A 57671-nucleotide genomic window follows, 5' to 3' on the forward strand; every position below is an offset into this window, starting at 1 on the left:
CTGCCGGGTCTCCTCCAGGAGTTCCGGCAACCGGCTCAGATCGGCGGCGAGTTCGGGGTGCATGACGATTCTCCGTTGATCGACTGGGCGGTGCGCCCGAGGCTAACGGCGGGGCGCGGACGGCGTCCCGGTCCAATCCGGGACGGGTGGCCTGAAACACACGGAGAGGTGGGGGAATTCGCGCCGTTCGGCTCAAAATCACTCCGGCGGTGCATTTTCGGCCGGTCCCTTGACCTCCCCCGATCCCGCGGACGATGATCACCGTGCACCGCGAGCGAGTGAACGTTCCAATGTCGGACGGATTTTCGATCCGAGACTTCAGGGAGGTGCAGGGCTGTGCGTTCCACCATCGCTCCCGTGACGGCCCCCGTGGCGCCGGGGCGCTTCCCACTGCTCGGCCACCTGCCGCGGCTGGCCGTCCAGCGGGTGGAGTTCCTGCAGTCGGTCAGGTCCCGGGGCGACATCGTCAGGATATTCCTCGGGAATCGTCCGGTGTTCGTCCTGAACTCACCGGAGGCCGTCCACGACGTTCTCCTGAAGCAGAGCAGGAAGTTCGGCAAAGGACTGCTGTTCGACGTCGCGCGGCCATTCATCGGGAACGGCATCATCACCTCCGAGCGGGATTTCCACCTCCGCCAACGGCGCGCGCTCCAGCCGGCCTTCCACCGGGACAGCATCGCCGCGAGCGTCGGCACGATGACCGACATCGCCGAGGAGCAGGTGTCGTCCTGGCGCCCGGGCCAGGTGATCGCCATGGACCTGGTGCTGCGCCGGATGATGACCGTCATGCTCGTGTCGACCCTGTTCAGCACCGAACGCCCGGACGGCGCCGCGGCCGTGGCCGAGCTCGGGGAACGCGTCGCCGAGCAGTTGACCACGGTGATGCGCGGGGTCTTCGTGGGCACCGTCCTGCCCGCTCCGATCGCGTCCTCACGCCTGCTGGGGCACCGCAGGTACCTGGCCGCGGCGGCGGCGCTGCGCGAACTCGCGGACACCGCCGTCCGGCAGGCCCGCCAGGACCCGGCCGACGGCGGCGACCTGCTCTCGATCATGTTCGCCGGCACCCCGGGAAACCCGCAGGGAATGACCGACGTGGAGGCCCGCGACGAGCTGCTGTCCCTGCTCATGGCCGGCGCCGAGACCACGTCCACCACCCTGGCCTGGGCGCTCCACGAGATCGGACGGCGCCCGGAGCTCACCGAGCGGATCAGGGCCGAGTGCGAAGCCCTGCCCGCCGGCGCCCTGCCCGGTGCGGCGACGCTCCCGTTCACCGAGCGGTTCCTCCGCGAGGTGCTCCGGCTGCACCAGCCCAGCTGGCTGCTGATGCGGCGTGCCCTGGAACCGGTCCGGGTCTGCGGGGTCGACCTCCCGCAGGGGGCCGAGCTGATCTACAGCGCGCTGACGATGCACCGGGACCCGGCCCACTACCCGGACCCGCTGCGGTTCCACCCGGACCGGTGGCTCGACCGCCCCGAGAAGGACCTGCCGCCGGGCGCCTACGTCCCGTTCGCCCTCGGCAACCGGAAGTGCATCGGGGACCACTTCGCGATGACCGAGATGCTGGTCGTCCTGCGCTCGATCGTCTCCCGGTGGCGGCCGCGCCCGGTCGAGCGGCACCGGGTCCGGCCGGTGGTCCACGCGCTGATCCGGCCCAACGCGCTGCCCATGCGCGTCTCACCCTGGCCGGCCGACTGAACCGGCCCCGTCCCGTACGGCCCTGAACCGGCCCCGTCCCCGGAGGTGCGCCACACCATGACAACCACGGCAGAGATCCTCTCCCCGGACCCGGAGGCCCCGGCCCTCGACCAACTCCCCTTCCCCCGCCGGATCAGCCCGGACTTCCGGGCCGCCCACGACCGCCACCTCGCCTGGCCGCGCTCCTTCGGCTTCCTGTCCACGGAAGCGGAGCGGGCCCACCACCTCAAGGGCCAGTTCCCGCTGATCGCGGCCATGTTCTATCCGAACGCGACCGGGAGCGAACTGGACATCGGCGTCGACCAGCAGAGCTGGTACTTCCTGTTCGACGACGCGCTCGACGAACAGTGGGGCGGCTCGCCCGAGCGGGTCCGCCACCTCGTCGGACTCGTCAAGGAGGGCGTCACCGGCCAGGCCTCCCCGCTGCCGCCGGCCGCCGCCTTCGCCGACATGCGACGACGCAGCTGCCAGGACATGCCCGAGGACTGGATCCGGCGCTCGGCGGCCCACTGGTCCTCCTACCTCGACCACCACGTCCACGAGGCGCGCAGCCGGCAGTCCGGCGCGCCCATGCCGCTGAGCACCTACCTGCGGGTCCGGCGCCACACCATCGGGGTGGCACCGGTCGTCGACCTCGCCGAGCGGCTGTCCTCCTGCGTGCTGCCCGACCACCTGTACGCGCTGCCGCACCTGTCCGTCATGCGCGAGATGACGAAGACCTTCATCATCTGCGACAACGACATCGTCTCCCTGGAGAAGGACGCGGCCCTGGGGGAGCAGAACAACCTGGTGCTCTGCCTGGAACGGGACCACGGGCTCTCCCGGCCGCAGGCGGTCGACCGGGCGCTGCGCCGCCGCGCCGAAGCCCTGGAGCTGTTCACCGGCGCCCACCGGGCCCTGCTCGGCAGCACGGCGACGGGCCACCTCGACCCGGCCGAACGCGACCTGCTGCAGCGCTACTGCACCGAGGCGCTGCAGACCACCATCCGTGGCGCGTACGACTGGCACCACGCCTCCACCCGGTACCACGGGTAGGCCACCGCCTCCCGCCGCCCGCCTCCGGTCTCCCGCCACCGGTCTCCCGCCTCTCGTCTCCCGCCTTCCGTCGCACGACCGCGCCCCCGGACCGATCCAGCTGAGGAGCCCGCACCATGCCCGACCACCGCTCGGCGTCCTTCGTCGCCTCCGAACGGGACCGGACCTGCCCGTTCGACCCGTCGCCGGACCTCCGCCGGATGCGCGAGGAGGACGGCCTGCCGCGGCTGCGCGTGACCCACCCGGTGCGCGGCGAGATCGACGCCGTCGTCATCACCGGGTACGGCGACGTCCGGGCCGCCTTCGCGGACGATCGCCTGGTGACGGGCAACGGCATCGACCCGTCGCTGCCGCGCACCCTGTTCAACCACCCGGGCTTCCTGCCCGCCTACAGCGGCGAGGAGCACAGCCGACTGCGCCGGATGCTCACCGGCAGCTTCACCGTCCGCCGGGTCGAGCGGCTGCGGCCCGCGATCGAGACGATCGTCTCCGAGCACCTCGACGCGATGGCGGAGCAGGGCCCGGTCGTCGACCTGGTCGAGGCCTTCGCCCTGCCCATCCCCTCGCTGGCGATCTGCGAACTGCTCGACGTCCCGTACGGGACCAGGGCGATGTTCCAGCGCTGCTCCCGGGTGATCATGGACGGGACCGCCGATGCCGGTCAACTGATCGCCGCATCGGCCGAGTTGAACGAGGCCATGGCGGACATCGTGGCTCGCAACCGGGCCGCCCCCGGGGACGGCCTGCTGGGCGCGGTGGTGCGGCAGCACGGCGCGGAGCTCACCGACGAGGAGCTCATCGGCTTCGGCACCACCCTCCTGGTCGGCGGACACGAGACCACCGCGACCCAACTCGCCCTGAGCGTGCTGGCGCTGCTCCGCCACCCGGACCAGCTCGCCGTCCTCCGTGACGACCCCGAGGCCATCGGCACGGCGGTGGAGGAACTGCTGCGCCATCTCGCCATCCCCGCACCGCTCCTGCGCACCGCCGTGGCCGACGTCGAGGTCAACGGCCACCGGATCGCCGAGGGTGAGCACGTCCTGCTCTCCCCGCTGACCGCGAACCGCGACCCCGAACTCGTCCCCGAGCGGCCGGACGACCTCGACCTGCGCCGCCGTCCGGTCGCCCAGCTGTCCTTCGGCTTCGGCGCCCACCAGTGCCTCGGCCAGCAACTGGCCCGGCTGGAACTGAAGGTGGCCCTGCCGGCCCTGCTGCGGCGCTTCCCGACCCTGCGGCTCGCCGTCCCCGAGGCCGGGCTCCGCTTCCGCGAGGGGTCGACGGTCTACGGTGTCGAGGAGCTCCCGGTCACCTGGTGACGGGGGCCCGCAGGGCCTGCGCCCTTCAGCCCGCGCCCTTCAGCGGGGGAGCCCCGCGCGGGGGAGCTCCGCGCGGCGGACGGCGGGAGAGGCGAGGGCGAGGGCGGCGCCGAGGCAGGAGAGGGCCCCGCAGCCGACGAAGACCGGGGCGGTGCCCCAGGCCCCGACGGCGGCGCCGACCAGCGGGTAGGCGAGCGGGGCGAGACCGACCATCGTGAGCATGGTGACGGAAGTGACCCGGCCCAGGTAGGCGGGGTCGGCGGAGGTCTGGATGAGGGTGCTGTCCAGGCTCCCGAAGACGCCCGCGCTCAGACCGACCAGGGCGGCGAGGACGGCGGCGGCCCACAGCTGCGGCACGAGCGCCATGGCCGCCGCACCGACGCTGCCCGCCAGCAGGGTGCCCGCCATGGTCAGGCCGGCCCGGGGGAGCCGACCGGCGACGGCGAGCAGCGCGGCACTCGCGGCGGCCCCGGCACCGAAGCAGCCGACGATCCAGCCGTAGCCGGACGGGCCCCAGCCGCGCTCGGCGTTGAGCAGCACCATGCCGACGTTGAGGGTGCCGGCGAGGCCGAGTTCGCAGACCGCCCCGGCCAGGACCAGCGGGCCGATCAGGCGGTGGCGGCGGATGTAGCGCAGCCCGTCGAGGAGTTCGGCGCGCGCGGTGCCGGGCCGGGGCGGTGTGCCGGCCCCGGACGGGGTGTCACCCGGAGGGGCTTCGAGCGGACTGATCCGGACGGAGAGCAGGAGCGGCAGGGAGAGCGCGAAGAGCAGACCGGCGGCGGCGAAGGCGGCGGCCGGGCCGCCCAGGCCCATGGCCAGGCCGCCGAGCGGCGGTCCGGCGATCTGGGCGAGGCGCATCGACAGCGAACGCAGGCCGGTGACCCGGGCCAGCTGGTCGGGGCCGGTGATCCGGGGCGGGAGGGCGCCGACGGCGGGGACGAACAGGGCGTCCACGGCGCCGAAGACGAGCGCCACCGCGACCAGCAGCCAGAGCGCGGGCGCGGTCAGGGCGATGGCGGCGGCCACCGAGAGGATGAGCAGACAGCGCACGGCGTCGCTGCCGAGGACCACCCGACGCGGGTCGAGCCGGTCGGCCAGGACGCCGCCGCCGAGCATGAGCAGGGCGCGCGGGGCGGCGCCCGCAGCCATGACCAGGCCGATCTCGGTGGGGCCGGCGGAGCGCTGGGCGGACCAGGCGAGGGCCGCGAAGTAGACGCTGTCGCCGATCAGGGAGGCGGTGTAGGCGGCGAGCCAGCGCAGCACGTTGCCGTCGCGGTGGGCGGGCGGCGCGGCGATCCGGCGGGAGAGGGGCGGTTCGGCGAGGACCATCGGGGACTCCGGCGGTCGGGGACACGGCGGCGCCGGTGTCGGGGGCGGAAGGTGTCAGGGACGGAAGGGGAACCCGTACAGGTGGACGGACACGTGCTCGCGGCCCGCGGTGTCCCCGGCCGCCCCGGCGGCCTTGCCGCGTTCCCGCCAGCGCCGCGCGAGGGCCTGCAACTCCTGTTCCATCTCGGAGAGTTCGGCGGCGGTGAGGTCGAGCAGCCACTCGGAGGTGAAGGCCGCATCGGTCCACTCCTTGCCCCAGGCGGCGCTCTGGTCGAGGTAGGCCCGGTACTGGGCGGAGCGGGAGTCGACCAGGCCCTTGGTCACCGCGTTGACGACGGCCGCGCCCTCGGGCGTGCCGGCGAGGTCGGACTCGCGGAAGCCCCAGCCCTCCTCGGAGGCGACCTCCCACCACCGCTCCCGGCCGTCGGCGCTCCGGGCGCTCGCCTCGGTGACGAAGCCCTGCTCGGCGAGCTTGCGCAGGTGGTAGCTGACCAGGGACGGAGCCTGGTCGACCTGCTCCGCTAGCTGGGAGGCGGTCGCGCTGCCGGAGGCGTAGAGCAGCCGGTAGAGCTGCATCCGCAACGGGTTGGTGAACGCCTTCAGGCGGGACAGGTCGGTGATCCGGTCGGGCCGGGGCTTCTCGGGCATGCGTCGACGGTAAGTCCGAAAGAAAAATTGCGCAATAAAAATTTTAGATCTTCATGTCGGGCCGTCAGGGCGCCTGTGGCCGGACACGCTTGCCGGCCACAGGACTCGCTACGTGGCTTCTGACTGGCCCAGGGCTACGCCAGGCGCGCCGCGGCCAGGGCCAATGCGTGGTCGAGTGCGGCATCGGCGTCGCAGGGGACGTCGGGCTGGACGCCGACGCCCTCCCAGTTGGTGCCCGAGACCGGGTTGACCGCGCGGGCGAAGGGCACGCTGAGCTCCAGGTGCGGGTGCACCGTAAAGCCCTCGCGCGGGTGGGCGCCGCCGCGGGTGACCTCCCCGACGACCTCGGCGCGCCCGAGCTGCTGCAGGTCGTAGGCGAGTTCCTCGCCCCCGGAGAAGGTGTCCGCGCTGGTCAGCACGTAGATGGGCTTGCTGCCGCCGAAGCGGGTGCCGGGGACGAAGGGGGGCGTCCAGGACTGTGCGCCCACCTCGTCCTTCCGCGAGAACATGGTGTTCAGGTGGGTGCGGCCGTCGAGCAGGTAGGCGCAGACGAAGGCGACCGTGTTCGGGTCGCCACCGGTGTTGCGGCGCAGGTCCAGGATGAGGGCGCGGGCGGGGGCCACCAGGGAGAGTGCCGCGGTCAGCGGCGGTGCCGCCCAGTCCAGCGGGAACAGCTTGGGTCCGATCTCCAGGACCGCGACGCCGTGGTCGAGGAGTTCCACGCGGGGAACGCCGTTCAGGAAGGTGTCGAACTCCCTGCGCACCATGGCGAGTACCGCCGCGCCCGGCTCCGGCGGCACCGGCACGGCGTGGTACTTGAGGCCCAGGTGCAGGTCGCCGTTGACGGACCGCAGGTCCGCGGTGACCGCTTCGGACAACTCCTGGGTGGATTCGGTCCGGTAGGCGCCCTCGGCGCTCCGGCGCCTCAGCAGGTCCGCCAGCTGCCCGGCGACGTCGGGGAAGACGTAGTTCTCACGGACCAGGTCGGCTATCGACTCGACGAGAGCGACGGTGTCCAGGGCGGACGGCGTTGTGGTGGAGGTCATGGAGAGGCAGTAGACCAGCGACTTGCCAAAGCGTCAACCGTACTTAACGCTTGATCAGGTGAGTCGCCGACCGGACGAGACCGTCCAGCAGATCAGCGCGCCGCTGCAGCACGCCGCGCTCGCCCACCCCCTGCGCCAACGCCTGCTCTTCGCCCTGAGCAGCCGTCCGTCGACGATCAGCCGGCTCGCCGCGCAGCTCGGGGTGAACAAGGGCAGCGTCTCGCACCACCTCAGGGTGCTGGGCGAGGCGGGGCTGGTCCAGGACGCGGGAACGCGACGGGTGCGCGGCGGCACCGAGAAGTACTACCGGCGGACCGCCGATCGCTTCTTCGTCGCCGAACCGCAGGTAGAGGGTACGGCCGCGCTGTTCGGCGCCGTCGCCCAGGAGTTGGACCGCTCGCCCGTCGACCACCTCCTGGCACTGCGCCACCTCCGGCTCAGCCCGGCCAAGGCGGCGCGGCTCGTCGAGGCGCTGGCCGGACTGGTCGACGAGACGGAGGAGGACGCGGAGGGCGAGCCGGTGTACGGCCTCCTGGTGACGCTCTACCAGCAGGTCGGGGCGTAGGGGCGGCCTGCTCCGCCAGGAGGGTCGAGGGGGCCGGGGGCGGTCAGCGCAGGGTGACCTCGCGGGGGCCGTTGAACGGTGCCAGGGACAGGACCGTCTTCGGGGTGCGCAGGGCGTCGTGCTCGGCGAAGAGGCGGCGGACGGCGGGGACGTCGACCGGACCGACGGTCAGGTGGGCCACCTCGTCGTACGGGGCGTGGGGCGTGTTGGTGGAGTCGGTGCCCCAGGTGTCCCAGAGCAGCGTCTCGACCTTGTTCAGGGCCGCGAGGTCGAGCCGGGTGGAGTGGGCGACGAACCACGCGCCGTTGAGCGGGCCCTCCTCGGGCGGGTGGACGCCGAAGGAACCGGCGGCCGCCCGGTCGGAGCGGATCGTGCGCCAGGCCCGGCCGGCGACCAGGAAGCGGTCGCGCGGGACGTCCATCGGGTCGAAGTCCACCCGCCAGGCGGCGGCGACCTTCGGGTCGGCCAGCTGCGGGTCGGCGAGCAGCCAGCCCCGCCGGTCGTCCCAGTACTCGGTGGCCACGTGGTCGCAGTGGAAGCCGTCCGGGCCGAGGTAGCCGGCGAAACCGCAGCGCAACCGGGCGGGGATGCCGACGTGGCGCAGGAAGGAGCAGTGCAGCAGCGCCAGGTCCCGGCAGACGCCGACGAAGCGGTCGGCGGGCGCCCGGGGATGGCTGAGCGGGGCCGGGTCGCGGTCGGTGATCAGGTGCAGGATGTCGTCGAGGTAGCGGGTCTCGGCGTCGTGGTGGAGCCGGTTCGCCGGGATGGGGTGGTGGAACAGCCAGCCTTCGAGGCGATGGATGATCAGGTTCCGGGCGATCCGGGCGAGTCGGCGGGGGTCCTTGGGGAGGTCGGCGTAGCGGGGGAGGTGGGCGCCGGGGTCGGAGAAGACGCTCTGTCCGAGGTAGAACGCGGGGAAGTCGGCGGAGGGCACGGGGAGCTCCCATGGGGCTTCGGCCGCATGATCGATGGCTGGGCCGCTGGTGCTCACCGTGGCAAATTTCGGGGGCGATTGTCCAGAAGAGCCCGATGGGCAGGGGTGGTTCGGCAGATCGGTGTCGTTCTGCGGGTGGGGGTCGTCCGGTGGGAGGGCGTGGTCGGGTCGATCGGGACGCTTCGGCGGGTCGGGCGGGTCGGGCGGGTCGGGCGGTTCAGTCGGGCGGTCGGCGGGCCGGGGTGGGGGCGGCGCCGCCGTCGAGGTACTCGACCCGGACGCCGGGCAGGGTGCGGGACCAGGCCCTGGCGAGCGGGGCGAGCCGCTCGGCGGAGAGCGGCGCGAGGCCGAGGCCGATCGGGAGGTGGGCGCGGCCGTCGGCCGTCCGGTACGGGTGGGGCCAGGCGTGCAGCCGGGTGGCCCCCGCGTCCTCCAGGGCGGCCAGCAGGGCGCGGATGCGGCCCCGGACGAGGCCGAGTGACTCCTCGTCGGTGCCGATCACGGCCCAGGCGGCGTGCCGGCGGTGCAGCGGGGGAGCGGCGAGCAGGGCGGGCCACGGGTTTCCGGCGGCCGTCCCGGTCTGATCGCCGGCTTCCCCGGACTCGCCGGCTTCCCGGGCCTTGGTGGCTTCCCCGGCCTCGATGGCTTCCCCGGTCTTGGCGGCGTCGGTGGCCTCGGTGGTCAGTTCCCAGGCGCGGTAGAGCTCCTCGGTGAGCAGATCGCGGGTGTCGGCGCCGACCTGGGTGGTGCAGCTGCGGACCGGGGCGGAGGGGGTGAGGACGGTGAGCGGGCCTGGGGAGGCCGGCAGCGGGTCGCCGGTGAGGGCGACGGGCCGGCGCCAGTCCCAGCCCGCCCAGGTCTCGGTGAAGCGCCGGAAGAGCTCCTCCTCGGGGCTGCCGGTGGCCTCCAGGACCGTCCGGGCGGCCAGCACCGACCAGGCGAGCGACGGGAGTTGGCCGAACGGCGCGGAGTCCAGGCCACGCGCCCGGGCCCAGGCCTTGACCTGGCGGGCCAGCCGGACGAAGCGGCCGTGCCGGTCGCCGAGCGCCGTCAGGATCGCCTCGGCGTCCGTGACCGCGCTCAGTGCGACGGCCTCGGCCTCGCCCAGCTCCGCACGGCGCTCGACGGCCCGGGCCGGGTCGAGCGCGCCGGTGAAGACCACCACGAGGTCCACCGCCAGGCCGTCGGCGGTCAGCCGCAGCCCCGGCACCCGGGCGCCGCGCACCTCGCGCAGCCCGAGGGCCCCTGGCAGCGCGGCCGCCACCCGGGCGCGGACGGCGGGCAGATCGGCGGGGCCGGGCAGCGCCGCCACCAGGTCGAGGTCGGCCCCGTCCAGCTGGCAGCCGAGCCGCCGGGAGCCGACGGTGTGCACCACACCCTCGGGCAGGGCCGCCGCGATGCGCCGGGCCAATGCCCGGGCGGTGGAGGTGTGTTGAGGTGGCTCCGGGGCCGGCGAGGCGATCGGCTGCTCGGGCACCGGCCGCACCTCGCCCGTCCCCAGCGAGACCACCGCGCGCGGCCGCATCGGCTCGGCGCCCCGGCGGGAGAGCACCACCAGCTCGCCGACCCGGGCGGAGGCCCCGGGGAGCCGGGCCGCGCAGTCGGCGGCCACCGGCTGCGGGTCGTCGCTGCGCCCGAGGGTCAGGTGCGGGGTGAAGCCCTCCGCCCGGCCGCGGCAGCGCGGGAAGCGGCGCTCCAGCGCGTGCCGCAGCGCCGCCCAGGGCGCGGGCGAGCCGGCGGCCGGGTCCAGCCAGACGGTGGCGTCCTCGCGGTGCCCGAAGGTGTGCACGCCCTCCAGTCGCGCGGTGAACGGTGCCGTCTCGGCGGCGGCCGCACCGAGCAGCGGCAGGGCGCGGTCGAACTCGGACTCCGGGACGAAGCCGAACAGCAGGTTGACGTGCGGGGGCCAGCGGCGCAGCTGCGGGTCGTAGGCCTCGCGCAGGCGCTGGATCGGCGGCCACAGCTCCTCGGGCGGCAGCCAGGCGACGGCGGTGCGGGCGGTGGGTGCGGCGTCGAGGACGTCCGGCGGGCCGTTGTCCGGGTCCTCGCCGTCGAGCGCGAGGTCCACGGCCACGCCGTAGTGGTCGGAGGGGAGGAGCCCGTCCCCGGCCGGGCGGTCGCCGAGCAGGACGGCCGCGGTGGCACGGGTGCCGTCGGCGCGGTGCAGGACGCGGTCCAGGCGGCCCGGGCGGCCGGTCAGTGAGGAGACCGCGGCGAGCGGGTTGGCCGTCGGGTCGAAGGTGGGGGTGTCATCGGCCGGTCCGTGCACCTGGGTCCAGGCGTCCCGCAGGCCGAGCGCGGCGGCGGGGCCGGCCGGGCCGGAGCGGCCGTCGTTGAAGTCCCCGAGCAGCAGCAGTTCGCCCTCGACGCCGGCCAACCCCTCGGCCAGTCGGGAGAGTTCGGCCCGGCGGCGGTCGGCGCCGTCCGGCGAGTGGTCGCTGCTGAGGTGGACGGCGGCGACGGTCAGCGGCGTGCCGCCGGTCCGAACCGAGAGAGCGGCGACGGCCTTGTGCGGGCCCAGAGCGTGCCGCCCGGCCGCGGCCACCGGCAGCCGGCTGAGCAGCAGCAGGCCGTGGTCGCCGACGTCCGGCCCGAGCGGGTCGGCGCCCAGGGTGTACCCGGCGCGGATCCAGGGGGCCGCCAGCAGCAGGGCGACCAGGGCGGGCTCGACCTCCTGGAGGGCGATGACGTCGGCGTCGGCGGCCTCCAGGGCGGCGAGCAGCAGGGGGCGGCGGCGGGCGGTGGCGATCCGGTCGGCGTCGTAGCGGTCCCACAGGGTGTTCCAGGTGACCACGCGCAGGCCGGTGGCCGCCGGGACGTCCGTGGCCGCCGGGACGCCGGTGGCCACCCGGGTGTCCGGGCCGGCCTCGGCGGGCCGCCAGCCGCCGCCCGGATGCCAGGCGTGCGGGACGGTCGCGGTGAAGAAGGGCGAGGGCAGCAGGGGCGGATCGGTGCGGTGCCCGGCCTCGGTGGAGTCGAGCAGGTCCACGCCCGAGGCGCGGTCCCAGACCCGTACGCCGTCGGCCTCGACCCAGTGCACCCGGTGCCAGGGGATCTCGCCCGAGGCGGCGAAGGCCTCCAGCGGGACGCGCTCGGTGCGGTCGTCGCGCTGGCGCACGCCCAGGGTGAACCGGGCCGGGTCGAAGCGGGCGTCCCAGCGGATCCGCTGGCAGATCTGTTCGATGGGGCGCATCACGCCTCCTCCTCGTCGAGGGTTCCCGCCGTGTCCTCCACGATGCCACCGGGGCCGACGTACCAGGTGCGGTGCGCCTGGCCGGGGTAGGGCGGGCCGAAGCGGTGCAGCTGTGCGGTGAGCACCTCGGCGGGCACCGGGTGCGGGCGGACGGCGTTGCGGCGCACCAGTTCATCCTCGCCGACCATCAGCACCACCTGGGTGATCAGGGCGTCGCGGCGCTGGGCGACGGCGTGGACGTGGGAGCGCTGCTGGCGGTTGAGCGAGGTGGCGTCCCAGACCGCGGTGGCCGCCTCGCCGTCGCCCGGGGTGCACAGGGCGGCGTCCAGCCGGGCCAGCCCCTCGCGCAGTACCTCGGCGTTGTCGCGCTGGTCGGCGCGCGAGCCCCGGGCGGCGCGCAGGTCGTCCAGTGAGATCCGGGCGGTCACGCCGGTGAGCCCGGCGGCGAAGCTGCTCTTGCCGCTGCCGGAGGGGCCGCACAGGTGGACCAGCCGGGGGAAGCGGCCGTCGCGCCAGCGCCAGGTGGCCGCCACGGCCTCCTCGGCGGTGGTGATCCGGCCGAGGGCGTACGCCTCGCGGGCCTGGGCCCAGCAGCGGTCGGCGGCGTCGCGGTCCAGTCCGGCCAGCGCCTCGCGCAGCCCGGCCCGCAACCGGGCGAGCGGCGCCCCGTCGAGCAGCCCGGAGTCCTCGGCGTGCAGCGCCGACCAGGCGACCTGCTCGCGCTCCGCCCGTCCGGGGGCGGCGGTCGCGGCGACGGCGTGCAGCACCCCGAGGTCGGCGGCGGCCGAGAGCCGGACCAGCCCGGCGCGGCGCTCCCCGTCCGGGTACGGCTGCTGGAGGGCCGGGTGCAGCCCGGCCAGGTCGGCGACCCGCCGGGCCAGCGGCAGGCCGAGCGGCCCGGCCAGCCGCGGCGCGAGCGACTGCCGGCGGGCGGTGCGCAGCGCGGTGGCGAGCACACCGGCCAGCCGGGCGTCCCCGCCCCGGCCCAGTTCGTCCAGCCGGGCCGACACGTCCGCCAACTCCTCGGGTGGGCAGGTGAGTTCGGGAAGGTCCAGGGCGGCCGCGAGGGCGGTCGGTTCGGGCAGCGCGCCGGAGCGCACGGCCCAGAGCGCGGCACCCGGGCCGAGCCCGTTCTCCACCACGGCGGCGTGCATCCAGTGGGTGTCGGTGCGCACGTGCCGCGGGCGGACCCACTTGGCGACCCGCTCGCCGAACTCGGCCCGGGAGAAGCCCCGGACCGTCCGCACCACGTACCCCTCCTGCCGGTCGAGGTCCAACCGCAGGGCGCGCAGGGCGCGTTCGTCGTAGCGGCCGCGCCACAGCACCCGCGGGGTGGGGACGCCGAGGCGGCGCAGGAAGCGGACGGTGTCGTCCCAGTCCAGGCAGTGGTCGCGGCCGTCGTCCCGGCTGCCGTCCCGACTGCCGTCCCAGCCGTCGTCGTGGCTGTCGTTCCTGCCGTCGCGTTCGCCGCCCGTCCAGACCGAGAAGCCGTAGAACCAGCTCTCCAGATCGGTGTACGGGATCGAATGCCGGGCGAACAGGTTCTCGCCGCAGATCCGCCAGCCCTCCGGGATGCGCGGGGCGATCCGGCCCTGGAGGCCCTTCACCCAGGCGCGGGAGGGGTGGTGGGCGGAGTCCAGCGAGCGTGCGTGCAGGCCGTCGCGGTAGAGCGTGGTGTTCTCGCCGTCGAGCTTCTCGGTGACGACGACCTCGGCGCCGGCCAGCGCGGACAGGTCCCCGGTCCGTACGTCGTCCGCCGCGGCGCCCGGTGACCAGGGCAGATGCGGCGTCCGGGGGTAGTGCACACGCATGTCCTGCTCCCTGGGCGTTCTTGATCCGGCCGACACTGTAGGAGCCGCCGCCGAGCCCGGGCCACCGATTAAACGGCGGGCCCCGGGTGCCGAAGGACCTGGCCGACACGCGGGCAGGAACGTCCCTGCGCCACCGGACCGCGCCACCGGGGTCCAATGACGCGACCCGACACAACGTCAACAGGGGAGGCCGACCGGTGGAGACGAGGACGAAGGACGAGGACCCGGTCCGGGTGCTGGACGTGACGAGCGCCGACTACCGCCGGGCGTTCGAACTGTTCCTCGCCGGAACGGACGAGAAGCCGATCACCCACGACCGGCTGAGCGAGATCGTGGCCACCCTGCCGCACCGCCGGGTCCTGCTCGACCTCGGCGCGGGCGACGGCCGCACCACCGCCTACCTGAGCCGCTCCTTCGACCGCACGATCGCGGTGGAACCCAGCGCCGCGATGCGCGAGAAGCTCGCCGAGGCCTGCCCCGACGCCCTGGTCCTCCCGGACCCGCTCGACCGGGCCGCCCCGCCCGAGCGGGCCGACCTCGTCCACCTCTCCCACGTGCTCTACTACGTGCCCGAGGTGGACTGGCTCCGCACCCTCAACCGCGCCCTGGACTGGACGGCCCCCGGCGGCACCCTCCTGGTCGTGCTGCAGAACCCGGAGAGCCCCTGCATGCGGATGGCCGCGCACTTCACCGGCGCCCGCTACGACCTCCGCCCGCTCGCCGACCGCCTGCGCGAGCTCCACCCCGAGCACGGCTACGCCCTCGAAACCCTCGACCTCCACTACCGCGCGCCCGACCTCACCGTGGCCGTGGACGTCGCCGAGTTCATGGTCAACGTCGCCGACCTGGCCACCCTCGACCCCCGCCCCTCCCGCACGGCCCTGGCCGCCTACGTCCAGGACCACTTCGCCCTCCCCACCGGCGGCTTCGCCATCGGCCACACCCAGGACATGCTCATCATCCGCCGCGCCGCCCGGGCCTGAGCCGAGCCTCCGAGGGCGCTCCGAGGGTGCGGGCCGCCTGGCCGTGACCAGAACTCGATTGCGTCACAGAGAGGTTGGCGCCCCACGGAGCGGGCAGAGCCGATCCAGGCAGCACGTGACCGAGGGGGACGGTGTCCGATGCCTTCAGCCATGCCGTCGAGCGGTTCGGACGGACCGGGCGCGTCCCGGACCGGCGTTCCGGTCCGACCGTGGACGACCCCCGCCCAGCAGGCGGCGCCGCGCCGGTCACGGGCCGGCCTGGTGACACAGTTCGTCCTGCAGTTCCTCTACCTCCCGCTGGGACTCCTGCTCGTGATCGGCTGGATGGTCCTGGCGTTCTGGGGAGGCTCCGTCGGCGGCGGCGGTCCCGATGCCGCCGACCTGGCCGACACCCTGGCGGGGCTGTCGGCAGCCGGGATCTCCTGGCGCCGCCTGCGCGTCGAGTGGAACGGCAGGCCCGAGGAGTGGGAGCGGTTCACCGACGAGCTCCTGCGGAACCGTTTCGCCGCCGCCGAGCGGACCAGCGGCTGGAGACCGGCCGAGCTGCCGCCAAGCGGCGTGCGCCGGGCCGTCACGGGTCTCGAACGCCACTACTACCGTGGGCTGACCCCGCTGCGGGTCGAGGAGCTGGCCGGGCGGCACGACTGGTCGACGGACTGGGCGAAGAGCAGGGCGGTGCAGGGACAACTGCACTTCTACCGCCTCCTGCCACCTCCCGTGCCGACCGGTGTGCCCGATCCGTCCGGACCACCGCCCGAGCCCGGAACACCGTGGGGCCCGATGCGCTGCCGCGTCGTGCTGCCCCTCCTCACCCTCGTCCTCCTGCCGGGAGTCCGCTTCCTGGAACTCCGCCGCAGCCCGAACGCCTACGTGCGCCATCTGCGGAAACACCTGCGGAAACGTTTCTGTGCCGAGCTGGCGCGCGAACGCAGCAGGAACCACTACCGCTTCGACGGGACGGGCCGGGTCCTGCGCCGGGTCGCCGTCCGGGCCCGGCACTACCGGGGCGTGGGCGCCGCAACCGTCCTGCGGGTGGCGGCCGAACAGGGCTGGAAACTCGACCACTCATTCCCCACCGACCCACGGCACACCGTTCACCTCTGCCTCCCGGACGACGGCCGCCGCCCCGGGCACTGACGCTGTACACGGGTGCCAGGCCCGCTTCGTCCGCGACTGCCCGGCGCACCCGTCGGCGTGTCGTCAGGCCACCGGCCCAACCGCGCGCGCGTCCGCCCCGCCGACCTGGTGAGCTGTGCCGGGAGTCCGCGACCCGACCGGCCTCCCCGACGGACCGAGGGAGGACCCCGTGCCGGACACGCCGACGTCGTACGCCGACCTGCGCGCCCTGGTGATCAACTGCACGCTCAAGCGCTCCCCGGAGCGCAGCCACACCCAGGGCCTGATCGACGTCAGCACCGGCATCCTGGAACGCCAGGGCGTCGCGGTCGACGTCCTGCGGGCGGTGGACATCGACATCGCCACGGGCGTCTGGCCGGACATGACCGAGCACGGCTGGGAGACCGACGAGTGGCCGGTGATCTACTCCCAGGTAATGGCCGCCGACATCCTCACGCTGGCCGGGCCCGTGTGGCTGGGCGACAACTCCTCCGTGATGAAGAAGGTCATCGAGCGGCTCTACGCCTGCTCGTCGATCCTCAACTCCGAGGGCCAGTACGCCTACTACGGCCGGGTCGGCGGCTGCCTGATCACCGGCAACGAGGACGGCGCCAAGCACTGCGCGATGAACGTCCTCTACAGCCTCCAGCACCTCGGCTACACCGTCCCGCCCCAGGCCGACGCCGGCTGGGTCGGCGAGGCCGGCCCCGGCCCCTCCTACCTGGACGAGGGCTCCGGTGGCCCGCAGAACGACTTCACCAACCGCAACACCACCTTCATGACCTGGAACCAGCTCCACCTCGCCCGCATGCTGAAGGACGCCGGCGGCATCCCGGCCCACGGCAACCAGCGCTCCGAGTGGGACGCCGGCTGCCGCTTCGACTTCGAGAACCCCGAGCACCGCTGAACGGCCCGAATGGAGGCGCAAGCCTCTCGTACGCGGCCAGGCAGGACATGCGACAGTAGCTTCTGGTCCCGCATCCGGATGTTCATGACGGCGAGTCGCGATTTCAGGTGCGCGAGGGCGACCGCTTGGACCGGTCGCGGAGGCTCAGTTTGGTCAGGATCCGGGAGACGTGGGTCGTGACTGTCTGGCCGCCGATGATCACGCCTCGCTGGTCGGGGAGGTCGGGAAGAAGCCGGGCCGGCCGCCGCCTGGGCCGGTGAAGCGGTACGTCGTGGCGGAGGAGAGCACGCTGCTCGGCGGGTCGCCGTTCTCGATGACGATGGCCTGGCCGGGGAAGGTCAGCATGTCCTGGTAGAAGTGGTCGACCACATTCGAGGTGATATCGACGTCCTCTCCGACCGGTTCGCGGTAGGTGACAACGGGGGAGTCGAGGACGACGAAGCCAGGGTGGGGCAGGCCCCCGTTGAGGCAGTACCGGGCGAGGGCGGTTGTGAACGCGGAGTGCAGGACCGAGCGCACGCCCTGGCCGCGGCCGGAACGGGGGCGGCTGCCGGCCCGGACGTCCATGCCGTACTGGTCGTACTCGGCGAACTCGACCGAGGGAACGGACCAGGCATCCAGCGTCCGCCTCAGCACATCGTCGAACCTGGAGAGCACCCGGGCAAGGATGTGGCTGGCGGGCCGCTGAGACCGGACCGCGCCTGCTCCGTCGAGTTTGTAGCGTCGATCCTCTAGCTCCTCGATGCGGGCATGGAGCTCGAGCTCGCGTTCGGCGGTGGAGCGGGCAGCCAGGAGGTCGTCCATGTGCGTCCGCAGGGGTGCGAGACGCTCCTCGGCCTCGGAGATCTCGGTGTCGAGCTCTCTGGCGCGCAGGAGCAGGACGCCCCTTCGTCCGACGAGCTCATCCAGCTGGGTCTGCAGGTCCGCGATGGTCGGGAGGAGATCGGCGAGGAGCGAGCCGGTCTTGGCGGCTTCGGCTTCAACGGCCGCGTGCAGCTGGGTCGTTTCCTGCTCCCCGTGGCCGTGGTGCTGGTGTTCGGGTTCGGCGCCGCAGAACACGCAGGTGCCAACGCGGAAGTAGCCGAGGATGCTGCCGGCTTCGCTGACCATCGCGAGCCGGTCCAGGTCAGAGCGGTACTGCTGTTCCAGCAGCCCGAACCGGGTGAGCAGGTCGTGGACCTCGGCCAGGCGGGACTCGACGGCGGCGAGTTCCTGCGCGGCATTGATGCGGTCGGAGACCGCGCCGATGTGGCGGTCGGTGATCACCCGCAGGGAACGGGACTGGCCGTCGATGGTGGCCTGGATCCGCGTCAGCCGTTCGCGTAGTTGGGAGGCGTTTTCCCGGGTGGTCAGCTTGGCGGAGAGTTCGACGACGATCTGGTCGAGGAGCCCGATCTGGCCCTTGTGGACCCGGCGCTCGTTGGTGTTCGGCCCGGTGTCGACCACCGGGTCGTCCTCGCCGGTCAGCAGGTACTTCATCACCGAGGCGGCAGCGGTTTTGCCGGACGCCGCATTTGACCGCAGGACGGGGGAGAGGGGGTCGCCCATGCGGGTCTCGGTCACCAGGGACAGGTGGACGAGGTCGGCCAGGGACAGTCCGCGGGTGCCGCCGGCGTCGTTCTTGCGGATCCGGGCGTCGGCATAGCCGAGTTCTGCGAGGAGTATGGCGGAGAGGCTGCGGGAGCTGCCCGAGCGGTGGACTGCGGTCAGTTCCCGGTCGGACCTCCGGGTGACCAGGTCGCGCAGGTCCTCGTAGTGGACGGCGACAGTGCTGGCGCCCGGTCGCCGGACGAGGGTGATCGGCGCTCCATCGGGCATTTGAAGCCCGAGGAGGATCTGGCTGTAGCCCTCGGCTTCGGGGATGAGCGGCAGACGCGCACCACCGAGCATGTACTCGATGGACTCGACGATGAAGGACTTGCCGGTGTCGGACGCGCCGTAGATGACGGTGAGCTCGGGGCCGAAGGCCACACGGGCGGTGGGCTTTCCGGAGCCCGCGTAGGTAAGGTGGGTCAGTCGTAGGTCAGCCACGAGGAACCTCGGGGGGTAGGGGCGTCTCGGCGGGGCGGTTGAGCAGCGCACGGGTGGCAGCCCGCACGTCGGCGCCGGGCGCGTACTGGTGGACGGCCCATTCGGCGCGCTCGCGCAGGCGCTCGACATAGGGGGCTTCGAGCAGTTCGACGAAAGCGGGCCCCCGCTCCGTCGCGCGGTAGACGAGGCCGTCGTCGGCGGGCTCCAGGCGGGCCAGCTCGGCGCGGATCAGGACGAGCAGCGCCTGCTCCAACAGGCCTCGTTTCATCCCTAGTTCGCCCGGCCGGGCGGGCAAATCGGGGTGAAGGCTCGGTGGGCCGTCGAACTCGCCGCTGTGCAGGAGCGCGTAGTCGAGAAGGGTGATCTGGGCCAGGTCCAGTGGTTCGGGATGGCTTTCGGCGAGAAGCACAAGTGCGCGCATCCCGATTTCCAGGGGACTGTTTAGCGGATTCACGCGGCACCTCCGCGGCACCAGATCAAACGGTCGGCGTTGGCCAGGTGGTGGCAGACCCCCTTGCGGTCCAAGGGTCGTACGAACTCGGTGAGGATCGTCTTGGTGAGCTCGACGTTCCCGGAGGCGGCCAGGACCGCTTGCACGCGGTCGTACCCGTACTCGAACCTGCCGGCCGCGACCTCGACCACGATGTCGTAGACGTCGTCGAGGACGGCTTCGAAGTGCCCGCCGGCGGTCGAGTCGCGGGCGAACAGGCGCAGCGATTCCGCGCTGTAGAAGGCCTCCCGCTGCCTGCGCAGGTGATCGCGTGCCTCGTCGTGTTCGGCGATGCGCTCCAGGTTGTCGGCCTGCTCGCCCCAGAGTTCTCCGTAGGCCCGCACCAATTGCTGGATGTAGCGGGCCTCCTCCGGAGCGTGAGCGTCAGGCGGGAGCATCCTCTGCGGACGTGGTGCCGGGGGTTGGGGGAAGCGCACCGCCCAGTGCGGTGTGGTCTGGTGCAGCGACAGCATCTCGTCCATGTCGATGGTGGTGAACATGGAGAAGTCCGTGGCATCCGCGAGATCGCGGACTTCTCGCCGTCTCTCGGCGGTGAGAGAGGTGATGACGGGATCACGGGTGGAAGCCAGCTCCCTGAGGAACTCGGCTTTGGACTCGGTCTTCTTGGACAGCCGCCGGACGAGTCGGGGACCGATGATCGGAGCGACGAAGACGTACTGCTGGGGAACCGTGAAGTGTCCGGTCACCGCTGAAGCGAACATCTTGCGCATCTCGGGAGCGGCTTTCGACCATGTCAAGGCCTCTCCGTAATGCTTGCACTGGTAGTTGTGCCACGAGCCCTCAAGTCCGTCCGGGGTCAGATAGCCCGCGACATCGACCCCGTGATCGCCCGAACCGCCGTGCCGCTGCACCGCGACGTACTTCGTCGCCAGAGCGGGGACCCACTCCTTGACGAACTCCTCGAACTCGTCGGGATCGTACGAGAAGACGATCTTCTTCGGGGATGGCACGGCATGGGTTCTAAGCCAGGGGCCGACGAGGGCCGGTGGTGACGGATGCCTGTCGTCCGCTCCGGTGTCGACGCCATCAGACACTCTCCCCAGCCCCCCGAGTCCCGCACATCCGTGATCGGCTGATCACTCGGGGTCAAGTGATATCACCGCCACCCTGATCGGGAGAAGAGTACGAACAAGGACTGACCGTTCGTGGTTCCTTTTAGGGGTGGCGGGTATCCACCCGGAGCGGTGCGACTCCGAAGGTCCTCCAATGGGTTGTGCTGCTCAGCGCGGTCGGCGCGCGTATCTCGACCTCGCCACACTCGTTGCCGAGGGCATGTCCCCGGCCTGACGCTCTCCTACCCGCAGCTCCCGTCCCGGATGCGCGGAATCAGCCCCTGCATACCCGTCACCGCATCCTGGGCACGGTCCGGCCCGGGCATCGTGGGGTCGAGGGACCCAGCGAGGGCGGCCAGGGACCCGGGTGCCACGGTGTCCAGGGAGGCCAGCACGGTTCGTCCAGCCGTCGGCGAGACGTCGTCGAGCACCTGAACGCGGTCGGCGGACAGCTGGGTTGGGGTGTACAGCCCGGTGAGGTTGACCACGACGCCGCGCAGGCCCGCGTCATCGCTCGACAAAACCGCTACACGGACCGATGGTTGGACGACCAGGCCGTCCACGAGGAGGGCGCCGCCGTGTTCCGTCCAGGTCACCTGGACGTCCTTCAGCGCGTCGGCCCAGGCGGTCCGGAAGCCGTGGACGTCGAACCGAGGCGCTCCCGCTTCGGCTGCTTCCGCACCTGGAGTAGTCCGGCCGGCCAGTCGGCGCGGCCGTCCCCGTGCGCGACAGCGGTGTCGAACTCCGCGACGCCAACTATCCGTTCCAGCACGTCCACGCAGGACCAGTCTGCCGCTGGCTCGCGCAGGCGGAGCCGGACCGTGGCCCCGTACTCCTCGCCCCTGAGCGTCCGCTCGACGATCCGAAGAGTTGGCCTGGGCCGTGGATTGACGCCTCCAGGACCGACGTGGGGCGACCCGTGGGGTCCATCCGGCAGGTAGTGACGGTGAGTTCGTCGGCCAGCATGAAGTAGCTGAGCACGCCGATGCCGAACCGGCTGTTGGTAACAGCTCGACCGGCGGGTCCAGTCGGTCCCAGGCGGCGCGTTTGAATCTGAACTCCGGTTGCTCGGCGAGCCGCGCTCCGGCCTGGGAGAACATACTGCGCAGTTCGGCGCCCCCATGAATCCGTATGGGCCGAGGCGACTCGTGTACAGTGGGCCCCTGCCGACCCGCAGAGGGGCGGGGGTATTCAACCGTGCAGGGCCCGGTGCTGCATACGGTGACTCGAGGGTGCGTAGCGCACCTGCTCTGCGGGAGACAGCTGTGCCATCCGTCGTTCTCAGGCATGTCGGCTCTCGCGTCAGTACCGGGTCTCGTGAGGGCGGGGAGATATGTCGTGCAGTCGACACGCGCAGCGGGCAACCGGAGTTCCAGCAGGCTCAGGGCGGCCCATGAGCGGAAGCGTTTCACCGGCGAGACCCTGGACGTTGCTCTCGCCAGCCTCGGGCGAGGCAACGTCATTGCCCTCGACACCTGTTCACCGGGTCAGCGTTCGCTTCGGGCGCTCCTTGCGCTCGGGCTGTTCAACGACGGGCCCATCGGCGGGCGCGGCGGCGCCTGGGGGTGGAGCCGCCTCAGTGCCTACGATCCAGTGATGTCGGCGCGCTGGGACGAGCTGGTGATCGTTGCCGAGCGCGCGCCGGACAACGTCGCCGACCTGCTGGTGTCGAAGCGGGATCAGAACTCCCTCCACGTACCAGGCCTCCGGTTGTCCGGACGGTCGGTCAGCCGCCCGGAGACGTTCCATCTGCGGCACAAACCCACGGGCGCGCGGCTGGTCGTCACCGGACGTCCGGGCGGACCGCGCCGGGACGCATCGCTGACCACCACACCATGGCGGGGGCTTCGAATGTCCGGTGACGAACTCACTGGGGCCGAGCGGGACGCCCTGGACGGTCTTCCGCACATCACCCCTGACGCCGAGGTGCTGCTCGCCGGACTGGTGTCCCGGTACACCCTGGAGGACCGGGAGGAGAACTGGGCCACCAGCTGGGACTGGGACCCACTCGACCGCCCCGGAGACCGCCGCCAGGACGCCGAGCAGTTCGGCCGCGGCGTGCAGCGACGACTGTCCGGCCGAGGGGACTCCTGGGAACTCCGCTGGACGGGCTACCCCTACCCAGCCGATCTCGCCCGGGCGCTGACACACCCCGTGGTGGGCATCGCCGGCGCGGGGCTGGACCGTCACCGCGACACCTTCGAGGTGACGTACGGCGGCGCCTGTCTGGAACTTCGGGAGGGGATCTGACGGGGCAGGGGTTCCTGCGATGGTTGAGTTCCCGTTGGCTTTGCTGGATGGCCTGCCTGCATGGGTGCGGGCAGCGCTGGTGGCGCTCATAATCCTGGGCGTCCTGGCGCTGCGCGTCCTGAATCGCCTGATCCCGCAGAACTCGCGGGACCGGTTGTCCTGGTGGCGAGCCGTCCTGCAGTACCTTCGCGATCGCGCTGACCGGCGGAGAGTACTCCGCCGTGAGAGGGCCTCCGGCAGGCATCGGTTCTGAGACGTGAATTCGCCACCCAGGGACGTCGAACGCCAGATGCCGCAGCCTGACGGCCAGCTGCGTGCGGGGGAGTGTCGAGGACGGAGGTTCTGCCGCGCTGTCGGAGAATCCGCCCAGCACGTCATTCGGCTGTGGACCTTTGCCTCGGTCAGATCATCCTTCGAGCTCAGCTGCACGAGTCGCGTGGCCAGGAGGGTGCTCGTGCGGCTGAGCTGGGAGGACGGCGTGGCCGTGCCGGGCAGCATCGGTGCGAATAAACCGGAGAAGCGGGCCTGAGAGAGATTTAACAGCGATCTGCATTCCTCGCAGCCTCGCCCTGCGTAGCCTCGCGGGTCTCGCCGGTGTGGGCCGGGATGGCAGGTCAGGGCATGCGTTCGCCGTACTGGGCCAGCAGTGCTCGCAGTCGGATGGCCTGATAGTCGTCGGTGCGACCGTGGCGCTTGCTCTTGTTGTTCCGCCTCCACACCCCAAGCCGCCGTTCGATGATGTCGGCTGCGTGTGCTCGTGGCATCCGTCCGTATTCGGCCGCCCAAGCGCTGAGCTCGGCTAGCGTGGCGTTCCAGGAGTCTTCCTGCGGCGTCCATGCCCAGCCCGGTAGGTCCTCCAGGGTGGCTATGCGATCCGCGTCATAGCTGGCACGCCGGTTCCGGAAGGAGTTGATCCAGACGCCAATCTTGTGCCCACTCCATTCCTCTCGCTGCTTGATGCTGCCGATGCTCCGATCACCGGCAACGAGGACGGCGCGAAGCACTGCGCGATGAACGTGCTCTACAGTCTCCAGCACCTGGGCTGCACCGTCCCGCCGCAGGCCGACGCGGGCTGGGTGGGGGAGGCGGGCCCCGGCCCGTCCTACCTCGACGTCGGTTCCGGTGGCCCGCAGAACGACTTCACCAACCGCAACACCACCTTCATGACCTGGAACCAGCTCCACCTGGCCCGCATGCTGAAGGACGCCGGCGGCATCCCGGCCCACGGCAACCAGCGCTCCGAGTGGGACGCCGGCTGCCGCTTCGACTTTGAGAACCCCGAGCACCGCTGAACCGCCGGCCGTCCGCGTGAGGGGGCTGGAACGGCTGGCACGGCCGGCAGTGGATGTTCGTCATCGAGGGCCTTCCCTGCGTCCTCCTGGCCGTCGTCGCCTTCAAGTACCTCCCGGACGGCCCGGCCACGGCCCCGTGGCCGACCGCCAAGGAGGCGGCGCTGGTCGGCGAGGCGGCGACTCGCGAGCAGGAGGACGGTGCCAAGGCCGCCGGGACCAGCTGCGGTTCCCTGTTGACGGTGCTGCGCGACAAGCAGATGCTCATCGCGATCTTCGCCAGCTGGACGCATCAGGTGGCGCTCTACTCCGTCGGCTACTTCCTGCCCGGCATCACCGGTGGCTTCGTCGGCTCCTACGTCATGGGCTGGGCCGAAGAGAGCACCGGCAACCACCTGGCCGGACGTGGATCTCCGTCGTGCTGCTGGCCCTCGGCGCGGCGGCCGCCACCCGCCTGCGGTTCTCGCCCAAGGACGAGCGGGGCAACGAGGGCTGACCCCTTTCCCGGGCCGGTCGACCGGCCCGGGAACCGGCCCCGCAGCCGGTCGCGCCGGCGGCACGGACGGCAGGTGGCGCCGGCTCCGCCGACCGGCACCCCCGGCGACGGCCGGGCCGAGGCCCGCACCGGCCCGGAGGTCCCGGCGGTGAAACCGGCGAACGATCAGGTCACCACCGGCCGCCCTGCACTGCGCCCGCTCCGCACGTGCGGGCCGGCCTGCCGCCGGGCCCTCTCTCGCGGATCGCCCTCGGACCCATGTCCGGGGCATCGGCCGATCCCGGCCCCGACGAGACCGATCCGCCAGGAACCGGTTCGATCCGGTGATCCGGCAGCGAACTCCTCAGTGTCTCCCCTGATCGGGGCGGCCACCGAAGTCATGACACCCCGTGGTGCGGCGGTGGCCGGTCAGGAGCTGATCACCTCCAGGACGGGATGGAAGGCGGTGTGGCTGCGGGCGTCGAGGTTGACGGCGAGGCCGACGGTGGCGAGGGGCTGGAAGAGGGCCAGGGCGAGGGACGGGTTGCCCGGGGTGACGGCGGAGGTGACGTCGAGGGGGATCCAGTCGGGAGTGGTGGAGATCCGGCCGGTGCCGAGGGGTTGGGCCAGGGCGGGGGCGTTGGCCCAGGTGACGGCGAGTTCGGTCCAGGGGGTGGGGGCGGTGGTGAAGGCCTGGAGGGTGGCGAGGGTGCCGCCGGAGTCGGCGACCGCGCCGTGGACCCAGAGGACGGCGCGGCGGACGGTGCCGGGGACGGCGGTGGTGTCGAAGGTGAAGAGGGCGCGGCGGCTGAAGCCGCTGTCGGTGGTGCCGGTGTTCTTGACCGTCAGGGTGGTGGCGGTGCCGTAGTTGGTGGTGGCGTAGGAGCCGTCGCGGACGAAGCTGTCCTGAGTGGGGTCGAGCAGGGTCGCGGTGGCGGTCGCCGGGGCGCCGGAGGCGGTGGTGAGGGTGATGGTGCGGCCGGCGCCCTGGGTGCCGCCGAGCTCCACCAGGAGGGTGATCGTGCCCTCGGTGGAGAGCACGCTGACGCCTTCGACGGCCGCGGTGGGGCGGCCCGTGCAGGCGAGGGTGACCGTGACGGTGGCGGCCCGGCGGGACGGGTCGGCGACGGTGACGGTGCGGGTGCTGGCGGTGTCGCGGACCAGCACCGAGCAGGGGGCGGAGGCGGTGAGCGGCCCGGCCGTGCCGGCGGCGAAGAAGTTGGCGGCCGTCACACCCGAGGCGGAGTCGGATATCGCCTGAACCGTACGGGAGTTGGCGAGGGTGGTGACTGTGGGGGCGGCCGCCCGGGCCGCGGTGGCCGCTGCGGTCGCGCCGGGCAGCAGCTGGTACTCGTACCCGGCGTCGGTGGGGTCGGTGCCGTGGTCGAACCAGAGGGTGAGGTAGCGGCGAGTGAGCTGCTCGGTGGAGCCGTTGGTGTTGATGTCGTGCCAGCTGCCGGTGCGGGCCTCGCGCTTCGCCTGGAGGGCGGTGCCGGCGGGCAGGACGTAGCCGCCGAAGCCCGCGACGGCGACGGCGCGGGCGCCGTCGAAGCGCTGGGACCAGCCGAGGGTGGTGGGCTGGGCGGCGCCGTCCACGGTGAGGGCGTGGGTGCCTGCGGGGCCGAGGTTGCGGTTGTCGACGACGGTCTCCACCGGGGTGCCGTCGGTGCAGCCGATGCCCGCACCGAGACAGACCACCGAATCGTCCAGCAGGAACCAGGACTTGCGTCCGGTCAGGGTGGAGGAGAGGCCGCGCAGGTCCTGGCCGACGGCGGCGTAGGTGCCGTCGGTGGCGCCGCCGGCCCAGGTGGAGTCCGGGCGGGGTGCGCCCCAGGCGCCGCCGGCGGCGTCGGCGAGCGGCTTGGCGGAGACGGTGGTGCCGGGGAGGCGGTACGGGTCCACGGTGGGCCAGAAGGCGTCCGAGTACTGGCCGTTGCCGGAGGTGGCACCCCACCAGGAGAGCATGCCGTTGTTGGTGTGCCAGCCGCGCAGGTGCTCGCCGTTGCCGGTCTCGTAAAAGGTGGTGCGGGCGGAGCAGAGGCTGAGCGAGGCGGCCCAGCCGGAGCGGCGGACCACGGCGCGGTCCATCGCGAACACCCGGGCGCCGAGCGGCTCGGGGGAGGCGGCGGTGGCGGAGTTCAGGAGCGCCTGGGCGCGGGCGAGCTCGGGGACGTCGAGGTAGGCGTTGGAGAGGTAGGGGAGGTAGTGGTCACGGGTGAGCCAGCCCTTCACGGCGGAGCGCCAGGCGGCGGACTGGGCGGCCGGGGCGGCACCGGAGTCGGCGAGGCGGAGGATGTGGCCGATCAGGGTGTGGCCCCGGGTGTGGTCGTCCTGCTGGAGCTGGAACTGGTCGCCGCTCTGGCGGCCCCGGCTGACGGCCCGCCCGCTGACGGAGTCCATCACCAGGCCGTTGTAGAGGAAGGGCGCGTAGGCGTCGGTGACGGCGTCGAAGACGTTCTGCCGGGACGGGTCGGAGATCTGCCAGGCGGAACCGGCCAGCAGGGCGAAGAGCCTGCTCAGGCCGCCGAGCAGCACCTCGCCGTAGGAGCCGGTGTACGGCACCCAGGTGTGCTGCACGAAGGAGCCGTCGGCGTACAGGCCGTCGCCGGTCAGTACGTACGGGAAGACCGGGGAGAGCGCGGTGGTGGCGGTGGTGAGCTTGGCGGAGGCGCGACCCAGCACGCCGCGCAGGGCCAGGACGCGGCAGAGGTCCACCCGGTTGCCGCCCGTGCTGGTGCCGGTGTAGCTCGACACCTGGGAGTCGGGGACCTGGCGGTCCACGGCGGCGAGCAGGGCGGAGAGCCGGGTGGGCGTCAGGAGGTCGTGGGCCAGGACGCAGATGTCGAGGAGGGCCTGCGGGGTGCCGATCTGCCAGTCCCACCAGTTGCCGTAGGCGGTGGTCGTGGGGGTGTAGGCGCCGGTGGTGGTGTTGAGGTGGTTCAGGCCGGTGGTGATCGCGGCGGCCAGGGCCTGGTCACCGGTCAGACCGGTGCCGGGCTGCGCCCAGGCCATGGCCATGGTGCGCAGGCGGGTGTGGGAGGCGGTGACGTTGGCCGAGTTGGTGCCCAGGGGGAGGTCCGGCCAGAGGGAGGTGGAGGCCGGGGCCATGGCCTGGAGCTGGGTGCGGGCCCGGTCGCCCAGGGCGGCGAGGGTGGTGGCGTACGGGGCGGTGGCCGGGTCGAAGCCGGTGCCGGTGAGCAGGTCGCGCCAGCGGAGGCGGAGGGTGTCGTAGGCGTCGGCCGCGGCCGTGGCGGGGGTGGGGAGGGCGCCGAGTGTGAGGGCGGTGGTACTGATGGCGGCGAGTTGCAGCAGGCGGCGGCGGGAGAGCAGGGCGGGGTTCGGTGCGGTGGGCACGAGGGGAGGTCCTCCCTGGAGGTGGGGGCCGGGCGGGACGACGGTAAGCGCTTTCCCGAAGGGTCGTCAATGGGTGGGGAGGAGACCGGGAGGGAGCGTGGCAGGAGACCGGTGATCGCTTACCGGACAGGGGAGGCCGGCTGCCCGCGCCCGCATGCCGGACAGGGTCCGGCGCCCCTCGGCGGCGGGGCGCCCCCGTGCGAGGCGCTCCCGTGGTGGCGCGGAGGACCACCCGGACCGGCGCGTCGAAGCCTCCTCCGCCGTCGCCGGAGCCCGGGCCGGGTGCAGCGGGGCAGCGGTGCAGCAGGAGTCGAGGGGCGCGGGCGCGCGGGCCGGCTGGGGCAGGGGCACACCTCCCGAACGGGGTCGGACTACCGTCCGTTCGCGGCCGTCGCCCGCCCGCGCAAGGAGACCCCGAAGCGTGTACGGAGCCGGTGCACCTCCCACCAGGCCACCGCCGTCACCGTCGCGGGTCCGCCGACCACGGCGCACAGCTGGACGGGCGGCGGGCCGGGCGGCAGGCCGCCGAACAGCAGCCCGATCCCGGCGAACTCCCAGACCACGATGCCGGTGAGGATGGGCGGGAACGTCGCGTGCACCCGGTCCATGGTGAATGCCGTACGGGCCACCGTCGGCGAGGCGAAGGCCACGAACATCAGCACCCAGATCGGCGCCGTCATGACCAGCAGGTCGAACAGCGGCCCGAGGAACAGACCCTGGACCGACCCCCGCGCCTGCGAGGCCAGCCACAGCAGAGCCGGAACCGCCGTGCACGCGCCCACGTACTTCAGGGCCATCAGCACCGCAGGCCGCACCTGCGCCCGCATGGCCGGTCGGGCGGCCGGCCCGGCGAGCCGGAACAGGACCCCGACCACCACCGGCGTGGTCACCAGCACCAGCACCGGCGTGACCGCCAGTCGGACCTCGAACTGCTCGTCGAGCCGGCCCCAGTCGTCCGCCGACCCGTACACCACAAGGACCCAGAACGCCGCCGCGAGCGCCAGCCACCCCCGGATCCGCTGCACCCGCAGCACCGCTTCGTCGGTGATCCCCGGCGGCCCCGGCACCGCGAACACCCGCCGCGCCTGCCGCCGCGCCGTCCTGGCCATCGGGTAGAGCCCCAGGAGCACCAGCAACGGCCACAGGCAGAACATCAGCGGCACCAGGACCCAGCCCCCGACCGTCCGCCGCACGGGCGCCAGCACCTCCCGCAGGGTCGGCCACTCCTCGCCCCGGAACCGCTGCCACAGCGGGACACCACCCGGCTGCTGCGGTTGGTGGGACCCGTCCCAGTAGGGGGACCGCCGCAGGTGCTCCTGATTTCCGTACCTCACGCCGAGTTCCTCACGCGCGCTGTGCCCGTCCGCCGACACATGATCAATCCGTCAGCGCCGCACCCTACTGCTGCCCGCCGGGGCCTCACCCACCCGGCCCCGGTTCCACCGAGACGATCCAGGTCAGTTCGCAGCCGGTTGCAGACGCCCTGCCAGTTGCCGTACCTCTCCGGCAGGTGCACCCGCTGTGCCCCTGTCCGAAACTTCCGGGCGATGGCGTCGATCACCTCTCGGTGGTCCCGCCACCGACCACCCCGCCCCGGTGTCCGGTCCGGAAGCAACGGCTCGATCCGCGTCCACTGCGCGTCCGTCAACGGCACACCCGGACGGACGAGCAGACGATCCGGCGGGGGCGACTACGCGCAGCCGGTGCCGTCGGCCGTGCGGGCAGCTGTCCACCAGGACATCAGTCGGGCAGCCGTCGCTTCCGGCTCTGACGGCAGAGGGGTGAGACCGAAGTGATCCTCCAGCTCGTGCCGCAGGAACTCGCCGATCTCCGTCCGGTCGGCACCGCCCCGGAGCCGCTGGAGGAGAGGAGCGAGCATGCAGTCGTACTCGTCCTGCACCTCGTCGGCGACGCCGATCGGATCCCACTCGTTGAGCAGCTGCCGCAGGCCGTTCTCGGTGATGTCGGTTCCGGATCGCATCGCTCCAGGGTGCCACCCGGGAACCACCGTCCATCCCTCATCCCCACCTTGATCCCAACGAAACCGCCCAGCGGTGAGCGGTCCTTCGGGCCCAGGGCGGGCTCGACCCACGGGCGGCTTCGTCCCGGGGCCGGGGTGTGGTGGAGCCGGTGCCGTCGTTTCCCCGGACGGAGGGCAGGAGCTGACCACGGGGCCGCCGGCGTCCTCTACAGCCTCCAGTACCTGGGCTGCACCGTCCCGCCCCAGGCCGATGCGGTCCTCCCGGAGCCTTCCGACTTGTACGGGTGGGGTGCTGCGGGCTGAGCCGGCCTGGGTGGGGGCCGGCTGTGCTGCGGGTACGTCCGAGCGGGTGACGCCCTGCGAGAACCGGGCTCAGCTGCCGTACCGCCGTTGCCTGGCCGCGAAGCTGCGGACGGCGCGCAGGAAGTCGACCTCGCGGAAGGCGGGCCAGTGGGCCTCGCAGAAGTACAGCTCCGAGTAGGCGCTCTGCCAGAGCAGGAAGTTGGAGAGCCGTTGTTCGCCGCTGGTGCGGATGACGAGGTCGGGGTCGGGTTGGCCGGCGGTGTAGAGGTGCGGGGCGATGTCGCAGACCGTCAGGGTGTCGGCTACTGCGGTCAGTGATGCGCCGGACTCGGCTCGCGCGTACATCAGGTCGCGCACGGCGTCGACGACCTCCTGGCGGCCGCCGTAGCCGACGGCCAGGGTGACGTGGGCGCCGGTGGTGCAGGTGCGGGTGGCCTCGACGGCCTCCTTGAGGGCGCGGGCGGTGCTGTCGGGCAGGGCGTCGGTCATTCCGGCGAGGTGGACCTGCCAGCGGGCGTCCGGGCGGGTGAGGCGGTCGGTGACCACCTGCTCGATCAGCCGCATCAGGTAGGCGACTTCGGTGTCGCCGCGGCGCTGGAGGTTCTCGGTCGAGCAGACGAAGACGGTGATGTGCTTGATCCCCAGGGCCTCGCACCAGGAGAGCACCTCCTCGACGTGTTCGGCGCCCGCCTTGTGGCCGAGGCTCGGGTTGGCCATGCCCATCTGTCGGGCCCAGCGGCGGTTGCCGTCCATGATCAGCCCGATGTGCCGGGGCAGTGGGCCCGCCATGACCTCGCGGCGCAGGCGGCGGGTGTAGAGGGAGCGGAGCAGGTCGGGCATGAGCACCGTCCGGGTGGGTCGGGAGCGGCTTGCCGGTCGGGGCGAGCCGCTCGGGCGGGCGCCGAGCGGCTCACACGACGCCGCCGGCAGGTCGCTCAGTGGCGCAGGTCGTGCAGGTCGCTCAGGGTGCCCGCGCACACCGCCGTCAGCAGGAGCAGGCCCACGCCGATGCCGGCGCCGAGCGGGTGGAATCCGTCGGCGGCGATGGAAAGTCCGAGGATGGTCGCGCCGCCGGTGGCGCTGGCACCGGCGAGGGTCCGTACGCCGGCCCGGAGGCGGCCGGTGCCGGGTGGCACGACGGCGTCCGCGCCGATGCCGGTGAAGATGCGGGGGATCTGGATCGCGCCGAGGCCGAGGGAGATCCACCAGGCGGTGAGCACGGCGATGCGCAGGGTGGGCGGCGAGGCGTCCGCGTCCACGCCGCCGTGCACCAGAACGACCACGGTGGTGCCGAGGAGCGTGGGTACGGCGAGACGGCGGAGCGCCCACCCCAGCAACGTGATCGCGGCGCTCGGCGTGGGCCGGGGCCGGGGTGCGACGAGGGCGATGCCGAGCAGCAGCAGGGTGGTGCAGCCGTGCATGACTCCGTTCCGCACGCCGTCGGCGGGCAGGGGGCCGGCTTGTTCGGCGGCCAAATGGCTCAGGAACCAGGCGGCGAGGGCGACCGTGATCCCCATGGTGGCCACCCGCCGCTGGCGCTGTGCCGGGGAGTCGGCGGGCCAGTGGGCCGGGTGCAGCCACATGTCCACGATGCCCGCGACCAGGTTGGGCCACGACTTCCAGCCCGCGCCGCGGGCCTCGTCCTCCACCATCGAGCCCCAGCGCTCGCGGAAGGCGTCCGGGTAGAGCCTGACCAGGCTCCGGGCGACGACGCTCACGCCGGGTTCACCCCCAGGCGCCGCAGTCCCGCGTTCGCGACGCGGGCCATGGCGCGCAGTTCGCGTTCCAGGATCTCGCGGCCGAGGGGCGTCAGCTGGACCGGGCGCTGGCGGCCCTGCCCGTCGAGCGGCTCGATCAGCCGCTTCGACTCCAGCCTGGCCAGCGCCCCGTACAGGCTGCCGGGGCCCAGCCGCTCCCCGGTCAGCTCCTCGATCGCCGTGTTGATGGCGTATCCGTGCATCGGCCCGTCGGCCAGCGCGCAGAGCACCAGCGTCTGGGCGTCGTTGGCTTGCATGTGTCGTTCCTTCCGATCTGACGGAGCACCATACTACGTGCCGCGAACTACGTGCCACGTACTACGCGATGTGTACTATCGCCGTCATGCGCGATGACGTGACGATCGATCAGCTGGACGTCGGACACCCCGCTCGGCCCGCCGCGGCCGCGGCGCTGTCGACGTCCGCCGCCGGCGCCGCCGCCTTCACTCTGTTCGCCTACCTGACGACGCAGGTTCGCCCGGTGCGGGCGGGCAGCCCCTGGCAGGGCGATCCGTACGACGCGGTGGTGACCTTCACCATGTTCTTCGTCCCCCTGCTCAGCGCGCTCGGTGCGGTCCGGGCGCTGCTGTGCCGCCGCGACCGGCCGCTGCCGCGCTACCGGGTCGAGCAGGTACTTCGGGCCGCGCTGGTCTGCACGCTGCTCGTCGCCGCCACGCTCGCCACCGACTGGGCGGCGGTGGCCGTGCGGGCGGACCGCGCGTCCTGGGACGGTGGCACCTCCTGGCTGATCGCGTCCCTGCTGCCGCTCACCGGGGTGACGGCCGGGAGCCTGCTGCTGCACCTCCGGGCGATCCGACGGCTACCGGAGCCGGTGCGCGGGGCCGAGGGCACGGTCGGGGACTGGCTGGACGACCTTGCGCCCCTCGCGAACCTGCTCGCCGGCCCCCGCTCCCGCACGGGGCGCGCACTCGCCGCTCTGATCGGGCGCGGTACGGTGCTCGGCTTCGTGCGTCTGCGCTTCGCCCCGCTCGCCGCCGCGGCCGCCCTCACTGCCGGCCTGCTGGTCGCCACGGGACTGGCCTCCGGCGAGGGCTGGCCCGGGGTGCTGCTCTTCACCGTGGAGGCCGCGGTCTTCGCGGGCGGAACCTTCGCCTTCGTGATGATCTGCAACAGCGTCCTGCGGTTCGCCGCGTCCCCTCCCGCATCGGGGACGCGACGGGCCGCCCGGATCGCGACCACCGCTGGCGCGTTGACACTGCCGGTCTCGTTGGCGCTGCGGGACACCGCCTGGCAGCTGCTCGGGCTCGGCGACCGGGTCGACTCCATCGGACAGTGGGCGGCCTTCGCACTCGTCTGCGCGCTACTGGCGGGCGCGCTCACCTTCGGTGTGGCTGCGACCGGAACCAGGGAGTGACAGCCGCAGACGTCGGGGTGGTCAGCTGCTGCACAGCGGTTGTCAGGTCTCTTGGAGCCAGGGCCTGCTGGAGTTTGTCGAAGCCCCCGCCGATCCGGCGGGGGCTTCGACATGCGGAGCGGGCCCCGTACGGCCCCATCTCCCCGGCCGCTTGTGCGGCTCGGTGTGGGCGTTCTGTTCAGGCGGTCGTTGCCGCCGGGCGGTGGGAGAGGGCGTCGGAAGCCCTGGCCGTGGCGTAGAGCGAGACGGCCAGCGCGATGACGAGGGCGGCGCCGCCGGCGAAGATGCTGCCGGAGGAGACGGCCTTGGCGCTGCCGGCCTCGGTGCGGGCGGAGCCGGCGATGAAGGGCATCACCAGGAGGACGGCGATGCCGAGAACGACCTCGCCCCAGACGACCTTCGGGAAGTGCCGCAGGGTCAGGTGGAGCAGGGAGGAAGTGTCGTCGGCGCGGCGGGCCTGGGCGATGCGGGGCATCAGCCAGAACTGGTTGAAGGCGCCCGCGGCGACGAGGCCGGCGACCAGGAGGATCTTGACGAGCAGGGCGATGCCGTAGCCGGTGGTCCACAGCTGGGAGATCGCACCGACGTGCTTCCAGCTGAGCCAGAGGCCGGAGATGGTGACGGCGCCGACGCAGATCATGGCGACGAGGCTGAACCGGCGCCACTTGTCGGCCCAGAGAAGACCGGCGCCGTCGCCGAGGCGGCCACGGGTGCCGGCGAGCGCGACCAGGAGGGCGAGGCCACCGAGCCAGACGGCGCCGGAGATGATGTGGGTCTGGTCGAAGGCGAGGTCGAGCCAGCGGTCGAGGTTGGCGGGCTTGGTGGCGGGGACGGCCGCGATCAGGGTGACGGCGAGGGAGAGCGGCAGCGCGGTGAGGGCGATGGCGTCCGTGTGGCGGCGGGCAGCGGGCACGAAGAGGGCGATCAGCGTTGCGGCCGTCACGGCCAGGACCGCGTTCTGGACCAGGTAGACGGTGCCCTGGGCGATCCAGGCGCCCTTCGCGGCCGGGGCGTGGAGGTAGTCCCAGATCCGGTCCGGGGCGAGGGCATCGCCGAACGGTATGCCCTTGCCGGCGCGGGCGAGACGGGCGGCGAGCTGGAAGTAGCCGGCGACCAGCAGCACCACCCCTGCCCAGGCGAGGTAGGTCGCGGATCTACTTCGCAGGACCTCGGCATCCTGGCGGCTGGTTTCCGGCGCACGCAGTGCCGGGCGCACGGTGGTCGCGTACGTGATGGTGGCGCCGAGGGCTCCGCTGAGGCCGATGAAGTAGCCGGCCTTGGTGAGGATCCGCCAGAGCTGGGGCATGGTGTATCCGGCCGTGTCCGCGGCCAACAGGGCGTGATGCATGAGGTGAGGCTAACCTAAATAAGGATCTCCTAAGTCGCCTGGAGGGCCCCGATTGTTCAATCGTCATCAACTTGTGAGCTGCTGATCGGTCCGCACTCCGAGGAGCGCCCCGTCGCCATTTCGCCTGGTGCGACGGTTGCAGGCCACCGGAGTCCGATGGCTCTCGGTCCCCCCGGGGGCGCCGGGTCGGGCGCTCGCCGGCACGGCCGTGGCGGGAGTGGCGGCCTCCTTGCGGGTGAGCGCGAGGCCGTAGCGGAGGAGGAGGACGGTGGTGGCGGCGAGGGGCCGCGGATCACCAGGTGACCGGCAGCGCCTGCAGGCCGCGGAAGACCAGTTCCGGTACGTAGGTGAGCTCGGACTCGTCAACGGCGAGGCGCAGTCCCGGATACCGTTTCACCACGGAGCCGATCGCCACCCGCATCTCCCGGCGGGCCAGTATCGCGCCGAGGCAGAAGTGCGGCCCGTGCCCGAAGGCGAGGTGTGCTGCCGGTCCTTCGCGCGTGATGTCGAAGCGGCCGGGATCCGGGTACACGCCGGGGTCGCGGTTGGCCGCGACGATGACCGGCAGCACCGGTTCGCCCGCCCCCAGTTCGACGCCCTCCAGATCGACGGGCTCGGTCGTGACGCGGACCTCGGCCGAGGTGAAGAGCCTGCTGTAGCGCAGTAGTTCGTCGACCGCCGGTCCGATCAGGTCCGGTGACGACCGCAGCAGCGCGAGTTGGTCCGGGTGGCGCAGCAGGGTCAGGAACGAGTTGCCCAGCTGGTTGACGGTCGTCTCGTGGCCGGCGATCAGCAGGCCTTCGAGGTTGGCCAGCAGCTCGGGTTCGGTGAGGTGGTCGCCCTCGTCGTTGGCGGCGACCATCGCCGAGATCAGCCCGTTGTCCGGCTGCGCCCGCTTCTGACGGACCAGGTCGGCGAGCCAGTCCTGCATCTCGCCCTGTGCGGCCCGCAGTTCGTCCGGAGTGATGTTCGTGACGAACAGCCGCCTGGTCCACCTGCGGATGGCCTCCGCCTCGGAGTAGGGCACGCCGAGCAGCTCGCAGATGACCATCAACGGCAGTGGAGCGCAGAGGCCCGCCACAAGATCCGCGGTTGGATCGAGGGAGTCGAGCAGGGAGTCGGCGATGGACTGCACGCGTGGTTCGAGCTGATCGACCATGCGCGGGCTGAACGCCTGCGACATCAGTTTGCGCAGGCGGGCGTGGCGTTCGCCGTCCAGGCTGGTGACCAGTAGCGGGTCGGCGGCGACGGACAGTTTCAGCGGGCTGCCCGGAAGTGTGGCCGCCTCCCGGCTGAACCGGCTGTCGCTCAGGACCTGGCGCACCGCCTTGTAGGAAAGGGCGAGCCAGACGTCCGCCGTACCCATCGATGCGAGGACGACCGGGGCCTTCGCGAGCAGGGCCTCGGCTTCGGGCTCGTTGTCGAGGTGGTGCGGTGTGGTGAGGGGGAACGTGGCTCGCATCGCTGCCTCCTGACTGGATGTCACCAGGTCCGGGCGCCGGGTGCCGGGCGCGAACGGCCGGGGCCGGTGCGCGGATCGGTGACAGCTGGGTTGTGTGCCGCCGGGGGGGCGGTGGCGCTTCGCGATCGTCTCGACGTCGAGGGGGGTCGAACGGTTCGGCCGGAGCCGTCGGTGGCGCCGGTGCTCGGTTCGCTCGATCCGGGTGGTGATCGCCGTGCGGAGGTCTTCCCGGGTGGGCGGATGGCGGTCGAGGACGTTCTTCTGCGCGAGTGCGAAGGGGATTCTAGGGCGTTGTCACCGGCGGCGTCGACGGTGCCCGTGAACCCGGCCCGGTCATGACGGTTCGGGGTGTGGACGAACTACTGTGACCGAACCGGCAGGTTCACCGGCAGATTCGCCGGCGGGTCCGCCGGCGGACACTGCGACGGGCCGTCGTTGAGAATCGGCGCGTTTCATGGGGCACGGGACGGATTTCGCCACGGCGCCTTGGTCGTGCAGGCATATGACGTTGTGATGTGCCTCGTTTGAGACAGCCTCCGCATGGCCTATGGCGACGGCGTGATGTTGCTGCCATGCTCGTCTGCGCGGCGGGGCGATCATCGCCCCGGCCCCCACGCTCAGCTCACCAGTGCATCTTCCTCGGAGAGCGTCGCCAGCGCTGTCGCTTTCGAGGGACCGCTCCACTGATCCAGGCGCCCGAAGCGCCGTCGAGTCCGGGTTCGGATACCACCGGGCCGCCGGGCTGCCCGCGCGCTCGATGCTCCGGCTGCTTGCGCGGCCGGAGCCGCACCATCGGGACTGCTACGGAAACACCCCCCCTGCCTTCCTTCATTCCCCGGCTCACGAGGTGTCGATGTGATGCGCTTCCCCTTGGATTCGGACGCTGATCGTGTCGCTGTCATCGGAATGGCGGGCAGGCTGCCGAAAGCCCCGGATCCGGAGGCGTTCTGGCGACTGCTGTGCGACGGGTCCGACGCGATCACCGCGCCGCCCGCGGGCCGGCAGGGCGTACGGCACGGCGGCTACCTGGACCGGGTGGACGGCTTCGACGCCGCGTTCTTCGGTGTGTCCCCCCGCGAGGCCGCCGGCATGGACCCGCAGCAGCGGCTCATGCTCGAACTCGCCTGGGAGGCCCTGGAGGACGCCCGGATCGTGCCGAGCACGCTGACGGGCGGTCCGACGGGGGTGTTCGTCGGCTCGATGTGGGAGGACTACACGTCCCTGGCCTACCCCGGTCACATCACGCCGCACACGCTGACCGGCACCAGCCGGGGCGTCATCGCCAACCGCGTCTCGCACTTCCTCGGTGTGCGCGGACCGAGCATGACGGTCGACACGGCCCAGTCGTCGGCGCTGGTCGCGGTTCATCTGGCGGTCGAGAGCCTGCGCCGCGGCGAGTCGGCGCTCGCCCTGGCCGGCGGGGTGAACCTCAACCTGACCGCCGCCCGAGAGGAGGGAGCGGCGGAGTTCGGCGGCCTGTCCCCGGACGACCGCTGCTTCACCTTCGACGCCCGGGCCAACGGCTTCGTCCGCGGCGAGGGCGGCGCCTTCCTCGTCCTGAAACCGCTGGACCGGGCCCTGGCCGACGGGGACCGCGTCTACGGTGTCGTCCGGGGCAGCGCGGTCAACAACGACGGCGCCACACGGAGCCTGACCGTGCCCAGCGCGCAGGCCCAGGAACAGGTCATCCGCGAGGCGCTGGCCCGTGCCGGCGTGCGTCCCGCGGATGTGCAGTACGTGGAGCTGCACGGCACCGGCACCGCTGTCGGCGACCCCGTCGAGGCCGCCGCCCTCGCGGCGGCCTACCGCGACCCGGCCGGGTCCGGCGACGCCGACGGCGCCCTGCGGGTCGGATCCGCCAAGACGAACGTCGGCCACCTGGAAGGCGCCGCGGGCATCGTCGGTCTGCTCAAGGCCGTCCTCAGCGTGCACCACCGCGCACTGCCGCCGAGCCTGAACCACGAAACCCCCAACCCCGGCATCCCCCTCGACGCATTGGCGCTGCGGGTCCAGACCGCTCTGACCCCGTGGCCGAGGCCGGACGCGCCCCTGCTCGCCGGAGTGTCGTCGTTCGGCATGGGCGGCACCAACGCGCACGTGATCGTCGGGCAGGCGCCCGATGCGGCCGCGCCGCCGGCCCGGCGGCCCGCCCCCGAGGCCCGGCCGGCGCCGTGGATCGTCACGGCGCGGACCAAGCAGGCGCTGCGAGCGCAGATCGAGCGCCTGCGCGACCACGTGCGCAGCCACCCGGACCTGACCGGCGTTGAGGTCGCGCACGCGCTGGCCACCACCAGAACCCACTTCGCGCACCGCGCGGTCCTGCTCGACTCCGAGCAGGTCGCCGCCGGCCGGGCCGGCACCCCGGGCCGTACCGTCTTCGTGTTCCCCGGCCAGGGCGCGCAGTGGGTCGGCATGGGCCGGGAGCTGTACGCCGCGTACCCAGCCTTCCGGGCCGCCATGGACGAGTGCGCCCAGGCCCTGGCCCCGTACACCGACTGGTCCCTGGCCGATGTCCTGGACGGCGCGCCGCTCGACCGGGTGGACGTCGTGCAGCCCGCCCTGTTCGCGGTGATGGTGTCCCTGGCGGCATTGTGGCGCTCCTTCGGTGTCGAGCCCGACGCGGTGGTCGGGCACTCGCAGGGCGAGATCGCCGCGGCCTACGTCGCGGGCGCGCTGTCGCTGTCCGACGCGGCCCGGATCGTGGCACTGCGCAGCCGCGCGCTGGTGGCGCTGACCGGCCGGGGCGGCATGGTGTCCGTGGCCCTGTCCGCCGAGCTGGCCGAGGACCACGTGTCGCGCTGGGGCGGCGCGCTGACGGTCGCCGTGGTCAACGCCACCGGCTCGGTCGTGGTGTCCGGCGACACGCAGGCCCTGTCCGAACTGGTCGAGTCCTGCGCGGCGGACGGTGTCCGCGCACGCGTCGTCCCGGTGGACTACGCCTCCCATTGCGCGCACGTCGAGGCGATCCGCGAGCGGCTGCTCACCGAACTGGACGGTGTGCGGCCGCGGCAGGGCACCATCCCGTACTACTCCGCGGTCACCGGCGGTCTCCTCGACGACACCACGGAGCTCGACGCCGGCTACTGGTACCGCAACGTGCGCGAGCCGGTCCGCTTCGACCTGGCCACCGCCGCACTGCTGGCGGACGGGCACGACGTCGTGGTCGAGGTCAGCCCGCACCCGGTGCTGCTGCCCGCCCTCGAACAGACTCTGGAACAGGCCCGCGAGCGGACCGGCGTGCCCGGCGTCGCCACCGGCACGCTGGGCCGTGACCGGGGTGGGCCGGACGTCTTCCTGACCGCGCTGTCCCGGCTGTTCGTGGCCGGCGTGCCGGTCGACTGGTCCCCGGCCGTCGCCGGGGCCGCGCCGGTCGACCTGCCCACGTACGCCTTCCAACGCCGTTCGTACTGGCTGCCCGAAGCGACAGCCGGGCAGAGCGGACGGACCCCGGCCGCCCCGGGGACGCGCGCGACGGAGACCGCCGCGCCCGGCCGGCCGGACGGCGGCCCGGAGACCCGCGACACCGGGGCGGGCGGCAGGGACACGGGCGGCACGGACACGGGCGGCCCCGAGTCGGGCAGCACGGTCGACCCCGAGCCGGACGACACGGTCGACGCGGCCGCCGTGGTCACCGCGCAGATCGCGCTCGTGCTGGGCCACGAGGACCCCGCGGACATCGATCCCGCGCTCACCTTCAAGGACCTCGGCTTCGACTCGGTCACCGGGCTCGAACTGCGCAACCGCCTGGTCGGCGCCCTGGACCGGCAACTCCCCTCCGGTCTCGTCTTCGACCACCCGACGCCCGCGGAGCTGATCGACTGGCTGCGCACCGGCCCCGGCGACCGGCCGGCCCCCGCCGCCTCGGTCGCCCCCATCGCCCAGGCCGCCCACGACGACCCGGTCGTCATCGTGGGGATGGGCTGCCGCCTCCCCGGCGGGGTGGCCTCGCCGGACGACCTGTGGCGACTCGTCGCGGAGGGCGTGGACGCGATCGGCGACTTCCCGGACGACCGCGGCTGGGACCTGGGCGGCCTGTACGACCCGGACCTGCGCGGCGCGGGCACCACGTACACCACCCGGGGCGGGTTCCTGGACGCGGTGGCCGGCTTCGACGCTCCGTTCTTCGGCATCTCGCCCCGCGAGGCGCTCGCCATGGACCCGCAGCAGCGGCTCGTGCTGGAGACGGCCTGGGAGACGTTCGAGCACGCCGGGATCGACCCGGCCTCGCTGCGCGGCGGCCACACCGGCGTGTTCACCGGCGTCTGGTCCTCCGGCTACGCGACCGGGCCGGGCCTGCCGGAGGACCTGGAGGGCTACCTGTTCACCGGTGTCGCGACCAGCGTCACGTCCGGCCGGGTCGCCTACCACCTCGGGCTGCGCGGTCCGGCGCTGTCCGTGGACACCGCCTGCTCGTCCTCCCTGGTCGCCGTCCACCTGGCCGCCCAGGCCCTGCGCGCGGGCGAGTGCTCGCTGGCGCTCGCCGGCGGCGTCACGATCATGGCGACACCGCTGGGCTTCACCGAGTTCTCCCGCCAGCACGGCCTCGCGGCGGACGGCCGCAGCAAGCCCTTCGCCGCCGCGGCCGACGGCACCAGCTGGGCCGAGGGCGCCGGCTTGGTGCTGCTGGAACGTCTGTCGGACGCCCGCCGCAACGGCCACCGGGTGTTGGCGGTCGTCCGGGGCTCGGCGGTGAACCAGGACGGTGCGTCCAATGGGTTGACCGCGCCGAACGGTCCGTCGCAGGAGCGGGTGATTCGTCAGGCCCTCGCCAATGCCGGGCTGGAGCCGTCCGAGGTGGACGCGGTGGAGGCCCACGGCACCGGCACCACCCTCGGCGACCCCATCGAGGCCCACGCCCTGCTGGCCGCCTACGGCCGGGACCGGGACGAGCCGTTGTGGCTGGGGTCGGTGAAGTCCAACATCGGCCACACCCAGGCCGCCGCCGGCGTCGCGGGCCTGATCAAGATGGTCATGGCGATGCGGCACGGCGAACTGCCGCGCACCCTGCACATAGACGCCCCCTCCCCGCACGTCGACTGGGCCTCCGGCGGCGTCCGGCTGCTGACCGAGGCCCGGCCGTGGCCGGAGCACGAGCACCCGCGCCGCGCCGGCATCTCGGCCTTCGGCATCAGCGGCACCAACGCCCACCTCATTGTCGAGCAGAGCAGCATCGAGCAGTCCTCCGACCCGGACCCCGGCCCCCTTCCCGAACCCGCCGGCCGGGCCGCCCCCACCGCCTGGCTGCTGTCCGCGAAGACCGGTGCCGCGCTGCGCGCCCAGGCCGAGCGGCTGCACGCGTACGCGACCGCCCACCCCGACGTCCCGGCCGCCGCGATCAGCCGCGCACTGGCCGCCCGCACCCGGTTCGAGCACCGGGCCGCGGTGGTCGGCGCCGACCGGGACGACCTGCTGTCCGGCCTGGCCGCACTCCCGTCGGGACTGCCGGCCCTGCCGGGAATGCCGGGCGTGTCTGGCCTGCCGGCCCGTACCGGCGGGACCGTGTTCGTCTTCCCCGGACAGGGGGCGCAGTGGGCGGGCATGGGCCGTGACCTGTACGAGCAGTCCGAGGTCTTCCGCGCCGGCATCGACGCCTGCGCCGCCGCCCTGGCCCCGTACACCGACTGGTCGCTGGTCGACGAACTGCGCCACGGCTCGCTGGACCGCGTCGACGTGGTGCAGCCGGCCCTGTTCGCCGTCATGGTGGCGCTGGCCGACCTGTGGCGGTCCTACGGCGTGCGGCCGGACGCTGTGGTCGGCCACTCCCAGGCGGAGATCGCCGCGGCGTACGTTGCCGGCGCGCTGTCGCTGCGGGACGCGGCCAAGGTCGTGGCGTTACGGTCCAGGGCACTGGCCGTCCTCGCCGGCCGGGGCGGCATGGTGTCCCTCGCGCTGTCCGTCGAACAGGCCGCCGGCTACCTGGCCCGTTGGGGCGAGCGGCTGACCACCGCCGTGGTGAACGGACCCGCGGCGGTCGTGGTGTCCGGCGGCCTCGACGTGCTGGACGAACTGCTGGCCGCCTGCGAGGCCGACGGCATCCGCGCCCGCCGCCTGCCCGTCGACTACGCCGCCCACTCCGTCCAGGTCGAGGCGATCCGCGAGCAACTGCTCACCGACCTGGCCGACATCACACCCCACTCGGCGGCGATCCCGTTCTACTCCACGGTCACCGGCGAGCCGGTCGACACCTCCGCCCTCGACGCCGGCTACTGGTACCGCAACCTCCGCGAACCCGTACGGTTCGACCTGGCCACCGCCCGGCTCACCGCCGACGGCCACGACCTGTTCCTGGAGGTCAGCCCGCACCCGGTGCTGGTGCCCGCGCTGGATGTCGCCGCCACCGGAACACTGCGCCGCGACCACGGCGGCCTCACCGAGTTCCTCGCCGCGGCGGGACGCCTCTACGCCGCCGGAGCCGACGTCGACTGGATGCCGGTCCTGCCCCGCACCGCACCCGGGGCGGACCTGCCCACGTACGCCTTCCAGCGCGAGCCCTACTGGGTGACCGCGGCCCCGCCGGTGCCCCGTGACGACTGGCGGTACGAGGTGGCATGGACGCCGACGAGCGGTACCGCGGCCCCGGTGGACCCGGATCGCTGGCTCGTCCTGGCCACGACCGGGCACCCGTGGGCCGAGGCCCTGCGCGAACGGGGCTTCGCGGTGGCCGACACCTGGGATGCGGCCGACCCCTGGGACGCGGCCGGCACCGGGGACGCCCGGCCCGGGCCGGACGGTGTGCTGTCGCTGCTGGCACTGGACGAGGAGCCGCACCCCGACCACCCGGTGCTCCCGGCGGGCCTGGTCCGCACCCTGGACCTGGTCCGCACCCTGGACCCGGTGCGCAGCCCGGACCCGGTGAGGACGGCGGCCGTCCCGCTGTGGTGCGCGACCAGCGGCGCCGTGAGCACCTCGGGCACCGACCCGGTCACCAGCCCGGCCCAGGCCCTGGCGTGGGGCACCGGCGCGTCCGCGGCGCTGGAGTTCCCGCACGGCTGGGGCGGCCTGGTCGACCTTCCCGCCGTGCCCGACGAGGAGAGCGTGAACGCGCTGCTCGTCGTGCTCGCCGGCACGGGCGAGGACCAGGTGGCGATTCGCGGCACCCGGCGCTTCGCCAAGCGGCTGCGCCGCAAGGCCTCGTCGGGCCCGGCCGCGCGGCCCTGGCGGCCGCGGGGCACGGTGCTGGTCACCGGCGGCACCGGCGCGCTCGGCGGACATCTGGCCCGCCGCCTCGCGCGGCAGGGCGCGGAGCACATCGTGCTGGCCTCCCGCCGCGGCCCCGAAGCACCCGGCGCGGCCGGCCTGCGCGACGAACTGGAGGCAGCCGGGGCGCGGGTGACCGTGGCGGCGTGCGACGTGGCCGACCGGGACGCCCTGCGGGACCTCGTCGCGCGCGTCGGCGACATCCGCGCGGTCTTCCACACCGCCGGCGTGATCAGGGCGACCAGGCTGGCCGACACGGCACCGGCGGAGTTCGCCGAGGTCGTCACGGCCAAGGTCGCCGGGGCGGCGAACCTGGCGGAACTCCTGCCGGACCTCGACGCCTTCGTCCTGTTCTCCTCCACCGCGGGCGTGTGGGGCGACGGCCACGGCGCGGCCTACGCCGCCGGCAACGCCTTCCTCGACGCCCTGGCCGCACAGCACCGCGCCCGGGGCCGCGCCACGACCTCCGTCGCGTGGGGCATCTGGGCCGACGGCGGCATGGCGGCCCTGGAGTCCGTGCGGCGCCAGCGCACCCTGCTCGGCCTCGGCGAACTGGACCCGGGCCGGGCACTCGACGCGCTGCAGGACGTCCTCGACCACGACGAGGCCCTCGCGGTCGTCACCGAGGCCGACTGGGCACAGTTCGCCCGTGCCTACACCCACGCGCGGCCGAGCCGGCTGCTGCGGGACCTGCCCGAGGCCCACCGCCGGCCGCAGGCCCCCCGACCCGCGGCCCCCGCCGGCGGCACCGACCTGCTGGAGCTGATCACCACCCACGTCGCCGGGGTGCTGGGACACACCGCCCCCGAGCGGCTCGACCCCCGGCGGGCGTTCAAGGACCTGGGCTTCGACTCACTGACCGCGGTGGAACTGCGCAACCGCCTGACCGCCGCGCTCGGGACGCAACTGCCCGCCACCCTCGTCTTCGACCACCCCACCCCGGCACGGCTGGCCGCCCACCTGTCCGGCGGGTCCGGCGAGCAGGACACGCCGCGGGCCCCGGCCCCGGCCGCGACGGACGAGCCGATCGCGGTCATCGGTATGGGCTGCCGCTACCCCGGAGGCGTCGGCACCCCCGAGGACCTGTGGCGGCTGGTCGCGGACGGCGTGGACGCGGTCGGCGACTTCCCGGCCGACCGGGGATGGGACATCGACCGCCTGTACGACCCGACGGGAAGCCGCCCCCGCACGTCGAGCACGTCCCGGGGCGGCTTCCTCGACGCCGCCGGCGACTTCGACGCGGCGTTCTTCGGGATATCGCCCCGCGAGGCGCTCGCCATGGACCCGCAGCAGCGCATCCTGCTGGAGACCGCGTGGGAGACCATCGAGTACGCCGGTATCGACCCGACCGCGCTGGAGGGCACACCCACCGGCGTGTTCACCGGCATGTGGTCCACCGGCTACGCCGCCGGGCCGGTCCCCGACGACCTGGAGGGCTACCAGGTCACCGGCACCGCGTCGAGCGTGGGGTCCGGCCGGCTGGCGTACCAGCTGGGCCTGCTCGGCCCGGCACTGTCCCTGGACACCGGCTGCTCGTCGTCCCTGGTGGCCCTGCACCTGGCCGCCCAGGCGCTGCGCTCGGGAGAATGCTCCTTGGCCCTGGCCGGCGGCGTCACCGTCAACGCGGCACCCACGCTGTTCACCGAGATGTCCCGGCAGGGGGCGAGCGCGCCCGACGGCCGCAGCAAGTCCTTCGCTGCCGCGGCCGACGGGGCGGGCTGGGCCGAGGGCGCGGGCCTGCTGCTGCTGGAACGCCTGTCCGACGCCCGCCGCAACGGCCACGAGGTGCTGGCGGTCGTCCGGGGCTCTGCCACCAACCAGGACGGCGCCTCCAACGGCCTGACCGCGCCGAACGGCCCCTCCCAGGAGCGGGTGATCCGTCAGGCCCTCGCCAATGCCGGGTTGGAGCCGTCCGAGGTGGACGCGGTGGAGGCGCACGGTACGGGGACGACGCTCGGCGATCCCATCGAGGCGCAGGCCCTGCTGGCCGCCTACGGCCAGGACCGGGTGGAGCCGTTGTGGCTGGGGTCGGTGAAGTCCAACATCGGCCACACCCAGGCCGCCGCCGGCGTCGCGGGCCTGATCAAGATGATCATGGCGATGCGGCACGGCGAACTGCCGCCAACCCTCCACGTGGACGCGCCCACCCCGCACGTCGACTGGGCCTCCGGCGCGGTCCGCCTGCTCACCGAACCGGTCGCCTGGCCCGGGACCGGGCGGCCACGGCGGGCCGCCGTCTCCGCCTTCGGCATCAGCGGCACCAACGCCCACGTCATCATCGAGCAGAGCATCCTCGAACAGCCCGCCGAGGCCGATTCCGCCGCACCCTCTCCCCGGGGCCGCGCGGACGACCAGGTCCTCTGGCCGCTGTCGGCCCGGTCCGAGGCGGCGTTGCGGGAGCAGGCGGGCCGGCTGGGCGCGTTCATCGCTGCGCATCCCGAGGTGAGCCCGGCGGCGGTCGGGGGCGCTCTGGCCGCCCGCACCGTGTTCGAGCACCGGGCCGTGGTGGTGGGCAGCGCCGCGGCCCTGGACGCCCTGGCCGAGGGCGGCACGGCGCCGGGTCTGGTCACCGGGACCGCCCGCCCGGTGGGTCGTTCGGTGTTCGTGTTTCCGGGGCAGGGTGCCCAGTGGGTGGGGATGGGTGGGGAGTTGTACGGCTCGGAGCGGGTGTTCCGGGAGGCGATCGATGCGTGTGGGGCGGCGTTGGTGCCGTACACGGATTGGTCGTTGGTGGAGGTGCTGACCGGTGGTGGGTCGCTGGAGCGGGTGGATGTGGTGCAGCCGGCCCTGTTCGCGGTGATGGTGGCGCTGGCCGAGCTGTGGCGTGCCCATGGTGTGGAACCCGATGCCGTCGTCGGGCATTCGCAGGGCGAGATCGCGGCCGCGTACGTGGCCGGGGCGTTGTCGTTGGAGGACGCCGCGAAGGTGGTCGCCCTGCGCAGCAAGGCCCTGGTCGCCCTGGCCGGACACGGCGGCATGGTCTCGGTCGCGCTGTCCGCGGACGACGCCGCCGGCTACCTGAGCCCCTGGGGCGACCGGATCACCGTCGCGGTGGTCAACTCCGCCTCGACCGTCGTCGTGTCCGGCGAACCCGGGGCCCTGGACGAACTGCTGGCAGCCTGCGCCAGGGACGGCATCCGCGCCCGCGCCATCCCCGTCGACTACGCGGCGCACTCGGCGCAGGTCGAGGCGATCCGCGAGCAACTGCTCACCGAACTGGCCGGCATCACGCCCCACTCGGCGGCGATCCCGTTCTACTCCACGGTCACCGGCGAGCCGGTCGACACCTCCGCCCTCGACGCCGGCTACTGGTTCCGCAACCTCCGCGAACCCGTACGGTTCGACCTGGCCACCGCCCGGCTCACCGCTGACGGCCACGAGGTGTTCGTGGAAGTCAGCCCGCACCCGGTGCTGGTGCAGGACCTGGACGGCGTGGCGACCGGCACCCTGCGCCGCGACCACGGCGCCATCGGGGAATTCCACACCGCCCTGGCCCGCCTCCACGTCCAGGGCGTCGCCGTGACCTGGCCGCACGACCGCCCGCACGGCGTCAGGCTGCCGCGCTACCCCTTCCAGCGCAGCACCTACTGGCTCACCGCCGCGGCCGGCGACCACGCCACCGGGCACCCGCTGGCGGGCACCACGGTCGAACTGCCCGACGGGAGCACCGTGCACAGTGGGCGCGTCTCCACCCGCACCCACCCCTGGCTGGCCGACCACGCCGTCGACGGCACGGTCCTGCTGCCGGGCACCGCCTTCCTCGAACTCGCCACCCTGGCCGGCGGGACCCTCGACGACCTCGTCCTGCACCTGCCCCTCGCGCTCTCCGACGCACCCACGGACATCCAGGTCTCGGTCGGCGCCCCGGACGACGCCGGCCGCCGACCGGTCACCGTGCACGCCAAGGGCGGCGACGGCTGGGTCCGCCACGCGTCCGGAACCCTCGGCGGCCGGGTGATGCCCGGTCGCCCCGCCCGGCCCGCGAGGAACGCCGAACCCGTGGACCCCGAAGCGTTCTACGCCCACCTCGCCGGACTCGGATACCAGTACGGCCCCGCGTTCCGGGGCGTGCGGGAGCTGTGGCGGGGCGAGGACGAACTGTACGCCGAGGTGTCCGTCCCCGACGGCGCCCGCTTCGGCATCCACCCCGCGCTCCTGGACGCCGCACTCCAGCCGCTGATCCTGCTCAGCCCCGACACCCGGGTCCGGCTGCCGTTCTCCTTCTCTGGCGTCGCCGTGCACACCACCGGTGTGTCGTCCGCCCGGGTCCACCTGGTCCGCACGGGCACCGGCACCTACCGCGCGACCCTGACCGACCTGTCCGGCAACCCGGTCGCGGACATCACCGCGCTGACCGTCCGTCCGGCCGCCGAGGCCCGGGCCACGGTGCTGCACACCCAGTGGGTACCCCTCATCGCGGGCCCACCGACCGAGGTGGTGCCGAGCCCGGTACTCGCCGCGGAAGCCGACGCGGACTCCGTGCACGCCCTCGTCCAGCGGGCCCGCGCGCTCGTCCAGGACTTCCTGGCCGGGCAGCCGGAGCGGACGGACGCGCGCCTGGCCGTCCTGACCCGCGGCGTGGCCGGCGCGGCCGTACGCGGCCTGGTCCGCAGCGCCGCCGCCGAGCACCCCGGCCGGTTCGTCCTGGTCGACATGGGCGACGCGTCCGAGGAGGACGCGGTCCGGGCCGCCATGACGGCCGGCGACGAACCCGAACTGGCCCTGCGCCGGGAAGGCGTCCTGGTGCCGCGGCAGGCCAGGTACGCGCCGGAACCGACCGCCCCCGACGGCGTGTACCGGCTGAGCGAGTCCGGCACCGGGCAACTGGACGACCTGGCCCTGCTGTCCTGGCAGGAGGCCGCGCTGGAACCCGGACAGGTACGGGTCGCCGTACGCGCGGCCGGCCTGAACTTCCGCGACGTGCTCATCACCCTCGGCATGTACCCGGACCGGCCCCCGTTGGGCGGCGAAGGGGCCGGTACCGTCATCGAGGTCGGCCCCGGCGTCACGGCCTGGCGGCCCGGCGACCGCGTCATGGGAATGATGCCCGGCGCCTTCGGGTCGCGCGCGGTCGCCGACCACCGGCTCCTGACGGCGATCCCCGAGGGCTGGAGCTTCACCGAGGCGGCGTCGGTACCTGTCGCCTTCACCACCGCCTGGTACGGGCTGTTCGACCTCGGCGAACTGCGCCCCGGAGACCGGGTCCTGGTCCACTCCGGCGCGGGCGGTGTGGGCATGGCCGCCATCCGGTTGGCCCTGAACAGCGGCGCGGAGGTCTTCGCCACCGCGAGCCCCGCCAAGTGGGACACCCTGCGGCGCCTCGGACTGGCGGACGACCACATCGGTTCCTCCCGCGACACCCGGTTCGCCGAGCGGTTCCCGGCCATGGACGTCGTCCTCAACTCGCTCGCGGGAGAACTCACCGACGCCTCCCTGCGGCTGCTCGCCGACGGCGGACGGTTCGTCGAGCTGGGCAGGACGGACGTCCGCTCACCCGAGGGCCTGATCTACCGGGCCTTCGACCTCAACGACGTCGACCCCGCGCGGCAGGGCGACATCCTCTCCAAGGTCGTGGCGATGGTCGCCGACGGGACACTGGAGCCGCTGCCGGTCACCGCCGCGGACCTCCGCCAGGCCGTCGCCTCCTTCCGGCTGATGAGCCAGGCCCGCCACACCGGCAAGATCGTCCTCACCGTCCCCCGGCCGATCGACCCCGACGGCACCGTGCTGATCACCGGCGGCACCGGCACCCTCGGCCGGGCCGTCGCCCGGCACCTGGTGTCCCGCTACGGGGTACGGCACCTGCTGCTCGTCAGCCGCGGCGGCGGCGCGGTGCCGCACCTGGAGCGGCAAGGGGACGTCGACGTGCGGGTCGTGGCCTGTGACGTCGCGGACCGGGACGCGCTGGCGGCCGTACTGGACTCGATCCCGGCCGAGCATCCGCTCACCGCCGTCGTCCACGCGGCCGGCGTGCTCGACGACACCGTGGTGGAACGGCTGACAGCGGAGCAGCTCGACCAGGTGCTGCGTCCCAAGGTCGACGGCGCCTGGAACCTGCACGAGCTGACCCGCGAGCACGACCTCGCCGCCTTCGTGCTGTTCTCCGCGGCCGCGGGTGTGCTCGGCAACGCCGGCCAGGCCGGCTACGCGGCCGCGAACTCCTACCTCGACGCGTTCGCCGCACACCGGCAGACCCTCGGACTGCCCGCCGTGTCGATGGCCTGGGGCTACTGGGAGCAGGAGAGCGGCATGACCGCCCACCTCACCGCGGCCGACCGCCAACGCCTCGCCCGCCAGGGCATCCGCCCCATCAGCACCGAACGGGCCCTGGCCATGTTCGACACCGCGCTGGCTTCCGGACGTCCCGCGCTGACCACGGCCGACCTCTCGATGCCGCAGACCCTGCCGACGCCGAAGGCCCCCGCGTCGGACCTGCTGTCCCTGGTCGCCGCCCACACCGCCACCGTCCTCGGCCACTCCGACGCCGCCGCGATCACCCCCGGACTCGCCTTCCGCGACCTCGGCTTCGACTCCCTGACCTCCGTCGAACTGCGCAACCGCCTCGCCGGCGCCACCGGCCTGCGGCTGCCCGCGACCCTCGTCTTCGACCACCCCACCCCCGCCGACCTCGCCGACCACCTCACGGCCGAACTCTCCGGTGCGGCAAAGGGTGTGGTGCCGGTGGTGCCGGTGGTGCCCGCGGTGTCGGTGTCGGACGATCCGGTGGTGATCGTGGGCATGGGGTGCCGGTATCCGGGTGGGGTGGGGTCGCCGGAGGAGCTGTGGCGCCTGGTGTCGGGTGGGGTGGATGCGATCGGGGCGTTCCCGTCGGATCGGGGGTGGGATGTCGAGGGGTTGTTCCATCCGGACGCGGATCATCCCGGGACGTCGTACACGCGGTCGGGTGGGTTCCTGGCGGATGCGGCGGGGTTCGACGCGGATTTCTTCGGGATCTCGCCGCGTGAGGCGTTGGCGATGGATCCGCAGCAGCGGGTGCTGCTGGAGACCGCGTGGGAGACGTTCGAGCATGCGGGGATCGATCCGACGTCGTTGCGGGGCAGCCGGACGGGTGTGTTCACCGGCATCTGGTCCTCCGGCTACGTCGGCAGCCCCGACCAGGCACCGCCCGACACCGAGGGCTACCTCGCCACCGGCATCTCGCCGAGCATCACCTCCGGCCGGGTCTCCTACCTGCTGGGCCTCCAGGGCCAGGCTGTGTCCGTCGACTCCGCCTGCTCCTCGTCACTGATGGCGATCCACCTCGCCGCGCAGGCACTGCGCTCGGGGGAGTGCACACTCGCCCTGGCCGGCGGGGTGACCGTGAGCGTGACCCCCCTCCAGTTCACGGAGTTCTCCCGCCAGCGCGCCCTGGCCCCCGACGGCCGGTGCAAGCCCTTCTCGTCGACGGCCGACGGTACGGCCTGGGGTGAGGGTGCGGGGCTGGTGCTGCTGGAGCGGTTGTCGGACGCCCGTCGCAACGGCCACCGGGTGCTGGCGGTGGTGCGGGGTTCGGCGGTGAACCAGGACGGGGCGTCCAACGGGCTGACCGCGCCCAACGGCCTCTCCCAGGAACGCGTCATCCGCCAGGCCCTGGCCAATGCCGGGCTGGAACCGTCCGAGGTGGACGCGGTGGAGGCGCACGGTACGGGGACGACGCTTGGCGATCCCATCGAGGCGCAGGCCCTGCTGGCGACGTACGGCCGGGACCGGGACGAGCCGTTGTGGCTGGGGTCGGTGAAGTCGAACATCGGGCACACCCAGGCGGCGGCCGGCGCGGCCGGCCTGATCAAGATGGTCATGGCGATGCGGCACGCCGAACTGCCGCCGACGCTGCACGTCCAGGAGCCCACGCCGCACGTCGAGTGGGACACCGGTGACATCCGGCTGCTGACCGAGGCCCGGCCGTGGCCGGAGACGGGGCGTCCCCGCCGCGCGGGCATCTCGGCCTTCGGGGCCAGCGGCACCAACGCCCACGTCGTCATCGAACAGTTCCCGGACGAAACCCCCGAACAACCCGCCGCGGACGACTCCGCGGAGCCCACCGTGTGGCTGCTGTCCGGCAAGACGGACGACGCCCTCCGCGCCCAGGCCCGACGGCTCGCGGACCACCTCACCGCCCACCCCGGACTCCGGTCGGCCGCGATCGGCCGGGCCCTCGCCACCACCCGCGCCATGCTCGCCCACCGGGCGGCGCTGGTGGGCAGCACCCGGACCGACCTCATGGCGGAACTGGCCGCCCTCGCCGACGGAGACCCCCGCGTCATCACGGGGGTGGCCGGTTCGCCGGGTCGGTCGGTGTTCGTGTTTCCGGGGCAGGGGGCGCAGTGGGTGGGGATGGGCGGGGAGTTGTACGGCTCGGAGCCGGTGTTCCGGGCGGCGATCGATGCGTGTGGGGCGGCGTTGGCGCCGTACACGGATTGGTCGTTGGTGGAAGTGCTGGTCGGTGGTGGGTCGCTGGAGCGGGTGGATGTGGTGCAGCCCGCCCTGTTCGCGGTGATGGTGGCGCTGGCCGAACTGTGGCGTGCCCATGGTGTGGAACCCGATGCCGTCGTCGGGCATTCGCAGGGGGAGATCGCGGCGACGTACGTGGCGGGGGCGTTGTCCCTGGACGACGCCGCGAAGGTGGTCGCCCTGCGCAGCAAGGCGCTGGCGGTGCTGGCCGACCGGGGCGGCATGGTTTCCCTGGGCCTCGGGCATGAGCGGGCCGCCGGGTTCGTGGCCCGCTGGGACGGCCGGCTGACGGTGGCGGTGGTCAACTCCGCGGACAGCGTGGTGGTATCGGGCGATCTGGACGCGCTGGACGAACTGCTGGCGGCCTGCGAGGCCGACGGCATCCGTGCCCGCCGCCTGCCCGTCGACTACGCCGCCCACTCCGTCCAGGTCGAGGCGATCCGCGAGCAACTGCTCACCGACCTCGCCGGGATCGAGCCGAGGACCGCGGACGTCCCCTTCTACTCCACCGTCACCGGCGAGCCGGTCGACACCTCCGCCCTCGACGCCGATTACTGGTACCGCAACCTCCGCGAACCCGTACGCTTCGACCTCGCCGTCGAGGCCCTCACGCAGGACCGGCACGGCGTGTTCGTGGAGGTCAGCCCGCACCCCGTCCTGGTGCCGGTGATGGACGGCGTGGTGACCGGCACGCTGCGCCGCGGCAGCGGCCGGCAGGAATTCCACCTCGCCCTGGCGCGCCTGCACACGCAAGGCGTGGCCGTCGACTGGACGCCGGTCCTCCCCGGCGAGGCCCACCACGTCCCGCTGCCGACGTACGCCTTCCAGCACCGGCCGTACTGGTTGAACCCCGTGGCCGCGAAGGGCGACGTGTCGGCGGCGGGACTGGAATCGGCCGGTCACCCGCTGCTCGGGGCCGTCGTCGAACTGGCCGGGGACCAGAGCGTGCTGCTCACGGGGCGGCTCTCGACGGCCACCCGGCCCTGGCTGGCCGACCACGTCGTCCTGGGCTCCGTGCTGCTGCCCGGCACCGTGTTCGTCGAACTCGCCATGCACGCAGGCCGGCAGGCGGGCTACGACGTCCTGGACGAACTGGTGCTGGAAGCCCCCATGATCCTGCCGGACGACGGTTCCGTGCCGGTCCAGGTCGTCGTCGGCGCACCGGACGGCGCGGGCCGACGCCCCGTCACCGTGCACTCCCGGACGGGCGGCACCTGGCTGCGGCACGCCACCGGCATGCTGGCGACCGGCGACCACCCCCGCCCGTACGACACCGGCGAGCCCTGGCAGCCGGCCGGTGAGCCCGTCGACCTGACCGACTTCTACGACACCCTCGCCGCCCAGGGCTACGAGTACGGGCCGGTGTTCGCGGGCGTACGCGAGATCCGGCGGCAGGGCGACGAGCTCTATGCCGAGGTGGCGCTGCCCGCCGACACCCGCGACCGTTTCGGTCTCCACCCCGCGCTGCTCGACGCCGCACTCCAGCCGCTGACCCTGCTGGCGGCCGGCCGCCTGCCGTTCTCCTTCGCCGGGGTGTCGATGCGGAAGGCCGGCTCCACGGCCCGGGTCCGCCTCACACCCACCGGCCCCGACACCTTCCGGGTCGCGCTCGCCGACGACTCCGGGCCGCTGGCGGCGATCGACGCGCTGACCGTGCGCCACCGGCCGCCGGGCATGCCGGCCGCCGGGACCAACCAGCTCTTCCGCCTCGACTGGGTGCCCGTCGAGAGCACCGGCGAACCCCCGGCCGTCCACCACGTCACGCCCCCGGCGGGAGACCCCGTGGCGGCCGCGCACACCGTCGCCGCCGAGACGCTGGGCGTGCTCCAGGACTTCCTGCGCGACGGGGACGGCCGGCTGGCCGTCGTGACCCGCGGGGCGGTCGGGCCGGACCCCGTCGACCTGCCGTCCAGCGTCGTCTGGGGCCTGGTCCGCGCGGCCCAGGCGGAACACCCCGACCGGTTCGTGCTCGTCGACACCGACGACCGCGTCCTCGTCGCGGGGGACGAACCGCAGCTCGTCGTCCGCGACGGCGCCGCCCGCGCCGCCCGCCTGGTACGGGCCGAGGCGGCCCCGGCACCCGGCCCGCTCGACCCGAACGGCACCGTGCTGATCACCGGAGGCACCGGAACACTGGGCCGCCTCGTCGCCCGGCACCTGCGCGACCGGCACGGCATCCGGCACCTGCTCCTGCTCAGCAGGAGCGGGGCGGAGGTGGACTTCGACGCCGAGGTGGTGGCCTGCGACGTGGCCGACCGGGACACGCTGGCGGCCGTGCTGGACTCGATCCCGGCCGCACACCCGCTGACCGCGGTCGTGCACGCGGCCGGGGTGCTCGACGACGGCGTCGTCGAATCCCTCACGCCCGGCCGGATCGACCGGGTGCTGCGGCCCAAGGCCGACGCCGCCTGGCACCTGCACGAGCTGACGAAGGATCTCGGCCTGAGCGCGTTCGTGCTCTTCTCGTCCGCCGCCGGTGTGCTGGGCGGCCCGGGCCAGGCGAACTACGCCGCCGCGAACGCCTTCCTGGACGCCCTCGCCGTGCACCGGCGTGCCCTGGGTCTGCCGGGCGTGTCGCTGGCCTGGGGACAGTGGGCCGAGGCCAGCGGCCTGACCGAACACCTCACCGACACCGACCGCAGGCGCCTCGCCCGCGCCGGCGTGCTGCCGATGCCCACGGACCAGGCGCTGGCACTGTTCGACCTGGCCCTGGGCGCCGCCGATCCCGCGCTGGTCCCCGCACACCTCGACCTGTCGGCGGCGGCCGGCCGCCCCCTGCTCAGCCGCCTCACCCGTACCCGGTCCGCCCGGCGCACGGACCGGCCGGGCCTGGGCAGGGAACTGGCGGCCCTGTCCGAGACCGAGCAGCACAGCCGCGTCCTGGCACTGGTCACCGGCCAGACGGCCGCGGTCCTCGGCCACACCGACGCCGCGGCCGTCGGCGCCGAGCGGGCCTTCAAGGACCTGGGCTTCGATTCGCTCACCGCGGTGGAACTGCGCAACCGGCTGTCCGCGGTCGCCGGGGTACGGCTGCCCGCGACGATGGTCTTCGACCACCCGACCCCCGGCGCGCTGGCCGGCCACCTGCGCGACCTCCTGGTCGGTGCCCGGCGCCAGGCCCCTGCCCCACCCGTGCCGGTCGGGGTTCCGGTGTCGGACGACCCCGTCGTGGTCGTGGGGTTGGGGGCCCGTTACCCGGGTGGGGTGGGCTCGGCGCGGGAGCTGTGGCGTCTGGTGTCGGGTGGCGTGTACGCGGTGGGGGACTTCCCGTCGGACCGTGGGTGGGACGTGGGTCGTCTCTACGACCCGGCCGGTGGTCCGGGGAAGTCGTACACGCGGTGGGGCGGCTTCCTCGACGCCGCCGCCGAGTTCGACGCGGCGTTCTTCGGGATCTCGCCGCGTGAGGCGTTGGCGATGGATCCGCAGCAGCGGGTGCTGCTGGAGACGGTGTGGGAGACGTTCGAGGACGCGGGGATCGATCCGACGTCGCTGCGGGGCAGCCGGACGGGCGTCTTCACCGGCATTTGGGCATCCGGCTACGGCGCCGGGGCACAGCCGCCCGACCTGGAGGGCTACCTCTCGACGGGCACGGCGACGAGTGTGACCTCCGGGCGGGTGTCGTACCTGCTGGGGCTGGAGGGTCCGGCGGTGTCGGTGGACACGGCGTGCTCGTCGTCGCTGGTGGCGATCCATCTGGCGGCGCAGGCGCTGCGCTCGGGTGAGTGCTCGCTGGCGTTGGCCGGTGGTGTGACGGTCATGGCGACGCCGTCGGGGTTCGTCGAGTTCTCGCGGCAGCGGGGGCTCGCGGCCGACGGTCGGGTGAAGGCGTTCGCCGAGGCGGCCGACGGGACGGCGTGGGGTGAGGGTGCGGGTGTCGTGCTCCTGGAGCGGTTGTCGGACGCCCGCCGCAACGGTCACCGGGTGCTGGCGGTGGTGCGGGGCTCGGCGGTGAACCAGGACGGGGCGTCGAACGGGTTGACCGCGCCGAACGGTCCGTCGCAGGAGCGGGTGATCCGTCAGGCCCTCGCCAATGCCGGGTTGGAAGCGTCCGAGGTGGACGCGGTGGAGGCGCACGGTACGGGGACGACGCTCGGTGATCCCATCGAGGCGCAGGCGCTGCTGGCGACGTACGGTCAGGGGCGGGTGGAGCCGCTGTGGCTGGGGTCGGTGAAGTCGAACATCGGCCACACCCAGGCCGCCGCCGGTGTGGCGGGTGTGATCAAGATGATCATGGCGATGCGGCACGGTGAACTGCCCCCGACGCTGCACGTCGACGCGCCGACCTCGCACGTCGACTGGGAGTCCGGCAACATCCGGCTGCTCACCGAGGCCCGGCCCTGGCCCGACAGCGGCCACCCGCGCCGCGCCGGCATCTCGGCGTTCGGCATCAGCGGCACCAACGCGCACGTGATCCTGGAGGCACCGGCCCCGGAGCCGGCCGAGGAGACGTCGACGTCCGAGTCCCCCGCCGCTTCCGCGCCCGCCCCTGCGGCCGTCGTGCCGGTGCCGTGGCTGCTGTCGGCCAAGTCCGACGAGGCCCTGCGCGACCAGGCCCGCAGGCTGCGCGGGTTCCTCGCCGAGCACCCCGAGGTCACACCGGCCGAGGTGGCCGCGGACCTGGCCACGCGGGCCCGGTTCCCGCACCGTGCCGTGCTGACGGACCCGGCCGGCCTGGACGCACTGATCGACGGACAGCCCGGAATCGTCACGGGCACTGCCTCCCCGGGCCGGTCGGCGTTCGTGTTCTCCGGTCAGGGTGGTCAGTGGGCGGGGATGGGGCGGGAGTTGTACCGGGAGTTCCCGGTGTTCGCCCGGGCGCTGGACGAGGTGTGCGGGTTGCTGGGCCTGCCGGTGGAGGTGCTGTTCGAGGACGGGGAAGGCGTACTCGGGGAGACGGAGTTCACGCAGGCCGGGGTGTTCGCACTGGAGGTGGCGCTGTTCCGGCTGGTGGAGTGGCTGGGTGTGCGGCCGGACTTTGTGGTGGGGCATTCCGTCGGTGAGGTCGCGGCGGCCCATGTGGCGGGGATCCTGGGCCTGGAGGATGCGTGTGTGCTGGTGGGTGCGCGGGGCCGGTTGATGCAGGGGTTGCCCGGGGGTGGGGCGATGGTGTCGCTCCAGGCGTCGGCGGAGGAGGTGCTGGGGTCGCTGGTGCCGGGGGCCGAGGTGGCGGCGGTCAACGCGCCGGACGCGGTGGTGGTGTCGGGCGACGAGGCGGCGGTCGAGGCGGTCGCTGGGGTGTGGCGTGGCCGTGGGCGCCGGGTGCGGCGGCTGGAGGTGAGTCACGCGTTCCATTCGGCGCGGATGGATCCGGTGCTGGAGGAACTCGGTGAGGTGGTCGCGGGTCTGTCGTTCGGTGAGCCCGTGATCCCGGTGGTCTCCACGGTGACCGGGCGTCCGGCCGAGATGGGGGAGCCCGGGTACTGGGTGCGGCAGGCGCGGGAGCCGGTCCGGTTCGCCGAGGCGATGGAGTGGCTGGCGGGTCAGGGGGTCACGGGGTTCGTGGAGGTGGGTCCGCATCCGTTGCTGGTGGGGACCGGGTTGATGCGGCGTGGTGGTGATTCTCCGGAGCGGTTGTTCGCGGGGCTGGGGCGGTTGTGGGCGGACGGCGCCGTGCGCTGGACGCCTCCGGCGACGGCGGGGACGGCGGGGACCTCGGACGTGCGGGTGCCTTCGTACGCCTTCCAGCACCAGCACTACTGGCTCCACCCCACCACCCCGGCACCGACCGGTGACGGCCGGATCGACCACCCGCTGCTGCGGGACGCCATGGAACTCCCCGACGACAACGGCGTGGTGCTGACGGGACACCTCGCCACCGCCGCGCAGCCGTGGCTCACCGAACACGTCATCTCCGGCTCGCCCCTGCTGCCCGCCGCCGCGTTCGTGGACCTGGCGCTCCGGGCCGGCGAACACGTCGGCCGCCCGGCGGTCGAGGACCTGACGCTGGAGACACCGCTGGTGGTCGCGGACGGCGTGCAGGTGTCCGTGACCGTCGGCCCCGACCGGGCGGGCCGGCGCAGCGTCTCGATCCACTCGCGCGCGGACGGCGAGTGGGTACGGCACGCCACCGGCACCCTGGGCGCCGTACCCGCCGTACCCGCCGTACCCGCCGCACCACCGGAGCCCTGGGCACGGCAGTGGCCGCCGCACGCCGAAGCCGTCGACCTCGACGCCTTCTACGACAACCTGGCCGACGCCGGATTCGCCTACGGCACGGCCTTCCAAGGCCTGCGAGCGGCCTGGCGCGACGGCGACAC

General features: G+C 73.3%; 31 protein-coding genes and 1 pseudogene (2 of these 32 only partly in view). 11 read left to right on the top strand and 21 right to left on the bottom strand.

The genetic code is table 11. The features are described 5' to 3' along the window. Positions 1–63, bottom strand: the 5' end (the start) of a protein-coding gene (locus ACFVUY_RS29015) for a pyridoxal phosphate-dependent decarboxylase family protein (RefSeq protein ID WP_387734786.1). It extends 1359 nt beyond the left edge of the window; 63 of the gene's 1422 nt are visible here — the first part of the coding sequence; its start codon is at positions 61–63; its stop codon lies beyond the left edge, outside the window. A gap of 294 nt (positions 64–357) precedes the next feature. Here ACFVUY_RS29015 and ACFVUY_RS29020 point away from each other — a divergent pair, with 294 nt between their 5' ends. From ACFVUY_RS29020 to ACFVUY_RS29030, 3 genes are all read left to right on the top strand, one after another. Next, the gene (locus tag ACFVUY_RS29020; RefSeq protein WP_387734789.1) at positions 358–1695 is read left to right on the top strand and encodes a cytochrome P450; all 1338 of its coding nucleotides are present in this window, start codon (positions 358–360) and stop codon (positions 1693–1695) included. A 57-nt stretch (positions 1696–1752) separates the two neighbouring features. Next, the gene (locus tag ACFVUY_RS29025; protein WP_387734792.1) at positions 1753–2730 is read left to right on the top strand and encodes a pentalenene synthase; all 978 of its coding nucleotides are present in this window, start codon (positions 1753–1755) and stop codon (positions 2728–2730) included. 116 nt (positions 2731–2846) lie between these two features. Next, complete coding sequence (locus ACFVUY_RS29030) at positions 2847–4046, top strand: cytochrome P450 (RefSeq protein ID WP_387734795.1); 1200 nt, start codon at positions 2847–2849, stop codon at positions 4044–4046. A 39-nt stretch (positions 4047–4085) separates the two neighbouring features. Here the strand turns inward: ACFVUY_RS29030 and ACFVUY_RS29035 are convergent, their stop codons facing one another. From ACFVUY_RS29035 to ACFVUY_RS29045, 3 genes are all read right to left on the bottom strand, one after another. Further along, positions 4086–5375 carry an MFS transporter gene (locus tag ACFVUY_RS29035; RefSeq protein ID WP_387734798.1) on the bottom strand — a complete coding sequence of 430 codons (1290 nt, stop codon included), beginning with the start codon at positions 5373–5375 and terminating at the stop codon, positions 4086–4088. 54 nt (positions 5376–5429) lie between these two features. Beyond that, positions 5430–6023, bottom strand: a complete 594-nt coding sequence (locus tag ACFVUY_RS29040) for an ArsR/SmtB family transcription factor (protein WP_387734800.1) — start codon at positions 6021–6023, stop codon at positions 5430–5432. Between the two features lie 134 nt (positions 6024–6157). Then, on the bottom strand, positions 6158–7069 hold the full coding sequence (locus ACFVUY_RS29045) for a S41 family peptidase (RefSeq protein WP_387734802.1): 912 nt from the start codon (positions 7067–7069) through the stop codon (positions 6158–6160). Between the two features lie 58 nt (positions 7070–7127). Here ACFVUY_RS29045 and ACFVUY_RS29050 point away from each other — a divergent pair, with 58 nt between their 5' ends. Beyond that, entirely contained in the window at positions 7128–7634 is a 507-nt protein-coding gene (locus ACFVUY_RS29050; protein WP_387734804.1) for an ArsR/SmtB family transcription factor, read from the top strand. A gap of 43 nt (positions 7635–7677) precedes the next feature. On the opposite strand, the gene ACFVUY_RS29055 is transcribed toward ACFVUY_RS29050, so the two are convergent. The 3 genes from ACFVUY_RS29055 to ACFVUY_RS29065 form a co-directional block, all read right to left on the bottom strand. After that, complete coding sequence (locus ACFVUY_RS29055; protein WP_387684677.1) at positions 7678–8568, bottom strand: transglutaminase-like domain-containing protein; 891 nt, start codon at positions 8566–8568, stop codon at positions 7678–7680. 217 nt (positions 8569–8785) lie between these two features. Beyond that, the gene (locus ACFVUY_RS29060; protein ID WP_387734806.1) at positions 8786–11761 is read right to left on the bottom strand and encodes an RNA repair domain-containing protein; all 2976 of its coding nucleotides are present in this window, start codon (positions 11759–11761) and stop codon (positions 8786–8788) included. Further along, entirely contained in the window at positions 11761–13572 is a 1812-nt protein-coding gene (locus ACFVUY_RS29065) for an RNA ligase family protein (RefSeq protein ID WP_387734808.1), read from the bottom strand. The genes ACFVUY_RS29060 and ACFVUY_RS29065 overlap by 1 nt, the downstream gene beginning before the upstream one ends. 197 nt (positions 13573–13769) lie before the next feature. Between ACFVUY_RS29065 and ACFVUY_RS29070 the strand changes: the two genes are divergently transcribed. The 3 genes from ACFVUY_RS29070 (at position 13770) to ACFVUY_RS29080 (ending at position 16578) form a co-directional block, all read left to right on the top strand. Next, positions 13770–14555: a class I SAM-dependent methyltransferase gene (locus ACFVUY_RS29070; protein ID WP_387734811.1), complete on the top strand. Its 786-nt coding sequence runs from the start codon at positions 13770–13772 to the stop codon at positions 14553–14555. 261 nt (positions 14556–14816) lie between these two features. Continuing rightward, complete coding sequence (locus ACFVUY_RS29075) at positions 14817–15692, top strand: hypothetical protein (protein ID WP_387734814.1); 876 nt, start codon at positions 14817–14819, stop codon at positions 15690–15692. Between the two features lie 169 nt (positions 15693–15861). Next, positions 15862–16578 carry a flavodoxin family protein gene (locus ACFVUY_RS29080; RefSeq protein WP_387734816.1) on the top strand — a complete coding sequence of 239 codons (717 nt, stop codon included), beginning with the start codon at positions 15862–15864 and terminating at the stop codon, positions 16576–16578. 198 nt (positions 16579–16776) lie between these two features. Here ACFVUY_RS29080 and ACFVUY_RS29085 read toward each other — a convergent pair whose 3' ends face one another. The 4 genes from ACFVUY_RS29085 to ACFVUY_RS29100 all read right to left on the bottom strand — a co-directional run bounded on the left by ACFVUY_RS29085 (position 16777) and on the right by ACFVUY_RS29100 (position 20768). After that, entirely contained in the window at positions 16777–18609 is a 1833-nt protein-coding gene (locus tag ACFVUY_RS29085) for a hypothetical protein (RefSeq protein WP_387734818.1), read from the bottom strand. Continuing rightward, positions 18602–19081: an ABC-three component system middle component 2 gene (locus ACFVUY_RS29090; protein WP_387734821.1), complete on the bottom strand. Its 480-nt coding sequence runs from the start codon at positions 19079–19081 to the stop codon at positions 18602–18604. Before ACFVUY_RS29090 ends, ACFVUY_RS29085 begins: the two co-directional genes overlap by 8 nt. Beyond that, on the bottom strand, positions 19060–20070 hold the full coding sequence (locus tag ACFVUY_RS29095) for an ABC-three component system protein (protein WP_387734824.1): 1011 nt from the start codon (positions 20068–20070) through the stop codon (positions 19060–19062). Before ACFVUY_RS29095 ends, ACFVUY_RS29090 begins: the two co-directional genes overlap by 22 nt. Positions 20071–20414: 344 nt before the next feature. Beyond that, positions 20415–20768 (bottom strand): hypothetical protein, encoded by a 354-nt coding sequence (locus tag ACFVUY_RS29100; RefSeq protein WP_387734827.1) that lies wholly within the window; start codon positions 20766–20768, stop codon positions 20415–20417. Positions 20769–21510: 742 nt separating this feature from the next. Between ACFVUY_RS29100 and ACFVUY_RS29105 the strand changes: the two genes are divergently transcribed. Continuing rightward, positions 21511–22422 (top strand): hypothetical protein, encoded by a 912-nt coding sequence (locus ACFVUY_RS29105; RefSeq protein WP_387734829.1) that lies wholly within the window; start codon positions 21511–21513, stop codon positions 22420–22422. 614 nt (positions 22423–23036) lie between these two features. Here ACFVUY_RS29105 and ACFVUY_RS29110 read toward each other — a convergent pair. Then, on the bottom strand, positions 23037–23426 hold the full coding sequence (locus tag ACFVUY_RS29110) for a hypothetical protein (protein ID WP_387734962.1): 390 nt from the start codon (positions 23424–23426) through the stop codon (positions 23037–23039). Between ACFVUY_RS29110 and ACFVUY_RS29115 the strand changes: the two are divergent. Beyond that, positions 23397–23714, top strand: a pseudogene (locus tag ACFVUY_RS29115) (flavodoxin family protein); the annotation flags it as partial. The gene ACFVUY_RS29110 and the pseudogene ACFVUY_RS29115 overlap by 30 nt on opposite strands. Before the next feature lie 901 nt (positions 23715–24615). Here the strand turns inward: ACFVUY_RS29115 and ACFVUY_RS29120 are convergent. The 7 genes from ACFVUY_RS29120 to ACFVUY_RS29150 form a co-directional block, all read right to left on the bottom strand. Further along, a complete protein-coding gene (locus tag ACFVUY_RS29120; RefSeq protein ID WP_387734831.1) occupies positions 24616–27540 on the bottom strand; it encodes a polysaccharide lyase family 8 super-sandwich domain-containing protein in 2925 nt (974 codons plus the stop codon). A gap of 371 nt (positions 27541–27911) precedes the next feature. Next, complete coding sequence (locus ACFVUY_RS29125; protein WP_387734832.1) at positions 27912–28874, bottom strand: hypothetical protein; 963 nt, start codon at positions 28872–28874, stop codon at positions 27912–27914. Beyond that, positions 28871–29194, bottom strand: a complete 324-nt coding sequence (locus ACFVUY_RS29130) for a transposase (protein ID WP_387734834.1) — start codon at positions 29192–29194, stop codon at positions 28871–28873. Before ACFVUY_RS29130 ends, ACFVUY_RS29125 begins: the two co-directional genes overlap by 4 nt. 36 nt (positions 29195–29230) lie before the next feature. Beyond that, positions 29231–29521 carry a hypothetical protein gene (locus tag ACFVUY_RS29135; RefSeq protein ID WP_387734835.1) on the bottom strand — a complete coding sequence of 97 codons (291 nt, stop codon included), beginning with the start codon at positions 29519–29521 and terminating at the stop codon, positions 29231–29233. 372 nt (positions 29522–29893) lie between these two features. Then, positions 29894–30670 (bottom strand): polyprenyl diphosphate synthase, encoded by a 777-nt coding sequence (gene uppS, locus ACFVUY_RS29140; protein ID WP_387734836.1) that lies wholly within the window; start codon positions 30668–30670, stop codon positions 29894–29896. 89 nt (positions 30671–30759) lie between these two features. Continuing rightward, on the bottom strand, positions 30760–31542 hold the full coding sequence (locus ACFVUY_RS29145) for a hypothetical protein (RefSeq protein WP_387734838.1): 783 nt from the start codon (positions 31540–31542) through the stop codon (positions 30760–30762). Beyond that, positions 31539–31838 carry a PadR family transcriptional regulator gene (locus ACFVUY_RS29150; protein ID WP_387734840.1) on the bottom strand — a complete coding sequence of 100 codons (300 nt, stop codon included), beginning with the start codon at positions 31836–31838 and terminating at the stop codon, positions 31539–31541. Before ACFVUY_RS29150 ends, ACFVUY_RS29145 begins: the two co-directional genes overlap by 4 nt. 86 nt (positions 31839–31924) lie before the next feature. Between ACFVUY_RS29150 and ACFVUY_RS29155 the strand changes: the two genes are divergently transcribed. Continuing rightward, positions 31925–32956, top strand: a complete 1032-nt coding sequence (locus ACFVUY_RS29155) for a hypothetical protein (RefSeq protein WP_387734842.1) — start codon at positions 31925–31927, stop codon at positions 32954–32956. Positions 32957–33134: 178 nt separating this feature from the next. On the opposite strand, the gene ACFVUY_RS29160 is transcribed toward ACFVUY_RS29155, so the two are convergent. Together ACFVUY_RS29160 and ACFVUY_RS29165 are read right to left on the bottom strand one after the other, a co-directional pair. Next, positions 33135–34304, bottom strand: coding sequence for a copper resistance D family protein (locus tag ACFVUY_RS29160; protein ID WP_387734844.1), 1170 nt, complete (start codon positions 34302–34304; stop codon positions 33135–33137). Between the two features lie 292 nt (positions 34305–34596). Beyond that, positions 34597–35766, bottom strand: a complete 1170-nt coding sequence (locus ACFVUY_RS29165; protein ID WP_387734847.1) for a cytochrome P450 — start codon at positions 35764–35766, stop codon at positions 34597–34599. Between the two features lie 858 nt (positions 35767–36624). On the opposite strand from ACFVUY_RS29165, the gene ACFVUY_RS29170 reads away from it, so the two are divergent. Then, positions 36625–57671 carry the 5' portion of an SDR family NAD(P)-dependent oxidoreductase gene (locus ACFVUY_RS29170; protein WP_387734850.1) on the top strand. 1930 nt of this gene lie beyond the right edge of the window, so 21047 of the gene's 22977 nt are visible here — the first part of the coding sequence; it begins with the start codon at positions 36625–36627; the stop codon falls past the right edge of the window.

This window comes from Kitasatospora sp. NPDC058063 (assembly GCF_042885395.1).
Taxonomy (GTDB): Bacteria; Actinomycetota; Actinomycetes; order Streptomycetales; family Streptomycetaceae; genus Kitasatospora; species Kitasatospora lactacystinica.

What these genes read in the sequence shown, in the direction of transcription:
- ACFVUY_RS29025 (WP_387734792.1), top strand. Translation starts at nt 1,753, where the DNA reads ATGACAACCACGGCAGAGATCCTCTCCCCGGACCCGGAGGCCCCGGCC.
- ACFVUY_RS29030 (WP_387734795.1), top strand. Translation starts at nt 2,847, where the DNA reads ATGCCCGACCACCGCTCGGCGTCCTTCGTCGCCTCCGAACGGGACCGG.
- ACFVUY_RS29035 (WP_387734798.1), bottom strand. Translation starts at nt 5,375, where the DNA reads ATGGTCCTCGCCGAACCGCCCCTCTCCCGCCGGATCGCCGCGCCGCCC.
- ACFVUY_RS29040 (WP_387734800.1), bottom strand. Translation starts at nt 6,023, where the DNA reads ATGCCCGAGAAGCCCCGGCCCGACCGGATCACCGACCTGTCCCGCCTG.
- ACFVUY_RS29045 (WP_387734802.1), bottom strand. Translation starts at nt 7,069, where the DNA reads ATGACCTCCACCACAACGCCGTCCGCCCTGGACACCGTCGCTCTCGTC.
- ACFVUY_RS29060 (WP_387734806.1), bottom strand. Translation starts at nt 11,761, where the DNA reads ATGCGCCCCATCGAACAGATCTGCCAGCGGATCCGCTGGGACGCCCGC.
- ACFVUY_RS29065 (WP_387734808.1), bottom strand. Translation starts at nt 13,572, where the DNA reads ATGCGTGTGCACTACCCCCGGACGCCGCATCTGCCCTGGTCACCGGGC.
- ACFVUY_RS29135 (WP_387734835.1), bottom strand. Translation starts at nt 29,521, where the DNA reads ATGCGATCCGGAACCGACATCACCGAGAACGGCCTGCGGCAGCTGCTC.
- ACFVUY_RS29150 (WP_387734840.1), bottom strand. Translation starts at nt 31,838, where the DNA reads ATGCAAGCCAACGACGCCCAGACGCTGGTGCTCTGCGCGCTGGCCGAC.
- ACFVUY_RS29155 (WP_387734842.1), top strand. Translation starts at nt 31,925, where the DNA reads ATGCGCGATGACGTGACGATCGATCAGCTGGACGTCGGACACCCCGCT.
- ACFVUY_RS29160 (WP_387734844.1), bottom strand. Translation starts at nt 34,304, where the DNA reads ATGCATCACGCCCTGTTGGCCGCGGACACGGCCGGATACACCATGCCC.
- ACFVUY_RS29165 (WP_387734847.1), bottom strand. Translation starts at nt 35,766, where the DNA reads ATGCGAGCCACGTTCCCCCTCACCACACCGCACCACCTCGACAACGAG.